This window comes from Paraburkholderia sp. JHI869 (genome assembly GCF_038900775.1).
GTDB lineage: Bacteria > Pseudomonadota > Gammaproteobacteria > Burkholderiales > Burkholderiaceae > Paraburkholderia.
This window is the reverse complement of sequence record NZ_JAYMSC010000033.1, coordinates 1-57,671: the sequence shown is the minus strand read 5'-3', so window position 1 is coordinate 57,671 and position 57,671 is coordinate 1. Positions and strand designations below refer to the sequence as shown.

The 57,671-nt window shown below is 62.1% G+C and carries 46 protein-coding genes and 2 pseudogenes (1 of these 48 running past the window's edge); 27 read left to right on the top strand and 21 right to left on the bottom strand.

Features of this window, described 5'->3' with window-relative positions; genetic code table 11:
* The 10 genes from VSR72_RS36035 to VSR72_RS35990 form a co-directional block, all read right to left on the bottom strand.
* Positions 1–1,873: the beginning of a DUF4157 domain-containing protein gene (locus VSR72_RS36035; protein WP_342957006.1), read on the bottom strand. It extends 1,967 nt beyond the left edge of the window; the window shows 1,873 of its 3,840 coding nt (coding positions 1–1,873); the start codon lies at positions 1,871–1,873; the stop codon falls past the left edge of the window.
* Positions 1,870–2,100, bottom strand: a complete 231-nt coding sequence (locus VSR72_RS36030) for a hypothetical protein (RefSeq protein WP_342957005.1) — start codon at positions 2,098–2,100, stop codon at positions 1,870–1,872. Before VSR72_RS36030 ends, VSR72_RS36035 begins: the two co-directional genes overlap by 4 nt.
* Positions 2,097–2,909 carry an ATP-binding protein gene (locus tag VSR72_RS36025; protein WP_342957004.1) on the bottom strand — a complete coding sequence of 271 codons (813 nt, stop codon included), beginning with the start codon at positions 2,907–2,909 and terminating at the stop codon, positions 2,097–2,099. The genes VSR72_RS36030 and VSR72_RS36025 overlap by 4 nt, the downstream gene beginning before the upstream one ends.
* Positions 2,910–4,001: 1,092 nt before the next feature.
* The gene (locus tag VSR72_RS36020) at positions 4,002–5,246 is read right to left on the bottom strand and encodes a DUF4255 domain-containing protein (protein ID WP_342957003.1); all 1,245 of its coding nucleotides are present in this window, start codon (positions 5,244–5,246) and stop codon (positions 4,002–4,004) included.
* Positions 5,243–5,929, bottom strand: coding sequence for a hypothetical protein (locus VSR72_RS36015; protein WP_342957002.1), 687 nt, complete (start codon positions 5,927–5,929; stop codon positions 5,243–5,245). Before VSR72_RS36015 ends, VSR72_RS36020 begins: the two co-directional genes overlap by 4 nt.
* The gene (locus VSR72_RS36010; protein ID WP_342957001.1) at positions 5,926–6,636 is read right to left on the bottom strand and encodes a hypothetical protein; all 711 of its coding nucleotides are present in this window, start codon (positions 6,634–6,636) and stop codon (positions 5,926–5,928) included. Before VSR72_RS36010 ends, VSR72_RS36015 begins: the two co-directional genes overlap by 4 nt.
* Before the next feature lie 19 nt (positions 6,637–6,655).
* Positions 6,656–7,183, bottom strand: coding sequence for a phage tail protein (locus VSR72_RS36005; protein ID WP_342957000.1), 528 nt, complete (start codon positions 7,181–7,183; stop codon positions 6,656–6,658).
* 10 nt (positions 7,184–7,193) lie between these two features.
* Positions 7,194–8,780: a phage tail sheath C-terminal domain-containing protein gene (locus VSR72_RS36000; protein WP_342956999.1), complete on the bottom strand. Its 1,587-nt coding sequence runs from the start codon at positions 8,778–8,780 to the stop codon at positions 7,194–7,196.
* A gap of 41 nt (positions 8,781–8,821) precedes the next feature.
* Complete coding sequence (locus VSR72_RS35995) at positions 8,822–9,199, bottom strand: hypothetical protein (protein ID WP_342956998.1); 378 nt, start codon at positions 9,197–9,199, stop codon at positions 8,822–8,824.
* A gap of 42 nt (positions 9,200–9,241) precedes the next feature.
* Positions 9,242–9,499: a hypothetical protein gene (locus VSR72_RS35990; RefSeq protein WP_342956997.1), complete on the bottom strand. Its 258-nt coding sequence runs from the start codon at positions 9,497–9,499 to the stop codon at positions 9,242–9,244.
* A gap of 554 nt (positions 9,500–10,053) precedes the next feature.
* On the opposite strand from VSR72_RS35990, the gene VSR72_RS35985 reads away from it, so the two are divergent.
* Genes VSR72_RS35985 through VSR72_RS35975 form a run of 3 tightly spaced genes read left to right on the top strand, consistent with a single transcriptional unit; the run spans position 10,054 to position 17,379 of the window.
* Positions 10,054–10,809 carry a hypothetical protein gene (locus VSR72_RS35985; RefSeq protein ID WP_342956996.1) on the top strand — a complete coding sequence of 252 codons (756 nt, stop codon included), beginning with the start codon at positions 10,054–10,056 and terminating at the stop codon, positions 10,807–10,809.
* A 46-nt stretch (positions 10,810–10,855) separates the two neighbouring features.
* On the top strand, positions 10,856–14,161 hold the full coding sequence (locus tag VSR72_RS35980; RefSeq protein ID WP_342956995.1) for a CHAT domain-containing protein: 3,306 nt from the start codon (positions 10,856–10,858) through the stop codon (positions 14,159–14,161).
* On the top strand, positions 14,158–17,379 hold the full coding sequence (locus tag VSR72_RS35975) for a CHAT domain-containing protein (RefSeq protein ID WP_342956994.1): 3,222 nt from the start codon (positions 14,158–14,160) through the stop codon (positions 17,377–17,379). Before VSR72_RS35980 ends, VSR72_RS35975 begins: the two co-directional genes overlap by 4 nt.
* Before the next feature lie 9 nt (positions 17,380–17,388).
* Here VSR72_RS35975 and VSR72_RS35970 read toward each other — a convergent pair whose 3' ends face one another.
* The 3 genes from VSR72_RS35970 to VSR72_RS35960 all read right to left on the bottom strand — a co-directional run bounded on the left by VSR72_RS35970 (position 17,389) and on the right by VSR72_RS35960 (position 20,912).
* A complete protein-coding gene (locus VSR72_RS35970; RefSeq protein ID WP_342956993.1) occupies positions 17,389–18,168 on the bottom strand; it encodes a hypothetical protein in 780 nt (259 codons plus the stop codon).
* Between the two features lie 519 nt (positions 18,169–18,687).
* Positions 18,688–20,172: an ATP-binding protein gene (locus VSR72_RS35965; protein ID WP_342956992.1), complete on the bottom strand. Its 1,485-nt coding sequence runs from the start codon at positions 20,170–20,172 to the stop codon at positions 18,688–18,690.
* A 320-nt stretch (positions 20,173–20,492) separates the two neighbouring features.
* Positions 20,493–20,912: a hypothetical protein gene (locus tag VSR72_RS35960; RefSeq protein ID WP_342956991.1), complete on the bottom strand. Its 420-nt coding sequence runs from the start codon at positions 20,910–20,912 to the stop codon at positions 20,493–20,495.
* Positions 20,913–21,096: 184 nt separating this feature from the next.
* On the opposite strand from VSR72_RS35960, the pseudogene VSR72_RS35955 reads away from it, so the two are divergent.
* A pseudogene (locus VSR72_RS35955) lies at positions 21,097–21,485 on the top strand (transposase); the annotation flags it as partial.
* A 316-nt stretch (positions 21,486–21,801) separates the two neighbouring features.
* Here VSR72_RS35955 and VSR72_RS35950 read toward each other — a convergent pair.
* Positions 21,802–23,463 carry an NAD-dependent malic enzyme gene (locus tag VSR72_RS35950; protein ID WP_342956990.1) on the bottom strand — a complete coding sequence of 554 codons (1,662 nt, stop codon included), beginning with the start codon at positions 23,461–23,463 and terminating at the stop codon, positions 21,802–21,804.
* Between the two features lie 882 nt (positions 23,464–24,345).
* The gene (locus VSR72_RS35945) at positions 24,346–25,017 is read right to left on the bottom strand and encodes a response regulator (protein WP_342956989.1); all 672 of its coding nucleotides are present in this window, start codon (positions 25,015–25,017) and stop codon (positions 24,346–24,348) included.
* 965 nt (positions 25,018–25,982) lie between these two features.
* On the opposite strand from VSR72_RS35945, the gene VSR72_RS35940 reads away from it, so the two are divergent.
* The 12 genes and pseudogenes from VSR72_RS35940 to VSR72_RS35885 all read left to right on the top strand — a co-directional run bounded on the left by VSR72_RS35940 (position 25,983) and on the right by VSR72_RS35885 (position 40,498).
* Positions 25,983–26,726, top strand: a complete 744-nt coding sequence (locus VSR72_RS35940; RefSeq protein WP_342956988.1) for a (Fe-S)-binding protein — start codon at positions 25,983–25,985, stop codon at positions 26,724–26,726.
* The gene (locus VSR72_RS35935) at positions 26,723–28,099 is read left to right on the top strand and encodes a lactate utilization protein B (RefSeq protein ID WP_342956987.1); all 1,377 of its coding nucleotides are present in this window, start codon (positions 26,723–26,725) and stop codon (positions 28,097–28,099) included. The genes VSR72_RS35940 and VSR72_RS35935 overlap by 4 nt, the downstream gene beginning before the upstream one ends.
* Positions 28,096–28,716, top strand: coding sequence for an LUD domain-containing protein (locus tag VSR72_RS35930; RefSeq protein WP_342956986.1), 621 nt, complete (start codon positions 28,096–28,098; stop codon positions 28,714–28,716). The genes VSR72_RS35935 and VSR72_RS35930 overlap by 4 nt, the downstream gene beginning before the upstream one ends.
* A 1,360-nt stretch (positions 28,717–30,076) precedes the next feature.
* Positions 30,077–30,271: a hypothetical protein gene (locus tag VSR72_RS35925; protein WP_342956985.1), complete on the top strand. Its 195-nt coding sequence runs from the start codon at positions 30,077–30,079 to the stop codon at positions 30,269–30,271.
* A gap of 337 nt (positions 30,272–30,608) precedes the next feature.
* The gene (locus VSR72_RS35920; RefSeq protein WP_342956984.1) at positions 30,609–31,616 is read left to right on the top strand and encodes a LysR substrate-binding domain-containing protein; all 1,008 of its coding nucleotides are present in this window, start codon (positions 30,609–30,611) and stop codon (positions 31,614–31,616) included.
* Between the two features lie 280 nt (positions 31,617–31,896).
* Positions 31,897–32,167: pseudogene (locus VSR72_RS35915) on the top strand (alpha/beta hydrolase); the annotation flags it as partial.
* A 190-nt stretch (positions 32,168–32,357) separates the two neighbouring features.
* Positions 32,358–33,374 carry a LysR family transcriptional regulator gene (locus VSR72_RS35910; protein ID WP_342956983.1) on the top strand — a complete coding sequence of 339 codons (1,017 nt, stop codon included), beginning with the start codon at positions 32,358–32,360 and terminating at the stop codon, positions 33,372–33,374.
* A 535-nt stretch (positions 33,375–33,909) separates the two neighbouring features.
* Entirely contained in the window at positions 33,910–35,310 is a 1,401-nt protein-coding gene (gene fumC / locus VSR72_RS35905) for a class II fumarate hydratase (RefSeq protein WP_342956982.1), read from the top strand.
* A 374-nt stretch (positions 35,311–35,684) separates the two neighbouring features.
* Positions 35,685–36,068 carry a response regulator gene (locus tag VSR72_RS35900; protein ID WP_342956981.1) on the top strand — a complete coding sequence of 128 codons (384 nt, stop codon included), beginning with the start codon at positions 35,685–35,687 and terminating at the stop codon, positions 36,066–36,068.
* A 1,109-nt stretch (positions 36,069–37,177) separates the two neighbouring features.
* Positions 37,178–37,708: a lecithin retinol acyltransferase family protein gene (locus tag VSR72_RS35895; protein ID WP_342956980.1), complete on the top strand. Its 531-nt coding sequence runs from the start codon at positions 37,178–37,180 to the stop codon at positions 37,706–37,708.
* Between the two features lie 616 nt (positions 37,709–38,324).
* Positions 38,325–38,801 (top strand): Tn3 family transposase, encoded by a 477-nt coding sequence (locus VSR72_RS35890; RefSeq protein ID WP_342957028.1) that lies wholly within the window; start codon positions 38,325–38,327, stop codon positions 38,799–38,801.
* A 359-nt stretch (positions 38,802–39,160) separates the two neighbouring features.
* On the top strand, positions 39,161–40,498 hold the full coding sequence (locus VSR72_RS35885) for a hypothetical protein (RefSeq protein WP_342956979.1): 1,338 nt from the start codon (positions 39,161–39,163) through the stop codon (positions 40,496–40,498).
* Positions 40,499–40,578: 80 nt separating this feature from the next.
* Here the strand turns inward: VSR72_RS35885 and VSR72_RS35880 are convergent, their stop codons facing one another.
* The 5 genes from VSR72_RS35880 to VSR72_RS35860 all read right to left on the bottom strand — a co-directional run bounded on the left by VSR72_RS35880 (position 40,579) and on the right by VSR72_RS35860 (position 46,842).
* Complete coding sequence (locus tag VSR72_RS35880; protein WP_342956978.1) at positions 40,579–42,066, bottom strand: MdtP family multidrug efflux transporter outer membrane subunit; 1,488 nt, start codon at positions 42,064–42,066, stop codon at positions 40,579–40,581.
* Positions 42,063–44,171, bottom strand: a complete 2,109-nt coding sequence (locus VSR72_RS35875) for an FUSC family protein (protein WP_342956977.1) — start codon at positions 44,169–44,171, stop codon at positions 42,063–42,065. Before VSR72_RS35875 ends, VSR72_RS35880 begins: the two co-directional genes overlap by 4 nt.
* Before the next feature lie 9 nt (positions 44,172–44,180).
* The gene (gene mdtN, locus VSR72_RS35870) at positions 44,181–45,239 is read right to left on the bottom strand and encodes a multidrug transporter subunit MdtN (RefSeq protein WP_342956976.1); all 1,059 of its coding nucleotides are present in this window, start codon (positions 45,237–45,239) and stop codon (positions 44,181–44,183) included.
* Between the two features lie 20 nt (positions 45,240–45,259).
* Complete coding sequence (locus tag VSR72_RS35865) at positions 45,260–45,544, bottom strand: YtcA family lipoprotein (RefSeq protein ID WP_342956975.1); 285 nt, start codon at positions 45,542–45,544, stop codon at positions 45,260–45,262.
* A gap of 401 nt (positions 45,545–45,945) precedes the next feature.
* Complete coding sequence (locus VSR72_RS35860) at positions 45,946–46,842, bottom strand: LysR family transcriptional regulator (protein WP_342956974.1); 897 nt, start codon at positions 46,840–46,842, stop codon at positions 45,946–45,948.
* 98 nt (positions 46,843–46,940) lie between these two features.
* Between VSR72_RS35860 and VSR72_RS35855 the strand changes: the two genes are divergently transcribed.
* The 10 genes from VSR72_RS35855 (at position 46,941) to denD (ending at position 56,906) form a co-directional block, all read left to right on the top strand.
* The gene (locus VSR72_RS35855; RefSeq protein ID WP_342956973.1) at positions 46,941–48,245 is read left to right on the top strand and encodes a citrate:proton symporter; all 1,305 of its coding nucleotides are present in this window, start codon (positions 46,941–46,943) and stop codon (positions 48,243–48,245) included.
* 18 nt (positions 48,246–48,263) lie between these two features.
* Complete coding sequence (locus VSR72_RS35850; protein WP_342956972.1) at positions 48,264–49,637, top strand: acyclic terpene utilization AtuA family protein; 1,374 nt, start codon at positions 48,264–48,266, stop codon at positions 49,635–49,637.
* The gene (locus VSR72_RS35845; protein ID WP_342956971.1) at positions 49,624–49,938 is read left to right on the top strand and encodes a hypothetical protein; all 315 of its coding nucleotides are present in this window, start codon (positions 49,624–49,626) and stop codon (positions 49,936–49,938) included. Before VSR72_RS35850 ends, VSR72_RS35845 begins: the two co-directional genes overlap by 14 nt.
* Positions 49,939–50,021: 83 nt before the next feature.
* Positions 50,022–50,726, top strand: coding sequence for a FadR/GntR family transcriptional regulator (locus tag VSR72_RS35840; RefSeq protein ID WP_342956970.1), 705 nt, complete (start codon positions 50,022–50,024; stop codon positions 50,724–50,726).
* 17 nt (positions 50,727–50,743) lie between these two features.
* Positions 50,744–51,634 (top strand): L-threonate dehydrogenase, encoded by an 891-nt coding sequence (gene ltnD / locus VSR72_RS35835; protein ID WP_342956969.1) that lies wholly within the window; start codon positions 50,744–50,746, stop codon positions 51,632–51,634.
* A 28-nt stretch (positions 51,635–51,662) separates the two neighbouring features.
* Positions 51,663–52,979, top strand: coding sequence for a 3-oxo-tetronate kinase (gene otnK, locus VSR72_RS35830; protein WP_342956968.1), 1,317 nt, complete (start codon positions 51,663–51,665; stop codon positions 52,977–52,979).
* Entirely contained in the window at positions 52,976–53,632 is a 657-nt protein-coding gene (locus tag VSR72_RS35825; RefSeq protein ID WP_342956967.1) for an aldolase, read from the top strand. The genes otnK and VSR72_RS35825 overlap by 4 nt, the downstream gene beginning before the upstream one ends.
* A gap of 85 nt (positions 53,633–53,717) precedes the next feature.
* Positions 53,718–55,055, top strand: a complete 1,338-nt coding sequence (locus VSR72_RS35820) for an MFS transporter (RefSeq protein WP_342956966.1) — start codon at positions 53,718–53,720, stop codon at positions 55,053–55,055.
* Positions 55,056–55,081: 26 nt separating this feature from the next.
* Positions 55,082–55,870, top strand: coding sequence for a 2-oxo-tetronate isomerase (gene otnI / locus VSR72_RS35815; RefSeq protein ID WP_342956965.1), 789 nt, complete (start codon positions 55,082–55,084; stop codon positions 55,868–55,870).
* A gap of 46 nt (positions 55,871–55,916) precedes the next feature.
* On the top strand, positions 55,917–56,906 hold the full coding sequence (denD, locus tag VSR72_RS35810) for a D-erythronate dehydrogenase (protein ID WP_342956964.1): 990 nt from the start codon (positions 55,917–55,919) through the stop codon (positions 56,904–56,906).
* Between the two features lie 66 nt (positions 56,907–56,972).
* Here the strand turns inward: denD and VSR72_RS35805 are convergent, their stop codons facing one another.
* Positions 56,973–57,380 (bottom strand): OsmC family protein, encoded by a 408-nt coding sequence (locus VSR72_RS35805; RefSeq protein ID WP_342956963.1) that lies wholly within the window; start codon positions 57,378–57,380, stop codon positions 56,973–56,975.
* Positions 57,381–57,433: 53 nt separating this feature from the next.
* Here VSR72_RS35805 and VSR72_RS35800 point away from each other — a divergent pair.
* Positions 57,434–57,671: hypothetical protein (locus tag VSR72_RS35800; RefSeq protein WP_342956962.1), on the top strand; the 238-nt coding region annotated here is incomplete at its 3' end.

Below are 57,671 nucleotides of genomic sequence, written 5' to 3'. Positions count from 1 at the left end.
TTTCCGTCTGCTGGTGGCCCTGCGCGGTGGAGAGCACGTAAAGCGAGGTCCCTTCGCGGCCTTTAGCGCCGGCGCCGACTTTCCCGCTTTCCACGCATTGCTCGACTGCAAGACACGATGGCTGCTTCTTGTTGCCCTTGCTCTTGCATTTGGCCTTGGACTGGGTCGACTTCTTCGGCGTGGCGGCCTGGAATACCAGTTGAACCTGTTCGAGCCCGTTCGTGTCGAGCATCGTCGATTTCTTGATTGCGGCGGCGAGCCCGGAAAGTTCGGCCCAGATCGTGCCGCCCGAGGACTGGTTGTCGTCGGGGTCGAGCGCCTGAATGTTCTCCTTCGTATTGTTGCCGCCGAGTTGCAGTTCGACGAGGTGATCCATCTCGCAGAGCTTGCCGTTGGCGTTCGGAAACGTCTTGTCGCCGCCAGCGTCCTGCCAGTTGGCGTCGGCGTCCTGCGACGACCAGCCGAAGTTCGCGAGCCAGCGGTTGCGCAACTGCGTCGTCGCCGCGCGTTTTTGCCATAGCCCGGCTTGCGGGTCATTGCCGAGCATGATGATCGACTTGAGTGCGCCCACGCCCGCAAATGCGTTATAGAGCGCGCCCGCATCCGGGCCCTTGGTTTTGGGCACCACGAAGCGGTCGACGAGGAAGGTGCGCAGTTTCTTGATCGAGCCGTCGGTGGGGTCGTCTTTCGTTACCTTGAAGTTGAGCGTGCCGAGTTCACCTGCCTCGACGTTTTCGATATCCACCTCTTTCGGCGTCTTCGATCGGGGCTTCGCCGCGCGTGCCACGGCGGGTGCGCTGCGCGTGAGGCGCGGAGCACCCGCGCGAAGCGTCTGTGGCACGTGCGCTTGTGGGTGGGGCTTCGTGTGCGTTTTTGCGTGTGTCTTCGCGTGGGCCGCCGTGTCGTCGCGGGCTCGTGCGGGCGTGTCGCGCGCGCCCGCGTGCGCCGGCGCCGCGCCTTGCTGCGCGACGTGCGCGAGTTCGTGGGCCAGCAGGCGCGCCCCCGATTCTGTGCCGGGCCGGTATTCGCCGCTCGCGAACACGATATGTTCGCCGAAGGTGAACGCGCGCGCGTTGAACGCATCGGCGGCGCGCGCGCCGCGCGGCCCCACGTGGATGCGCACCGCCGAGAAGTCGCGGCCGAAGCGTTGTTCCATGAACGCGCGGGCAGCGTGGTCGAGCGAGGCGCCGCGTTCGTCGAGCACGTCGGCGAGCGTCGTTGAGGTTACCTGGCTCGCAGGGCCGCGCGCTTTGCGTTGCACTCGCGGCGTGGTTTCGAGCTTGCGCGGCGGGGCGGGCGGCGGCGCGCTCGCGTGTACGTCGGTGGCGCCGCGCGGTGGCGGGGCGGCGAGCGGCGCCCCGGCCGGTGGTTTTGCGGCGTGCGTTGCGGTCGGCGCGGGCTTCGGATTCATCGGATGCTTGCCTGGCCGCTTGAGCGGATGACTGAGGCGGTCGAGACCGGCGCGCATGTGTTCGGAGTCAGCGCGATATTTTGCGTGCGAGTCAACCGCCAGCGGCCTTTTCAGTCCGGTCTCGCAGACGCAGTCCGGCCGGTCCGGCGCGCCTTCGTGGTTCGGGCCCAGCGCGTGCCCGTCGTGATCGTATCCGTCGTGACCGGGCTTCGCGGGCAGCGACTGGCTCTTGTCGTGCGCATCGCGCTGCAACGTCCCCGTCGATGCGCTGAGCGCGGCGGGCGGCGCGTGGCGCATCACGGCATCGGCAGCGTGGTCCGCTTCGTGTTCGAGCGCGTCGCCCGTCTGCGAGACGCGCGACTTCTCCTGACAGTATGGGCAGCCGTCCTTGTGCGCGTCTTTCGCCTTGCGTGCGAGTTGCGGCGGCGCGCGCCGCAACGGAACGAACCCGCGCGCGCTCATGTGACGCTCCGCACGAGCGCTTCGGCGAGCGCGCGGGCAATGCGGCGGGGATCGTCGTCGCGCATCGTTGCGTGCAGCACGTTCACGCGCAACGTGCGCCAGCGCGCGCCGCCGGCGAGTTCGGCGCACGCGGCAAGCTCGGCTGGCAGATGGGCCAGCACGCGCCGCGCGCTCCGCTCGTCGAGCGCTGCGAGCCCCAGTTGCGCGATGTCGATGCGCACCTTCATCGCACGTCCTCCCGCAGCCAGCTTTCTTGCCACGGTTTGTCGAGTTTCACGCATTCGGCGCGCGCCGCCGCGATCACGTGTTCGAGTTCGATCGTGCCGCTCGCGAGTGCGGCGCGGCACGCGGCTGACCATGCGATGGCCGCGATATGGCCGCCCGCAATTGGCAGGCGTGCGAGCCGCGCGAAGGGCAGCGGCGCGCATGGCGCCTCGGCGGGAAACGCGCGGGTCCAGATGTCGTGACGCGCCGCCTCGCCGGGGAACGGAAAGCGCACGACGAACGCGAGTCTGCGCAGGAACGCGGCGTCGAGCGCGCGGTCGAGGTTGCTCGTGAGGATCGCGAGCCCGTTGAACGCCTCGACGCGCTGCAGAAGGTAGGCGATTTCGAGGTTCGCGTAGCGGTCGTGGCTGTCCTTCACCTCCGAGCGCTTGCCGAACAGGGCGTCGGCTTCGTCGAAGAGCAGCACGGCGCCGCCCGCGTCCGCGGCGTCGAACACGCGCGCGAGGTTCTTCTCGGTCTCGCCGACGTACTTGCTCACGACGCGCGAAAGATCGACGCGGTAGAGATCGTGTCCGAGCACGCGCGCGACGATGCGCGCCGCGAGCGTCTTGCCCGTGCCGGGCGGCCCGCTGAAGAGCGCGGCGATGCCGTGGCCGCGTCCGCCGCGGCGCGTGAAGCCCCAGGCGTCGCCAACCACCGCGCGCGCCGCCGCGTGTTGCGCGAGGTCGTGCAACTGGCCGGCCTGTTCGGCGGGCAGCACGAGGTTGCCCCAATTCACCGGCGAATCGATGCGATCCGCGAGCCCGCTCATGCCCGCTGCCGTGAGCGCGCGGCAGGCGCTCTGCGCGGGCGGCGCGGGTGTCGTCGTCGGTCGCGGCCTGCGTGGCAGGCGCATCAATTGCGATTTGCTCGGGCGCGTGACGGAACTCGGCGGCGAGTCGCAGCGCGCCCTCGCGATTGAGCGCGGGATGCGTAGCACGCCAGCGCGCGGCATGCGCGACGATGCCGCTGTCGCCGATGCGCAGCAGCTTTTGCGCGCGCAGGCCCCCCAGCGATGGCGGGGTATCGGCGGCGACCACGCAGGTCGTGAGCCGCTCCAGCGCATGAAGCCAGCGGGCGGGCCAACCGCTCGCATCGACGACGAGCACGTTCGCCGCGAGCGCCGCTTCGCGCCGCCAGCGGCGCTCGAATTCGAGCGGATCAGGGTCGGCCTGTTGCGCGTCGGGCAGCGTGAGCAGCCATGCGTTCGCGTCGATGAGGCGCGCGGCGTCGAGAACATGTGCGCGGCGCTCCGCGGCCGTGCCGCCGCACAGCACGACGAGCGGATCATCCTCGTCGGCGAGCGCCCGGGCGAGGGCGTCGGCGAGTGCCGCGTCGCGCGGCGGCGGGGCGTGGCCCGGTGTTTGGCCTGGCAAGGCGCTAAGCCACGGCGCAAGCCATGCGTCGATCGTCGCGACTTCGCAGAGTGCGAACACGACGCGCTCGTCGGCATACAGCGCCCGCGTGGCGAGCGCGCCGTCGCCGCCGAAGCGCACGAGGTCGAGCGCGCGCAACGGCGCATGGGGCGCGAGCGCGGCGGGGTCGGACGCGCCGAACAGGCGCCACGCGAGCGCGAGGGTGGGCCACGGGTGGCGCACGTCGCGCGCCGTCATGAGCGCGAGCACTTCGCCGTCGAGGTCGGGCGCCGCTGCGAACAGCAGCAGGGCGCGCGCGAACGGCGACAGCGCGAAACGCCCGGCAAGCTCGTCGAGCGCGGAGCCCGGCGCGGCGGGCCAGGGTCCGGCCGCATCGCCCCTCAGTTGCGTCTTCAACCAGTCGAGCTGGCGGGCGAGACCGCTTGCCGTGCTGCCGTCCATGCTTTTATCTGCCGTGCCAGCGTAGGCGACTTGTTCAAGCGTGCTCATCAGGTCACCCCGATTGATGGTTTGCCCGGCGCGCCGCCCGAAAGATCGACCGCGGACTGCACGCCGTCGACGCTCAGCCGCACGAGCGTCGCGCCGGGCGCGAGGCCGGCAGGCACGCTCACGCTGATCGTGGTCGTCGTGTAGGGTGCCGCGGCGGGCTTGGTCCGCGGCGGCACGATAACCGCGACTTCGCCGAACAGCACGCTCACGTCCTGATCGAAGCCGACGGGCGGCGTGACGGTGAGCGTGAGCGTGGCACCGCGCGCGATCGTCAACGGCAGCGGATCGAAGCGCGGAATCAGCATGAACGCGACCGAGTTCGATTCGACGCCAGGGTGCTGTCCACCGCCCAGCGCGCCGAAATCGACGGCCTGAACCAGATAGACGGGCTGCACGCCCGCAGGCACGGTGCTGGGCACGCTCGCCTGCACCTGCGTGCCGGTCGCGCCTGCAAGCGCGTTGGTGTTGACCGCGCCGATCTGCACGGTGGTCACGCCGGGTTGCCACAGTTGCGAGCCGGTGAGCGTGAGCGTGTCGCCCGCCGTGGCCGTTTGCGGCTCGATCGCGTCGATGCTCGCGTTCAGGAACGTCTGCACCTTGAGATTGGCTCGCGCCACCGGTTTGGCCGCCGCGACCTGGATGGTTTGCTGAATCAGCACGCACGACGCCACATACGCGGCGCTCGTGCGGTACTTCGCGCCGAATGCGGTCCACAGCCGCGAGATCTCTTCGGTCGAGAGCACCTCGGGCGTGAGCTTCACAACCTCGAACTGATCGGCGAGACCGGAAGTCGCGATCGCACGCAACTGCGGCGGCAATGCATTGGGATCGGGCGGTGTAACGCCCGTGAGCGCTGCGCGCAGCCCGTCGCGCGACAACTGCGGCGTGTCGTGGAGCACCTGCATGCCATAGCCGAGCAAGATCTCGGAGTGAAGCTCCTGTGCGCCATAGGCCATCAGCAGATAGTGGAGATCGAGTGCGAGCGGCGGATTGGAAATGCGGTTGCCGTCGCTGCTGAATGCCGGGTAGCCCATGTTGCGCCAAGCAGCATTCTCGATCACCTGATAGAGAAACAGGTTGAGCTGACTGCGCGCGTCGGCGCCGTCGACAGGCACGCGATCCGGCGGCAGCGCCGTGACGGACACGTCGCCGACCTGGGCCGCTACTTCGTCGTCGAGCACGCCATCGGTGAGCAGGTTCTTGAGCGCCTGCGTGACCGCCGCGACTGCGAGTGCCGTGCTCATCGCTTCGCACTCCTTTGGGCGAGATAGTCCGCGAGCGTGAGACGCGGCGTGCGCACCGCACCGTTCGTTACGCTCGTTACGCACGGCGCGGGCGGCGGCGCGACTTCGACGCGGCCAATGTGGATGTCGATCTGCAATGGCGCAAGCGCAGGGGCAGTCGGTGAACCAGGTGCGCCAGGTGCAGGCTGTGGGCGCGCGCTTTCGGCGTGCCGCAGTGGCGCGCGTGGCACTTCCGCGTCCGCGCGCTTGCGTGGCGCGGATGGGCTCAAATGCTCTATGTCGTGCGCAAGCGCTGCCGGTGGATTGGCGGCGCGCTCGCCCGGCATGGGCGTGGGCGCAAGTGGCAGCGTGGCGCGCGGGTCGAGCGGCGCATGTTCGCTTTCATGATCGCCTTCGTCCTGCCCAGGCGCTCGCGCCCATACAGACGGCGCGCGATGCGGCGCGGCGAGGCGGGTCGGCTCCATGCCAGCGCCAGCGCGAGGCTGAACCACGCGCGCCGGTTCGACGAACGCGACGTCCTCGTGCCAGCGCTCGCGGGGCGCCGCCGCGTTCACCGGGTCGTCGTCGATGGCAACGGCAATGCCAATGGCGGGATCGCTATCGTCATCGGCGAAGTCCCTGCGCGGCCGGATGCGCGCCAGCTCGCCGCGCGCGCGCGCCAGCACGCCGCGAATGAAGTTCATATGGCCTCCGCGCGTGCGAGATAGAAGCGCCGCCGCCACGCGCTCATCGCGAGCACGTCGGCCTCGCGCCAGCCGTAGGCGCGGCACAGCCGCGCGACGTCGTCGAGCTGGTCCTCGACCCAGTGGCGCATGCGCTCGAACACGAACGCGCCGGCGTCGAGCGGCACGGCATCTTCAGCGCCACACGTGGGACAGACGAGATCGAGCGTGAGATTGGCGAGCGGCGCCAGCGCATCGAGCCTGGCCTCGCATTGCGCGCGCAAGGCGGCGGGCAGATCGTTTGCGGTGCGCGCTTCGCTGTTGCATTGCGCGCTCCTCACGCAGCGGCTGAACAACGCCGCTTCGCTTGCCTCGCCCGCCGGGAAATCGAGTGCAGCGAGCACGTCGTGCGTATCGGGCACGCGCAGACCGACTTGCCACACGCCGTCGCGCACCTCGGCGGTATCTACCGGGACGCGCTCCAGCGCGGCGAGCGGCACACGGATCTCCATGCGCTCGCCACAGTGCACGCAGGCGGTCTGCGCGTCCAGCGCATCGCCCACGATGCACGCGGCCAGCCGCAGCGCGTCGTGTTCGCGCGTGCCCACGTCGAGCGCGAGCGGATCGCCGGCCCCTTCGCGCAGCACGGCCACGAGCGTGGCCGTGCGCGTCGCCGCCGGCTGCGCGAGTGCCGCCTCCCAGGTGCTGATCAGCGTATCGAGGTCCATGATCCGTGCGCTCGCGCGCTCAGTTTGGCGGCAGCGTGAAGCTCGGTTCGGTCGGTTCGATGACCGACGTATCGCGCTCCCACCCTTCGTTTTCAAGCTTGATGTGCTGGATCGCGACGGCATTCGCGTTGGCGTCGAGATCGGGCAGCGCCTGATACTCGGACACCCATGCGCGATAGACCTTGTACGCAATCGCGAGCTGCCCCGCTTCGTTGTAGACCTCGAGGATCAGGTTCTTGCGGAAGTCCTTGAGCGACACTTCCGCGCCGAGCCCGGCGCCGAGATCCCACACCTTGTTCGCCCACTGCTCGAACGCGATGTCGTGCGTGACGCCGCGCTCAAGGGTGAGCGACTCGTGCTTGGTGCGGCCCGGCGACTTGCGCGGCGTTGAAGGATCGCCGCCTTCGCGGTGCTCGATGACCTCGGTCGTGCGCTTGAGCGCACTGCACTTCGACACGCCGGCCACGTAACGGCCATCCCACTTGAGCCTGAACTTGAAGTTCTTGTACGGATCGAAGCGCGTCGCGTTGACGGTGAACTGAGCCATGCGGAGTCTCCTAGGACGCCTGAGCGATCATCTGCTGGATCTGGATCACGACGAACTCGGCCGGATTGAGCGGCGCGAAGCCGACGAGGATGTTGACGATGCCATTGCCGATATCGGTGGGCGTGGTGGTCTCGCTGTCGCATTTGACGAAGTACGCGTCCGCCTGGCTCGTGCCCTGGAACGCACCCTGACGAAAGAGCGTCTGCATGAAGTCGCCGATGTTCATGCGGATCTGCGCCCACAGCGCCGGATCGTTCGGTTCGAACACGACCCATTGCGTGCCTTGATACAGGCTCGATTCGATATAGAACGCGAGGCGGCGCACCGGCAGATACTTCCACTGGTCCGCGAACATGTCGGCGCCGCGCAGCGTGCGCGCGCCCCACACGACGAGGCCCGTCACCGGGAAGTTGCGCAGGCAATTGCCCCCGAGCGGGTTGACGAGCCCATTGTCCGCGTCGGTAATGAGCGCGGGGTTCATGCCGTCGTACGTCAGCGCGGAGACGCCCGAGAGCGACGCATCAATGCCCGCGGGCGCCTTCCACACGCCGCGCTGCGCGTCGGTGCGGGCGTAGATGCCGGCCACCACGCCGCAGGGTGCGAACGATTGCAACTGGTTCTGATAGTTCGGGTCGGCGATCAGGAGGCGCGGGAAATAGATCGCGGCGTTGTCGGCCGCCGTGATGACGGCGGCGCTCGTGAGATCGCCCGCGGCCTGCGAGCTTGAAGTCCAGCTCGACGGTCCATCGACGATGACGACGGCGCGGCGCGGCGCGCAATACGCGACCGCTGCGTCCCATGTCGTCTTCGCCAGGTCGTTGCCGATATCGCGCGTGAAGGGCGGGATGCACAGCAGATTGAAGATCTGCGCCTTGTCCAGCAGATAAAGCCCGGTTCCCGCGCCCTGCGCGCTCGCGCCGACCACCTGGTCATCGGTGATGGTGGCCCCGTCCGAGCCTTTCGTGAAGACGTTGGGGGCCGCGCTGGCCGCGGTCGTGCAGTTGGCCGCCGCGAACGGGTCGTCGCCGGGATTGAGGTTGCCGTTGCTGGGCGGCACGTTGGCGCCGGTGACGACGGCGCGGACCAGCATCGACTGTTGCTGGAGCACGGTCACCACGTAGCGCGCATCGGTCGCCACGATCGACAGGTTGCGCCACATCTCGACGACGCCCGTGCCCATATCCTTCACGAACAGATTGAAGAGGTTGGGGTTGGTCGGCGGGGTGCCGGTCTGGTCGTCGATGTGGATGCACAACTGGTCGCCCCACGAGCCTTCGCTGGCCGCCGTGAGCGTGAAGGTGGGGGAGAGCACGAACTGCGTTGCACTCGCGGCGTTGACGACGCGGCAGATCAGCGCCTGGGTGCCACCGTTCTGGAAGAAGTGCTGCACTGCATAGCTCACGGTGCTGTCGATCGACAGCCCGCCGTAGTAGCGCGTGAAGTCGCCATAGCTCTGCACGAGCAGCGGCTGGTCGCTCGGGCCGCGCAACGTGCGGCCCACGAACGCGGTGATCGACGTGGCGACGCCGGTGATGGTGTGCTGCCCGCTGGGCAGTTCTTCGACGTAGACGCCGGGAGAGGTCAGGGCGACGGGCATCGTGGTTCCCTCGTTGACGGTTGATGGAGGAAGCGACCGTGTCAGGTCGCGTTGCGGCCGACGAGCACGTGAATCACGATGTCGCCGTCGGCGTCGCCACCGTAGCTGAAGGCGAGTTGGGCGTCGCCGTCGCCGAGCAGCGACACCGCACCCGAGCCGACGAGTAGCAGGGTGCCGTCGAGCGCGGCGGTGATCGTGCCGGTCTTGTAGGTGAGCTTGGGGTCGAGGATCGAAGGCTTGACCATGAGCAGCGACACGCCGGACCACTTGCCGGGGACGACGCTCAACGTGGCGCCCTGGGCCTTCGTCACGGTGACCTGAAGCTTGTCGTAGCCGTCGACCGCCGAGTTGCCCGCGTGGGACAACTGTGGTCCGCCTGTCGCGCTGGCGGAAAGATTCCAGCTGAGCTTCTCTGACATGGTGCCTCCAGCGCGATGGGCGCAGTATGCCAATATTAAGCACTACATATATTTGTGCGGTAGCCTCGGCAGCGACCCGGCCGACCAGACCGAATTGCCGTCGGGCAAGAGCGTTTTCGTGATCCGACCTTCGCTCGCCAGGTGTTCCAGCGCCGCTTCGACGAGCGCAAGCGCCACCTCGCGCCCCGGCAGCCACCAGCGCTGGATGCCGCGTGCGCTGTCCGCCGCAGCGGGGTGCTGCTGCAGATAGTCCACGATGCGCGACTTGATGGTTTCGACCGGGGGGGCCGCACTCTTCATCGTTGCCCACCTGCGTGATGGTGCGCATCACGCAAGTGTCGTACCAATGGCGGGGCGGCGAAGAACGGTAAAGGGAAAGTAGAACGGCGCGGCAATACGCGAATGCGCACGCATGGCGAATCTGCCATATGGGAACCCCCCGGTGAACACGCACGAGCGGGATGAAGCGCGGCACACTGGGTGAGGCTTTCGTGCCTCACCCTTGAGGCGGAATCAGAGCAGCCATGCGCTGGGTGGAATCGAGGAGAACCGCGCATCGCGTTAGCAAACCGTCGGACCCGAGGCGCGTCCGATGAAAAGGACATGAGTGGGGCGCGAGTGCGGCACGCGAATCAAACGCAAAAACGGCATTGCCCGGCGAAAATTATCGCCTATGCTTTCACTGGGGTTACGCGTGTTCGAGCGGATCGTCGGCCATGCGCCCCCGGTCTACCTGCTTGCCAGCCGTCGGCGAGCGATCTGCCTGGCGTACCGATTATTTTGTTTGCAGTTCTTTATATATCGACAGGACGCGGTGTGTCCGGACGAGCCGCGCGTGCCAGAAGGTGAACGTCATGTCTTCCTTCGACCAGTTGCTCTTGCAGACCATTCAGACGCCGGGATTGCTGTCGCCCGATACTTCGCTCGATGAGGAGCGCAAGGAGTTCGAGAGCGAACATCCCGAACCGCCGTTGCTCGTGCTCGACATCGCGCCGATTTCCGACCGCGCGATCAACATGATCATCGCTTTCGAGGTGACGAGCGAAGCCGTGTATATCCGGCTCTATCAGCACCCGACCTGGCCAAAAGGCAATTCGGGCGTGACGATCGGCATCGGCTACGACATCGGATATACGAGCGCCGCGCAGCTTGCAAACGACTGGTCGGCGTCGCTGGGCGCGGCGGCGGTGACCACGCTCACGCCGGCATGCGGCAAAACGGGCCAGGCCGCAAGCCAGATCCTGCCGCAAACAAAAATCGTCACTGTCCCATTCCCGGCGGCGGACGCCGTGTTTCGCCAGACCGACGTGCCGCGCTACACGTCGCGCACGCTTGGGGCGCTGCCGGCAGCTGCGGCCAACCTGAATCCCGATTGCCTCGGGGCCCTGGTTTCGCTCGTGTTCAACCGCGGCGCGTCGTTCAACGCCGCTGGGGACCGCTACACCGAGATGCGCGCAATCAGCAGTGACATCCAGAATCAGAATTTGGCGGATATTCCGGCACAGATCCGCTCGATGAAGCGTCTATGGGCCGGAGATCCGAATATGGCCGGCCTCGTGCAGCGACGTGAGCTGGAGGCCGTGCTGTTCGAAGAGGGGCTTGCCGAGTGAGTGGCGTGCAAGGCCCCCGTGCAGGCAGCACGCGAAGGAGACCGCGATGCCGATCCGCAACATTCCCGGTAGCGATATTGCCTACTACTTGATCCTGTTCGACGAGAACGGCCGCGAACGCGCCGAAGCCGACGGTACGATGCTGAGCGCCGCGGTCATGGCGCGGCTCGCGGCGGCCGACGATCCGATCACTGACGTCTTCATGTGCAGCCACGGCTGGCAAGGCGATGTGCCGGCGGCGATCGACCAGTACGATCGCTGGATTGGCGCGATGGCGCAGTGCGAGGCGGACCTCGCCGCCATGGAGGCGCGCAATCCGGCCTTCAATCCGATGGTGATCGGCGTGCACTGGCCGAGCTTGCCGTGGGGCATGGAGACCGTCCCCGCGACCGCGAGTAGCACGACGGCTGCCGGTGTGCTGGCGCCCAGCGCGGGCGCTTCCAGTCGCGACGCGATCGACACGTTGGCCGCGCAACTGGGCGCCGACGCGACCGCGCAAGGCGCGCTGGAACGCATCTTCGCCTTTGCGGACAAGGCAAGCGACACGAACCTGCCGGGCGCCGTGCTGGCTGATTTTGAGACGCTTTTCGCATCTTCGAAACTGCGCACGGGTAGTTCCGCCGGCCGGCCGGGCGCCGATCAGGACGGCTTCGACCCACAGGCGATCGTCGACGCGCTCACCCCTGAGCCCAGCACGGCGGCGGCTACGCCGCATCTGCTCGGTATCGTCAGCGCGGTCAAGGGCGCGGTGCTCGCGCCGCTGCGGCAGCTCTCGTTCTGGAAGATGAAGGACCGCGCCCGCACTTTCGGCGAGGGCGGCGCGCACGCGTTGCTCGGCGCGATGCAGAACGCCAGCGCAACCGCGCGATTTCACCTGATGGGACATAGCTTCGGCTGCATCGTCGTGTCGGGCATGATCGCGGGCGAGAGCATCACGAGCGCCGCAAGCGCTCCCCCCGCACTGCGCCGGCCCGTCGATTCGCTATTCCTGGTGCAGGGCGCACTGTCGTTGTGGTCCTTCGCTGCCGATGTGCCGTTTGCGCCCGGCACCTCAGGTTACTTCTCGCGCATCCTCGATACCGCGCTGGTTCGCGGACCGCTACTCACGACGAAGTCGAGCTGGGACACTGCAGTCGGCAAGTTCTATCCGCTCGGCGCGGCGGCGAAGGGACAGTTTCTGCTGGGCGCCGATTCGTTTCCGAAGTATGGCGGCGTCGGCGCTTTCGGCATTCAGGGTGCGCCCGAAACGATGGCGTTGACGCTGGGGGCGCTCGACACGCGATATGACTTCAGCGACGCGCACGTATTCAACTTCGATGCGAGCGGCGTGATCCGCAACGGCAGCGGCCCGGCCGGTGCGCATAGCGACATTGCGCATCCAGAGGTCGCGCATGCGTTCTGGTCGGGTGCACTCGCGGGTGCGTCGGGGGCTGGCGCAGCACACCGCGGCGCGGCTGCCGCCGAGCCCGCCGAGCCGCCGGTCGTGCCCCCGCCTATGCGCGCGCTGCCGCCGCGAGGCGGCCTGCTCGGCATCGAGGAACCGTTTGAGGCGCCCACTGCCGCACCGATCGTGGTGCGCGGCGGGCTGCTCGACATCGCCGAGGCGCCGGGCGCATCGCCACCCGTTGAGGCCGCAGCAGCCGCGCCAGGCAGCGCGCCCATGCCTCCCGCGTCGGCGCGCTGGATCAACGCCGAGTTCGAGGACAAGGAGCCCGCCGATCCGCTCGTCAAGGGGGAGTGGCATACGCTGGCCTTCGGCGTAGACGTGAGCGCGCATCAGGATGCGTCGGCCAGCGTGGTGTTCGCGGAGCGTGGCGTCTTCGCGCCCGGCGACGCCGCCATCGTGCTCACGGTGCAGATCGACACCGACGACTTCGACGTTTCCGGGAAGACGGGCTTGATGCGCGTACCGCCCACGGGCAAGGGCTACTCGAAGGCGCGCTTCGACATTGCGCCGCGCAAGGACGGACCGTGCACGCTGAAGGCGACGATCCTCAAAGACGGTCAGTTCATCCAGCAGATCGACCTGACTTTCGACGTGGGATCGACGACCGCCCCGGCCGTGCAGGTCGCCACGCGCGGCCGCGGACTCGACGGCCTTGCCGTGCTGCAGCCGCGCGACCTGAGTCTGCAAATCTATCCGGGCACGGCGGGCGATTACGAATGCGTGCTGTGCGGCGCTGTCGCGACGCATGTGCGCTTGCCAATCAACGCTGCGTTGATCGACGCGTACATCGACTCCGCACGCGACAGCCTCATGAAAGTCGTCATGTACCAGTCTGGCGGCAACTATGTATTCCAGAGCGGTATCAACGTGCCGCAGGATGCGCTCGACTACGCTTTGCCGATCATGGCGTACGCCGGCGCACTCCTTCTGAACACGCTTTTTTATGGCCCCGGTGCGGGCGACGACGTGCGCGCCGTGGGCAACGTGCTGCGCCAGCTCGGCACGCGTCCCGATCTGCAGTTGAAGATCCAGATTGTGGCGCAGACGCTGCCGGTGCCGTGGCCGCTGCTCTACCTGGGCGACGTGAGTGACGAAACACAATTAAGCTGGGACAATTTTCTCGGCATGCGGCACATCATCGAGCAAATTCCGTTGCAGAATCCGATGGCGGTGACCGAGCCGGAGATCGCGAGCGTGCCGAGCCTGAACGTGAGCCTGAACTTTCATGCGGGCATCGATGCGCAAATGGGCATCGGCGTGGTTGCCGCGCAGCGCACATTCTGGCAGGGGCGCGCGGGCACAACGATCCAGGATCTGCAGAATCGCAACGACTTCATCAACGCGCTGCGTCAGGCAGAGTCTCCGTATCAAATCCTTTATCTCTATTGCCACGCCGCCTCGAAGGGTTTGACGAATGGTGGCCCAGGCGCATCCTGCATCGAACTCACCGACGGGCTCGTCAGCCTGAACGACCTGAAGCTGCGCGCGCCGACCGGCACGCGACTGGCCGGCAAGCCGCTCGTGTTCATCAACGCGTGCGAGTCGGCGGAACTGTCGTCGACGTTCTATGACGGCTTCGCACCGTACTTCATGGACAAGGGCGCGCGCGGTGTGATCGGCACCGAGTGCAAGACGCCGGCCCTCTTTGCGAAGGCTTGGGCCGACCGTTTCTTCGAGTGCTTCCTGGCAGGCGTGACGTTGGGCGACGTCATGCTCGGCCTGCGCGACGAGTTTCTGAAGGCGCATCATAATCCGCTCGGCCTGCTTTACGCTGTGCATTGCGACGCCGATACACGGATTGATCCTGCGTTGCAAACGTCGACGGCACCGTCCGTCGGGGCGACAAGCGGCGCAGCGCGCGATCCTGGCGACGCGCCTGCGACCGCGGCAGGAGCGTCGGGATGAGCGTCGTCTACGGCCTTGACGACGCACCGGATCCGGGCGTATCCGCTTCGCCGGCGGCGGCGCCCGGCGCTCCGGACGTCGTGACGCTACGCGGCACATCGCTCGGCCAGCATCGTCCGGTACTGACGAACACCGCGTTGCACGATTCAGCGCAAGCCGACGCGTCGAATGCATCGACCGTGTCCAGCGCGGCGCTGCGGATCGAGGTCATCAACGCCGACCTGAAGTTCGTCGACGAACCCGTGATGTGCGGCCACTATCGCGGAAGTGTTCTGGCCGGCGCGGAATGCGTGCTCGACTGGCTCGTGGGCCGTGCAATGAGTACGTCGATCCGGCTCGGGCGCTATCCCCAGGGGCTCAAGGCGCAGCAGGTCTTCGTCAACGCGTCGGTCGATCGCGTCAATCCGCTGCGCAGCATGCCGCGTCCGGCGGGTGTGATCGTCGTCGGGCTGGGCGATGAGGGGCATTTGCGCGCGAGCGGGCTCGTCAATGCTGTGCGGCTGGGCGTTATCGCCTGGGCGCAACATCTGGCCGAAGAGGCGCGCAGGCGGCAGGGCTCGGCCGGCGTGCCCGTGCGGTTCGATCTCGCGGCCACCCTTGTGGGCAGCGGCGGCACCGGCATGTCGCCAGGAATGGCCGCGCGGTCGGTAGCGGAAGGGGTACTGGAGGCGAGTCGCTTGCTCGCCGCGGTGCCCTGGCCGAAAGTCGGCACGCTGAGGCTGGTCGAGCTGTATCTCGATCGCGCTGTCGAAGGTTGGCGCGCCGTGCAACTCCTGAGCGAATCGGCACGAGGCTGTTATGAAGTGCAGCATTACGTGCGGATCGGAACCGGCGCGCTGCTTCGTCCGCTGGAGTCGAGCTATCGCGGCGCGGATTTCGATCTGATTTCCGCGGCCACGCAAATCGATCAGGACGGCACATCTTCCATCGTGTACACGCTCGACACACGCCGCGCCCGCACCGAAGTGCGCGCGGTCGCGGCGCAAGGGCGGCTGCTTCAGGAACTCGTCAGTGTGGCGTCGTCGAGCACGTGCAACGACGCGAGCGTCGGGCGCACGTTGTTCAAACTGCTCGTGCCCGTGGAGATGCGGCCGTTGCTCGACGGGTCGAGCGAAATGCAGATCGAGCTCGACTCCGGAACCGCGGGCATCCCGTGGGAACTGCTGGATACGACTCGCGATCTGGAGAGCGCGGATGCCACGGGCAGTGGAGGCCACAAGCCTTGGGCGATACGCACCAGACTGCTGCGCAAGTTGCGTACGCAGGAGTTTCGACGCGAGGTGGAGGATACGGGCCGCGAAGCGCCGATCCTGCTGATAGGGGATCCCTGCTCGGACGACCGCCGCTATCCGCTGCTGCCGGGCGCGCGGCGCGAAGTGCGCGCGGTGCGTGATCTTTTGACGAATGGGCTTGCAGGGGCGCGGCGCGTGACGACGCTCGTCGCGGACTCGGACACCGCACGCGGTCCCGACGCACGCGAAGTCGTGGTCAATCTGCTCGATAGTGACTGGGGCGTCGTTCATATCGCCGGCCATGGCCTGCCGGTCACCGACCACCTCGCGAGCGCCGCCCCCCTGGCGCCGGAACCCGCGGCTTTTACTGCAGCCGCCGCGAGCACGGGAAGCCCGGGCGCGGCGTCAGCCGGCGCGGCTGCAAACGGCAACGGCGCAGGGTTGTCCGACCCGCGCGTCACCGAAGGGGCCGCCGCTTCGAAGAGCGCTGCCGTGCGCGCGGGTGGCGTGGTGCTCTCGAACGGCGTCTTCCTCGGCGCGGACGAATTCGCGAAGATGCAGCGCGTTCCGGAGCTGGTGTTCATCAACTGCTGCTATCTGGCTCGTAGCGATCCGGGCAGTCTGCTGGAAGCCGCCGTGCCGCCGCCTTTGAACCGGCCGTACTTTGCAGCGAGCGTGGCCGAAGCGCTGATCCGCATCGGCGTACGTTGCGTAGTGGCGGCGGGATGGGCCGTCGATGACGTCGCCGCCGCGAAATTCGCCACCAGCTTCTATGACTCATTGCTCGATCGCCGCCGCTTTCTCGACGCAGTCGCAATGGCGCGCGAGGCGGCTTATTCGCCGGACAACAACACTTGGGCCGCGTACCAGTGCTATGGCGACCCGGACTGGTATTTGCGTGCACCGCTGCTGGACCATGACAGGCCGACGGCCGACGGCGCGTGCCGACGCGAGTTCGGAGAGAAGGCGTTGGACGACCGCTACGCGTGCATCGCCTCTTCGCATGGCCTGATGATCGCCTTGCGGCAGATCCAGACCGAACTGCGCGTCAACAATGCTGACGTCGCGGCGGCTAGAACCCGGCTCGATTTCCTGCATGCGCAGTATGCGCAGCCGGCGCCGCACTGGGAGCGCATCGGCGAAGTGGCCGAAGCGTTCGCCGACGCCTGGAAGGAAACCGGCGATCTGGAAGAGGCCGCGAAGTGGTATCAGATGGCGGTTCAAGCCAACGACGGCAGCGCGACGCTGCATGCGACCGATCAGCTCGCCTTTACACAGGTTCGGCTTGCGCTGCACCGCGTGCGAGAGGCCTCGGTGGGAGGCGACGCGGCGCGCCTGCAATCCGCTGTCGAAGCGGCGCGCAGCATATACGCCGCGACGACCTCCAGCCAGGGCCATCTCGTCAGCCTGTATCCCTCGATGGAGCGGCTAGCGTTATGCGGATCGGCAAGCATGCGGCTCGCGATGGTGGAGCGCTTCGCAGGCTGCCGCGAAGCGCAGTTGGCTGCGATCATGCAGGCCATGAGCCACTACATCGAAGCGGAAACGACAGGTAGCAACACAGGCGATGCCAGGGTGTACTACGTACGTATCCAGCGCTATGCGATAGAACTTGTCGCGCATCTCGCCGGGCAACTCGAGTCGTACCGCGAGCCCGACTGGAACAAAATCGGCGCGGTTTCGCCCGAGGACGATGAGGCCGAACCCGACTTCTGGAGCCGTTCGGCGCGCAGCACGGTGTGGATTTATGAGAGCGTCGCGCACGGCACACTTGCGCAAAACATGCAGCAGGTGATGAGCGATCTCGCGGATTTGCACCGATGCCTGCCCGCGCACAATAACTGGAGCGCGCTCTACGACCAGTGCGATTTCGTGCTTTCCGAGTACGCGCGAGTATCGAAAGAACCCAAAGAACGCGATGCGGCCAACTCGCTGCTGGCGCAGCTGTTCGACTGGACCGCGACCGATACGGCACTGGGATCTTAGCGGGCGCCATCAAAGGTCTGGCAACTGGCTGATATAGCTCTTGCTGTGTTGCGCGACGCGATTGCTGAGGTCGGGTTCCAGCGAGTCGAGAATCGCAGTTTCGATCTGCGCCTGCGAAGCGTAGTGCGAGAACTGGACGTCCTCCTGCCTCGCCTTGAAAAAGAGCACCTGCGTGACGACGGCGTTGGCCTTGATCACGAAGGCCATGAGCGAGACGACGAAACTGCCGTCGGGCGTGGTTTCGGCTAACGCGACCTGAAAACTCGATGCATTCACAGCCTGCGTCTCGCGCTCGAAGATCGTGATCCAGGGGCTGCTCGTATCCATGCTCGCGAGCGCGTTGAGCGTCGTGCTGATGAGCGAGAGGGCACTCACCGCACCGGGCCCGAGCAGGAGAGTCGCGACGGCAAGGATTGCTTCGTGCGTTTTGAATTCGTTCGCTGTGTTGGCGGTGTGAGTCGTTGTCGTCGTCTGCACGAGCCAGCCGATGTTCGCGAGCACGGACGTGTATTGCTTGTACCAGGCGTCGAGGTCGCCGCCGTCGGGCACCGCGCGGCGCGCGACGAGTTGCGCAAGCAGCAGCGAGTTCGTGACGCCGAGTCGGCGTTCAGGCGGCACGCCTTGAGCGAACGTCACGACGCCCGATCCCACGACGACGGCCTGGTCCTTGTTCTCGTCGAAACTGGGCGTGGTGTCGTCGAGCAATAGCGATGCACGGGACCTGTCGATGGGCGGCAGTGTGACGCCGAGCAGGTACGTGCGCGCGGATTCGATCGTTACGGTGGCCATGAGCGGCTCCTTGGGGAATATGCCTGCTTCGCAGTACATCGTAGTTCAGGGGCAGCGGGCGCGCTGCAGAATCCGTGTGGAGCGAAGCGTAGGAATGGACTTTGAGTTAGGTCGTCGCCGCACTCCGGCGACGTCACCCTCGTCAGTGTGTGTTTCCATATGTTCAATTTTAGGATAAAAATAACTGCATTTCGATAAGAATACTTATCCTAATGGTGCTATTTTCGTCGATTTTTCGAGAAAACCTTCACCACGTTGCATAGGAGGTTGCATCTTCCGGCGCGAGCCCGGCGAAAGCAACCGATGCGGCAGACGCGCGGGCAAATTGGCTTGCCGAAAAGCGGCGCCGCGAGGGCGGAATCCGCCCCTAAAAATGCGTTTCAGTTCGTCATGCAGATGAATGCAATACGTTCATGATCGAAGATCGAGGCATTTGCCGTGTCGACCGGCTGAATTCGCAATAAACGGCGGACTTCGCCGGCGCTTTAAGGATCAGGCAGCCTGCCGCCGACGGGGCTATCACTCGCAGTTGCTTCGAAACTCTGGCGTGGCGAACGCCGGGATACTGAACTCGACGGTCGCACCATGTCCTACATTATTTCGCACTCGCATTTCACCGCCGTGCGATTGAATGATGGCTTCGCAGATCGATAGACCCACGCCCATGCCGTCTGACTTGGTCGTGAAAAATGGCTCAAAGAGCCTATGGACATCTTTCGGGTCGATACCTGCACCCGAATCGCACACTGCGATGATGACGTCGCAGTCGTCGCCTCGACGCGACTCGATGACAAGATCGCGTGGGCGGTCATTCACCGCATCCATTGCCTGAATACCGTTCATGACAAGATTGATCGTCACTTGCGCGATCTGTACCCGGTCCCCACGAGCTGGAGGCAGGTTGGGATCGAGCTTTGTCTTCAGCGTTACCTGGTAATTCAAGAGCTCGCGCTGCACCAGAGGAATGACGTCTCTGACCACGTCGTTGATCGCAATGCGAGTCACCTGTGGCGGATTTCGCTTCGCCAGCGCGCGAACGTGCTGGATGATTTCGGTTGCGCGCCGGCATTCGGCGGAAATACGGTGCAATGAAGACAATGCCTCGTCGACGTTCGGCAAGGCTCGATTTAGCCACATCAGACCGGCGGAACTGTCGGCGCCGATCGCTGCGAGAGGCTGCCTGAGTTCGTGTGCGACCGAGGCCCCCAATTCGCCTATCGTGGTGGCACGGGTCACACGTCCCAACGCTTCTTCGTTTCGTTTGCGCGCGGTGATATCGGTTCCGGTTTCGAGGATCGCAGCAGGTTCTCCCTGCGTGTTTCGCAAAAGGGAGCAACGTGTTTCGGCTGTTACGATCGCGCCGTTCTTAGCCGTATGAACGACCTCGCCTTCCCAGTAGCCGGTTTCCAGCAAAGTCTGCTTTATCTCATCGAAATCGACGGGATACCGCGAGCGCAGGAGCGAATGTGACACCTTCCCAATCGTCTCTTCGCTTTTCCATCCGAGGAGCGCTTCGGCACCGCGATTCCAGAAGGTGATCGTGTTCCCCATGTCGCGGACTGTCACACTGTCGTGAGTGAGCTCGAGAAGCATTGCTTGTTCACGATGGATTGCCCCGAGTTGGCGCGTGCGGTGCACAAGCCAGGTGACGGTTGATGAGGCGATGAAGAACGTAGTGAGAGTCCAAAAATCCACAGCGAGATCGACACGGAAGCTAAAGATCGGCGAAATGAAGAAGTAGTCGAGGCAGCCGACGGCGATCACCGACAACAGGATCGAGGAACTAAAGCTAGCGATTAGCGCCAAAAAGACGATCTCTGCCATGCAGACCGATGCAGCGATCGTCATCCTCGCTCCAAGATGGGCGCTCATCCACGTCGAAAGTATTAGTGCAGCGCCGCCGAGGGGCAATGCAAAAGCAGTCAGACGCGATTGCCCGATCCGGTCAGCCATCGCACTCGGATGCATCGCCCAACGCGCAGGGCTCACAACACGATTGTTCATATGTTTTCCACCCCATGACGCCGACTCGCCGCTCGGCCACTTCTGTTAGGGCCGCCTGCAAGGGGGCTATCGGAAAAGTCAGAGTCGACGCGCCGCGTCACGTGGTGATGCCGGCACAGCCCGTCTAAGCCGCTCTGTCTAAGGTAGTGCATACCTCGGACGGAACGGGCGAAGATTATCCGCGGCCCAGAATCGAATTGCGCGCAGCTGGCGGCTTCGGGAAATGCACTGCCGACGATTTTTGTGACAGGATTCGCGCCCGTTGCGCTGCGAGAACAGGTTTCTTTACACGGCGCGCTGGCCCTGCTCGAAAAAGCCGATCAACGTTGGCTCGGTGGAGCGTTATCTAACGATTGCTGCGGGCGTCGATCGAGCGGTTCATGCGCCCGGTCTGTTCGGGGGGGCATGTAGGCCAGCGTTCCGGCGAGTGTCTCCGGCGGCTCGGACGCCTGTTGTTCGCGCTCGTGCGGTTTGCCCAGCGCCGCGGTGATGCCTACGGCAAGGCGACCCGCATTGCCCACTTCCGTGGGCGCGTCAAGCAACCGTTCGAGCGGTTCCCCACCCGGATCTTCCAGCGCCAGTGTCACACCGCCTTCGCGCACCAGTTCCAGCCGCCGCATCGCCCACGCGCCGTCAAGTTCGTCCTTCAGCTCGAATTCGTGAGCGAGCCGCTCAAGACTGGCAGGTGAGGGCTGCTCGATGGCGGCCCGCGCGATTGAGCAGCGTCGCGTCGCCGCCATCGGCTGTCCGACCCGGCCGGCTGAAGACGCGCTCGCCGTCCTCCCACAAGGTCTGGAGGCTGTTGCACATCTTGCCGTGACCATGGGTATCTGGCCAGAATACACCCAACGACTTAAGAAGATAGTCAGTTCTGTGATGCGAGATATTTCCGGCTCCGCGTCTGGTCAGCAGTACGTCCTGCATCGGCACGAATTCCGCGTAAATCGATCTAAATCCACCGTGCGCACATTGAATCCAAAGGTGGTCGTCGTCGAAGCATGCAGCACCGCCCGCTGGGCGAGGTGCTTCCGGTCGATCGGTATCGAGGTCCGGTGGATTCAGCTCGCAATATGTCGTGCGGTTCGTCAAGACGAACAAGAACGACCGCAACGATGCGGAGGCAATCGTCGAGGCTGCCAGCCGGCCTACGATGCGCTTTGTGACGATCAAATCGGTCGAGCAGCAGGACATTCAGGCTGTACATCGCATGCGGGCTTTTGCTGCGTCACCGTACCGCGCTGATCAACCAGATACGTGGCCTGCTCGGCGAACGCGGGCTGCCTGTTTCGCGCTCACCGGAAGCCTTCAAGCGCGGTCGGACGCGCTAGCAACCTCGACGATCAATTCAATTTCGAGCGAATAGACTTCGGGCCGACGAAGTCTCCCCCAAAGGAGGAGAAACATCGCGAAGCGTTTGGGTTGCATCGCACCGCGTACCTTGATGCCGAGTGGCCGATCTACGGACCGGTCAGCAGTGTCGATGTGGCGACCGCACGATGCGGGGTGCGTGCACAGTGGTGCCGTGTGATTGATGCGAGACAATCCGTTGGTAGGGGGGGCGCCGGCCCGCGTATCCACCATGGCTCAGAGATACGCGGGCGACCATCGCGCCTACGGACCGTTTGCTGGTCAGTACGCTGGCCGGTAGAGCAACGATTCTATCCACGCGCGAATGTCATGCGGACGGCTCACCTGAGCGAGTCCCACGTCGAACATGTAGTCGGCGATCCGGCATGCCGTCGTGATCTCGGTTTCGAGGATGTTGTCCTGGCTCGGATACAGCATGCCCTTCGCTTGAAGAGCCGGCCCGATCTGATCCGCCGTGGCTTTTGCTGCGACGATGAAGCATTCGTCGGTGAGTCGCGTCGGACGGCACGCGTACGTCGCGAGACCGATTGCCGGGTAGATGTAGAAGTTATTCGCCTGACCCGGCCGGTGCAGATGCCCGTTCACCTCGCACTCCGGAAACTGCACACCTGCGGCAAATAGCGCGCTGCCGTCGGACCATTTATAGGCCTGCTCCGCCGTGCATTCGGCCTTCGTCGTCGGATTCGACAGCGCGAAAATGATCGGCTTTTCGTTGAGACGCGCCATTGCCTCAACGACTTCCTTCGTGAACGCTCCGCCTTTTGTCGACACACCGATGAGGACGGTCGGTTTGAAGTCTTCGATCACATCGAGGAACCGGTTGGTTGGCTTGTCTTCGTGTGCCCAGACCTTTTGCGCTTCCGTGAGGTCGGTACGCGACGATTCGACGAGCCCGTTTACGTCGAATAGGCGAATACGCGACCGTGCATCTTCTGGCGAAAGGCCTTTGTTCTGCATTTCGGCGGCGATGAGCTTTGCGATGCCGATACCGGCCGAACCGGCTCCGAGGAACAAGATCCGTTGGTCAATCAAACGGCCGTTGGTCTGGGTTATCGCCGCCGCAATGCCAGCGAGTGCAATTGCCGCGGTTCCCTGAATGTCGTCGTTAAAGCAGAGGATGCGGTCGCGGTAGCGGTCGAGCATTCGAATTGCGTCGGTACCTTTCCAATCTTCAAAATGAACGCAGCATTCTGGAAACACGATCTGAACGGCTTCGACGAACTCTTCGGTCAGTTCATCCAGCTCAGATTCTGTTAGCTGCGAGTTGCGTGTACCCATATAGAATGGGTCGGCGCGAAGTTGCTCGTTTGTCGTGCCGATGTCGAGAACAATCGGCAGCAGGGCCGACGGCGGAACGGCAGCGCATGCTGTATAGAGCTGCAACTTTCCAATAGGAATGCCCATCCCATTTGCGCCGATATCGCCTAGGCCGAGAATGCGTCCCCCTGTCGATACGCAGATAAAACGCACGTCGGGCTCAGGCCAATTGCGAAGCACATCTGCGATACGTCCTTTCATTTCTCGGCTGATGTACATGCCGCGCGCACGTCGATACAGGTTGCCGAACTCAAGACACGCATCGGCGATGATCGGGTCATAGAGAATCGGGATAAAGCGCTTCGGGTCCGACATGATTGTCTTATAGAACACCGTCTGATTGCGCGCTTCGAGTTCTATTAGGTAGTTGTAGCGGGCGAGATCGTCGTTGAAGCGATCGAGGTGCGACAAAACGCGATCGACTTGACGTTCGAGCGTCTCGACAGCGTGCGGGAGTAAACCTTCAAGTCCGAACCGGCTGCGTTCTTCATACGTGAAGGCTGAGCCCTTGCTGGTTGCGGGATTGTGCAGAAGAGCTACACCAGTAAGAGAAACGATGGGGGAAATTGCAGACTGTTTCTCTTCGATAACGAGGTCGTGACCCATGTTTGCATAGCCTCTTTATGTGTTACGTTAAGTGGTAAGGTCGACAAAATGATGACGAGTCAGGATGTTGACTGTCAGCTAACGAAAGAGCACCGACGCAATCGGCGTTGTCACACCAGCGCGGGATCGTTGTGCGAATCATGCGCCGGGGAAATTAGGTAGAACAACCCCGGATCTAGTCGAGACGGTCTTAACCGTACACGGAAGGGAGCGCTTTCTCAGCGAGGCGTGACGAGATGCGTCCTTCCAGTTGAAGCATCGTGGGATCTCGAGGCGTACAGGATGAATCCCATCATGCAGATGGAGCACGAGAACTGGCGCACCCTTTGGTCGCGTGCCTATTGCACGGAAGGGTGAGCGTACTCACGTAATTCGACCAAGACTCTTTTCGATTCGTGAGGGTACCTTCCGTTGCTGCCAAATATAATTCCGAAGGCATACGAAACGTGCAATTCAAGCGTACGGGAGCAACGCGCCACGAGTAACCGAACCGTTAAATAAACGGATGGCCATTGATGATTGAGCAGATTGATCTTCCTGGCGCTTACATACCGACCTTGATTCCAATTCTTGTGATCGCGTTCGCCATTAACGCTGGCCTGGCAACCGTCCTCAAGTGACTAGGGTTCTATCGGTTCGTCTGGCATCACTCGATGTTTAATGTGATCGGCGGGCAGTTTCACGTCCCGCATGAACTCCCGGTGTCGACGGACTTCGAGGGATTCTTGTGACAGGATTCGCGACCGTTGCGCTTCGAGAACAGGCTTCCTTACACGGCGCGCTGGCCCTGCTCGAAAAACCGATCGACGTTGGCTCGCTGGAGCGTTATCTAACGATTGCTGCGGGCGGATTGAAGGACGCAGGAACCCCGAGGCGGTGACGCTAGGACTCTGGCGCCCATTGAGCCGCGACTGCTAGCGCTTCGGCCTTTCGGACAAGATCAGGCACGGAGCGTGCCTCCATTTTTTTCATGACTTGCCCGCGGTGAACCTTGATCGTGACCTCTGAGAGACTCATCTGAGCGGCAATCTGCTTGTTCATGAGGCCGCGGATCACAAATTCCATGACTTGGCGTTCACGAGGCGACAATGATTCGTAAGCCAAACGGACTGCCGCGAGTGACTGTTCTGCCTCAAGCCGCTTGCCGTCGCGTTCGAGTGCTTCAGTAACAGCGTCAAGCATGTCTTGATCGCGAAACGGCTTCGGGAAGAAATTGAGCGCGCCCGCCCTCATTGCCTTGACGGACATTTCGATGTCACCGTGGCCTGTCATGAATAAAACCGGTATTCGCAGTCCACTGCGGGCCATGTCATGCTGGAACGCAAGCCCGCTCTCGCCAGGCAGCCTGACGTCGAGAATAAGGCAGCTCGGCACGGCCGGCCTTGGGAAAATGAGAAAATCATGTACCGACCCGAAGGCTTTGACGGTGAGGCCGACCGAACGCAATAGGCTACTAAGGGCTTCTTGCATCGGCTTTTCGTCGTCGACAACATACACGATGGGCATGTCGTCTTGTTGCATGGTCGATGCAGGATGATGCTGTGCGGAGAGCATATCGGCTCCTCATGGATCCTGGTGCGCAATGGGCGCCACTGCAGATCAATGCAATGCATTATATGCAATGTATGTAGGCGGTATTGGCCGAATGCGTGCGGAAGATCGGGCCCAGTTCGTTGGTTTCCCGGCGTGGTCATACTATGGGATGACCCGGGAGCTGTGGCTGATCAGAAACTCTTTGCATGTTTGTCGCCGGCCGGATACTGCGATACCGTTTGATCTAGACGAGCGAAGCCCCGCAGACTGCAGGGTGCGTCAAGGAACTCGCCTAATCACGATAGCGGTTCCATTCAGCACACGCGCAACCAGTCTAACCAATCGTGCTCACGACATCTCCTGGCATGGCGATGTTCTGGTAGTTCTCGAACATTGAAGGGCGGAGCAGAACTACGGGTGCTGCGATGTAGGGCGTCATTCCCCTGATGAGCCCCTTTCATACGCAACAGGTCCAGTTCGCTCCGATCCCGCTGCCGGAGAGAGCCGCCTTTGGCCGCCGTAATCCACGAAACGCGAGACGGACGGCGTTCTTGCGCCCCGGTGGCGCCGTGATTCGCCACCACTTTCGCAGAGCGCAGTGTCTGAGTGCACGACGTGACATGGGAAGAAAGTGCCCGAGCACCGTTTCGCGTCATCGGTTCCACGACGCACCATAGCCAATCATGCGTCTTCGCTTCGCGTCAGTGAGTGTCATACCGGGAGTTAAGAACGTCTGAACTGGATGCATAGTTGTTCGACTGCATCTTCCCGCGGATGATTCTCTCAACGACTCCATCCCCGCACCCGCAATACAGCGCCAATTGTGTAGGCGACTCAACTGTTCGGATGCCTGATTGGACTTCTCCTGTTTATCACGGTCCTCTCTCGGATTCGCGTGCAGGCATGAGGAATAAATAGTACGGGCAATCTCTCCGGCTAACGGTTATCCGCGCATCTTGCGCATAGAAGTCTTATTGGAGGTGGCAATGAAAGTCGCGCTATTTATCCCTTGCTTTATCGATGCGTTCTTTCCCGAAGTCGGTATTGCAACGCTCGAATTGCTGGAACGGTTGGGATGCGATGTAGCCTACCCGCTAGGCCAGACGTGCTGTGGCCAGCCAATGGGGAATAGCGGATGCGAGCGCGACGCGGTTGCGACGGAGGAATTTTTCGTCAAGAATTTCGCGGATTTTGATCATGTTGTGGCGCCGAGCGGCAGCTGTGTACATCATGTGCGCGACCACATGACAGCGATCGAGCAAACGGCGGCCGTTCAAAAGGTCCGCCGTCACACGTTTGAACTGGTTGAGTTTCTGCACGATGTGATGAAGGTTGATGATTTTCCTTGGGCCGAGTTTCCGCATAAAGTCGGACTACACAACAGTTGTGGGACGTTGCGCGGCCTGAATACAGCAAAGATGTCCGAGATCAATGGTCCCGAGTTCTCAAAGCCGCTCGACCTGCTGAGAAAAGTTAAAGGAATTGAATTCGTAACACCTTCGCGTCCCGACGAGTGCTGCGGGTTTGGCGGCACATTTTGTGTGACTGAAGAACCCGTTTCGGCACGTATGGGTTACGACAAGGTGCGTGATCACAAACGCGCGGGTGCGGAGTATATCGTATCGGCGGACTCGTCATGTCTCATGCATCAGAAAGGCTGTGCTGCGCGACTCGGGCTCGATTTGCAGTTCATTCATATCGCTCAAATTCTCAATGGGGCAAGGTCATGACACGCGTTGAACATGCGAAACTATCGGAAAAATTCATCGAGCAGGAATCGCACCTTGAATTTCACGACAAGCATCTTTGGCAGTTGCGGCAAAATCGCGACAGGGCGACGTCTGCGATCCCTGAATGGGAGGATTTGCGTGAACTGGCGTCAACCATCAAAGAGCACACGCTGACACATCTTGACCTATATCTTGAGGAATTCGAAAGAAATGCCACTCGAAACGGTGTGATCGTCCATTGGGCCGCGAATGCGGACGAACACAATCGGATCGTCCATCAGATTCTCGAATCGCGAGGTGCGAAAAAGCTCGTCAAGAGCAAGTCGATGCTGACTGAAGAATGCGAGATGCGGCCTTATCTCGAGAAACGTGGAATCCTGGTGACTGAAACGGATCTTGGCGAACAGATTCAACAGCTCGACAATGAGCTACCCAGTCATATCGTCGTGCCCGCTGTACACAAGCTTGCGTCGGACGTGGCCAATCTATTCTCCAGGACGATCGGCACGGATCCAAACGATCAGGACGTTCATCACTTGGCCGAGGCGCAGCGGCAACGCACACGGCCGATAATTCTTGACGCCGACGCTGGAATGACTGGCTGCAACTTCGCTGTCGCGGAGGCAGGCATGGTCGTCACATGCACCAACGAAGGAAATGCCGATTTGTCGGCCAACGTTCCCTCGCTGCACATTGCGTCGATAGGGATCGAGAAGTTGATACCGCGCGTGGAGCATCTCGGTGTCTTTATTCGAATTCTGTCGCGCAGCGCTCTTGGGGCACCAATCACGCAATACACATCACACTTTCGCGGTCCACGCAAGGGTGGGGAAATGCATTTTATCCTCGTCGACAACGGTCGCTCTGAGCGGCTGGCAATGGAAGATTTTTGGTATTCGCTGAAATGCATACGCTGCGGTGCATGCATGAACACTTGTCCCGTCTATCGTCGCAGCAGCGGACTGAGCTATGGGGGGGTCTATTCAGGACCGATCGGAGCAATCATCAATCCGACCTTCGACCTCAAGAAATACAGTGCATTGCCTTTCGCATCGACGATGAATGGAAGTTGCACGAACGTCTGTCCGGTAAAAATTAATATTCATGAGCAGATCTACAAGTGGAGGCAGATCGTCGCAGAGCAGAACCAATTGCCGTTCGTTAAGACGCAAACGATGCACGCGGCGGGCAAGGTGATGGCCAGTCCGAAGGTGTTTCGCCTCGCGATCGAAGGCTCGGAGCTGGCAGTAAAGACGATGCCGCGTGCCTTGCTTTACAACCCATTTAACGCGTGGGGTAAGCAGCGTGAACTTCCAGACGCTCCCCCGTCGACGTTTCGTCAATGGTATTTGAAGAACAGGACAAGCAAATGAGCAGCCGAAACGCTATCCTCGAGAGCGTGCGCCGTGCACAGCGCCCGCCGGTTGATTTACCTTCCGTTCCGATATTCGACGAAAATTTGCCGCCTAACGAGCAGCTATTCCCGAATATGCTGAGGGAGATGGGTGGAACGTGGGTAGACGCACCAGCCGATGGCGATCTTGATGCCATGATACGCGAGCGATTCCCCACTGCGCAGGTACTATGCTCGGCTGTACCGGAAGTGGCGGGGACGCGTCATATCGAAGACGTCGAAGCTCCTCGTGACCTGGCTGACGTCGATGTCGGCATCGTGCGCGCCGCGTTCGCAGTCGCTGAGACAGGATCTATCTGGCTGAGCGAAGCACAGTATCAGGTCAACGCGCTGGGCTATCTGTCCCAGCATCTGGTCGTGTTACTGGACCCGCGCGACATCGTCGGGAACCTCCATCAGACTTACCATCGCCGAGAGTTCATGGACGCCAACTACGCCGTGTTGATGAGCGGCCCATCGGCGACCGCGGATATCGAGGGCGTATTGATTCACGGGGCGCAGGGCGTGCGTTCGCTGACAGTAGTTCCGGTACCTTGGGGGCCGGTTTCGGCACTCCCGACATCAAATTTTCCATGACGCAAACAACGCGCGGCACCTCTTGATGGGCGTGGTGGCCGTCGCGACGAGCGAGCGGTGAATGCCCATCCACCGAATGCGATTCAGACGACGGCTCTAAAACGATTCCTGCCCTCATCTGATATTTCCGATGCAAGGTGCGCTTGGACGTGCCAAGAGGCAAGGGGTAGACGGAACGCTTCTAGGTGAGTATAGGGGCGGTGAGGCTTGTTTCCGCTCCCGTCCGCGTCCGAATTATCGCGTCGATGCTACGAGCCATCCTTGGCAATCTCGTGGACGTTCGGTGTGGCGGGAACTGGTAACCATTTGAACGTTTGCAAAGCCCATACTCCAGACGATTCGCGCCAACAGCCGTCGATGGCTTTGAGAGCAGCCCCGCGGGTCACAAGGGTAATGATCTTCCTGCTTTGTCCGCTAGCTGTTTGAGCATGATCGACGACGCGGTGGAAGCCGTCGCAATGACGCCGCCAAAGAATTCTCTCAACTAGTGGGAACGTTGGGTTCGCGGAAACTGAAAGGTCCACGGTCGTATAGCATGTGGACATTTATGTAACGGATTAAAGTATTGCGGGTGGATTCTGAGAGCGGTCGTCGACAACGCGGCAGTGTTGCCGATAACGGACTGGGCTCGTCCGTTCGGCAATCGAGCGTCTCGAAACCCGCCTCAAATTCGTGGACGCGGTCGTGGTCGTTCGTCTGTCTGTCGCCAGCCCTATGACCGTCGCGCAGAAGCTCGGGGCAGCGGCTTCGGTGCGTTGCAATGTGGGGAAAGCGGTCGTAGGCATACGCACTTTACGCCGCCCTGTGCCAAGTGTCGTGGCGGCGGACACCCGAACAGCACGTTTACCTTTATACAACTGTATAGCAGATTCACATCTATGCAGAATCCAATTCACCGAATGTACGATAGTGCCGCGGATGTTCTGCAGCTATGCTTGATTCATAGTTAAGGCGCGTCGGGAGAGTTAAGCTGTTACATCTGGATAGTTGGGGTTTATGGGCGGCATTGCATACGACGAGACACAAGCTACAGGTAGACAACATTCGCAACGATCAGGGGTCTATCCATCGGCAGGACGGAAACCGAGAAGGAGAGGGGCCTCACAGAAGGAGATTCTTCGTCAGGCTGTTGCACTTTGACGTTAAGCGAAAGTTGTCACCAAACACTCGGTGAGTTCATTGGTACGGGAACCGCCATAGAATTACGAAATTGTCGACTAGATTCTGGCAGTTAAAAGGTCCAAGAAGAGCGTCAATTGGCAATTATTAACCTGAAGTAAGTTTGAACCGCAACGACGGTGACGGTCAACATCGGGGGCCAGAAGACGATCCGCCTTAACCGCTCGTCATGGAGCTTGATATGAAACTTAAGGTCGATACCCTTCGGCAACTGCGTCGGCTCGCACCGGTCCTGGATGACATTCTTACGACCGGCGAGGTCGGGTACGCCCATCACGCGGAGAATCTCGCGTTACTGGCAACCCTGTGTTCGGATTTGTACAACGTGTACCGTCGGCTGCATCCTGACGAGATGGATCAAGCGCGCTGCGGCTGATCGGAATGTGAGAATCCGTATAGCGCGAGGCTTCGCTGCTAATCCGTCTGATCAGCCTTTCCGCCTGTCGTGAAGTCAGAGGGCCAGGCGGGAATTCGATCGGTGCCTCAAATAGGATCGGTGGCCCCCAGGATTCTCCGAGCTTTGTGGAAAGGCAAGCAATTGGTCGCCTGACCTCCTCGCACATTTTCTCGCGGAGGTCAGGAAAGCTGGAGCGCTTTGGCTTACCAGAAAGCCCGTTTTCCATGTACGTCTCGGTCTCTCGGCGCAATCGTTCATGCATGCACTGTTCACGGCCAACGATCGCTTACACACCGCACGCGCGAGGTATAGTTTGATGGACAAGACCCAGATGTTGCGCACGTTCTTGCGCGTCGCCGACGCCGGGAGTATTACTGCAGCAGCCAACATTCTCGATTGCGGTGTCACGTACGTTTCGCGGATGGTTTCGCAGCTCGAAAATGATCTTCACGTGCAATTGTTCGATAGGACGGCACGTCGAATCCGCTTAACCGATGCGGGTGAACGGTATTATCAACGCTGCGTACAGATTCTCGCAGACCTCGCGTACGCCGATGCCGAGGCCTGCGCCTCCCAGAAAGATCTGGCCGGCACCCTTCGCGTTCACGGCACGCCATGCCTTGGACAAACTCATCTCGCTGCGTGCATTGTCGAGTATCAGAAGCGATTTCCTGATGTAAAGGTCAACCTTACATTATCCTCGATGATGCCGCGGCTCGTCGAAGAACAATTCGACGTGTCGGTTGTGACGGCACAGACACTGCCCGACTCGGGCTACGTTAGTCAGGTGGCCGCGTCCAGCCACAGCATATTAGTGGCCTCACCATCATACCTGAAGAGAAATCCTCTGCTTTCCGATGGAGACCTGACTGGGCATGCCTGTGTGAAAATGCAATCGCTCACTACGTTGGACGACGGTTGGCTACAGCAGTCCGTTGAAGGCGATGTCATGTCTTGCGATATGAGCGTGCGCTTAAAGGTTAACGATGCTGAGGCGCTTCGCGCCGCCTTACATGCGGGTGCCGGAATCGGCGCGTTACCCGGCTATTTCGCAATTGACGATCTTCGGGATGGGACGCTGATTCGAGTTCTGCCGAAACGCAGGTTGCCGCTTCTCCACATTTACTCAGTTTATCCTTCACGCCGCTACGTGTGCGCCAGGGTCCGGTCCTTCGTCGATTTCATCAAGCACGAGCTCAGTGCTCGGATTGACACGCAGGAGGCCGCACTATATTCGTCGGTTACTACGAGCTCGCGTTCAGATCCCGATGATCGTCACATGGCCGCAGAGGTCGGACAGGAGGAATCGTTCGGATCTCGCTGATTATGAAGTATCGCTGTCGCGCCATACCTTTGCTGTCAAATTTTCCCGATGAACTATCGGACGCTATCCCTGCGGTGGCACTTCGATGGACCGACAGTTGGGTTTGCTGTAACAGCCGCCTTCGGTTCGCGTTTCGTTGCAACTGTGTCCACGATGCTCGAACAGGATTCGTCAACGCATTACACCGCTATTGAAGGAATCGATACCATGAGCACAATTGAGACCAGGGACGGCATAACGATCTTCTATAAGGATTAGGGGCGCGGGAAACCCGCTGGATGGAGTTGTGGAGAGCTGGTGGCGCCAGGGAATGATGAGCGGCGCGAAAGCGCACTACGAAGGGATCAAAGCCTTTTCGGAAACGGACTTTACCGAGGATCTAAAGGCGATAGACGTGCCGACCTTTGTCTTGCACGGTGATGACGACCAGATCGTTCCGTATCGGGATGCCGGCGTTCTGTCGACAAACCTGCTGAAGCGCGGAACGCTCAAGATTTCCGAGCTTCTCGCATGGCATGCTAACGAGGCGTGCGGAAACGATTAATCCAGATCGCTCGCGTTCAAGCGTAGCGGATTTACCTCACGTCTCACTTTCAGTATCTCTTGCGGCGGATGCGCCGGCGGCTCTCTTCTTCATTGGTGGGCCGGGGTTCGTGCGATAACACCCGAGAAATCGGGAACCGCTGCCTCTTGCAAATTGCACAGTATTTTTCGTGCGCTCCTCGTTTAAGGTGAAGTCAGATGGACAAGACCCGCATGTTGCGCATGTTTTTGCGCGTGGCCGAGGCAGGTAGCATTACGGCGGTGGCCAACGTTCTAGATTGCAGCGTGTCATACGTCTCGCGTGTAGTCTCGGAGCTTGAAGATGACCTGCACGTGCGTCTATTTGACCGGACGACACGCGGTATTAGGCTTACTGGGGTAGGTGAGCGCTACTATGAGCGCTGCGCACAGATCATCGCAGATCTCGACCGAGCCGATGCGGACGCAGCCGACGCAGCATCAATGAAACAGCCAGCGGGCATGCTGCGCATTCACGCGATGCCAGGTCTTGGGAGGAGGCATCTCGCCGCTTGCATCGTTGCCTATCAAAGACGATATCCAAACGTCGATGTCAGCCTTACCTTGTCGTCTGTGATGCCGCGTCTCGTCGAAGAGCAATTTGACGTATCGGTGGTTACTGCACAAACGCTCCCTGAGTCGGACTATGTAAGTGAAGTGACTACCGTCGGTCGCAGCATTCTGGTGACTGCGCCGTCGTATCTGGATATGCGTCGGTCTCTTTCAGTGGACGAACTAGTGGGCCATGCGTGCGTTGAGCTGGAATTGCCCAGCAGCTTAGATGAGAGTTGGCTACTTCAATGTGTGGACGGTGAAGTCATGCAGGACGAAATGAACGTGCGGCTGAAGGTCAACGATCCGGACGCACTGCGGGCAGCGGTGATTGCCGGGGGAGGAATTGGAGCGTTGCCACTCTACTGTGCGATCGATGATCTTCGGACAGGTAGGCTAGTTCGAGTTTCAGCCCAATTCCGTTTGTGGCCCTTTAACGTTTACTCGGTCTATCCTTCGCGCCGGTACGTGGACGCGAAAATCCACACGTTCGTTGAGTTCATTAAGCATGAGCTCGGCGTGAGGTTCGCCGAAGAAGAAGCCGAACTGCATCCATGGTGTGAAAGGGTCGAGAATTCGCTTCGTGGTGGTGAGTTCACCAGTGCTGATTCCGCCTCGCATGAGCAAGCTTGCGAGTTGTGCTAATGAGGTGACGTCTTACTAATCAGACGGGACGCTGAGGCGGCCCTTGAGGAGCGTGGGCCGCGAGAGCCGCGTAAGTGCGTAACGTCTCGTCCGATACGCTAGCTCGGATCGGGTGAGCGTGATATCGCGTACTGGGTCCAGGTGTTGTCCGCGAAACTGCCTGTTGCGTCTTCTGGTCCTCTCCTCAGGTTGTGTTGGCGAAATATGGCCTGCGTTGGAAGGCGATTCCGTCGGCCGTATTTCGGCGGCATGCTACGTGAATTCACGAAGTATCGAGAGGCGAGCCTGGTAGATGGGCGTCGCCACGCATTCTCGCGATCAGGGTCTGTGGAAGCAGTTAAGAGTCTCTCAACCTGCATGCGATTGTTCACCCTTGTATTCAGGTGCATGCTTGTCACGACAATTTGCAACATGGAGATTGCCCGAACGCCTCTATTACGACCCACCAAGTCTGACAATCACCAACATTATCTTTCAACCAAGCCGAGGTCAAATCGACGCATCGGCGATTGGGCTTAACCGAAGGAGCATCTTGATGGAAATGCGAATTGAATCCGACAGTTTCGGCGAAGTAAGTGTCGCTGCTGACAAGCTTTGGGGTGCGCAAACGCAGCGCTCGCTAGAGCACTTTAGCATCGGCAAGGATCTCATTCCCCGGGAAATGATCGCGGCGTACGCAGTGTTGAAGAAGGCAGCAGCCACGGTAAACCATTCGGGGGGAAGACTTGGAGAAGATGTTCGTGATTTGATCAATCGCGTTTGCGACGAAATACTCGCCGGCGAGCATTTCGAAATGTTCCCGTTGCATGTCTGGATGACGGGGAGTGGTACGCAGTTCAACATGAACATGAACGAGGTGATCTCGAATCGGTGTTGTCAGATTGCCGGCACTGCGATTGGCAGTAAGAAGCCGGTTCATCCGAACGACCACGTGAACATGTCCCAGTCGTCGAACGACTCCTTTCCGTCTGCGATGTACATTGCAGCGGCGGTTGGTACGGCGGAGCGTCTCCTGCCCGCGGTGCGTGAACTCCGGGACGCAATGGCCGCGAAAGCCGAGGAATGGGTTGATATCGTCAAGATCGGCCGCACGCACATGCAGGATGCGACGCCGCTTACGCTGGGACAGGAATGGTCCGGGTACGTCGGAATGCTTACCGAGAACCTGTCGAGAATTGACGCTTCACTAAGCGGAGTTTATAACTTGGCGCTCGGCGGGACGGCCGTGGGCACTGGAATTAATGCCGCTCCGGGCTTTGCCGAAGACGCCGCAGCGGCGATCGCAAAGCTGACAGGTATGCCGTTCGTCAGCGCGTCGAACAAATTTACTGTCCAGGGTTCCCATGACGCATTGGTGCAGCTTTCTGGATCATTGCGGACACTTGCTGTCTCGCTCTACAAGATCGGAAACGATATACGTCTGATGTCGTGTGGACCACGGGCGGGTTTTGCTGAACTTCTGATTCCTGAAAATGAACCGGGATCTTCGATCATGCCCGGCAAGGTGAATCCGACTCAAGCCGAAGCGCTTACGATGTTGGCGGTGCAGGTTATGGCGAATGACGTTGCGATCGGATTTGGCGGCGCGGGGGGCTACCTCGAGATGAACGTGTACAAGCCTTTGATGATTTCAAACCTGACACATTCGATTACGTTGCTCACCGATGGATGTACGAATTTCCGTCGATTTCTCGTGGAAGGTACTCAGCCAAATCTCAAGAAGATCAAGGAGTATGTCGATCGATCACTGATGCTCGTTACCGCCCTTGCGCCGGTAATCGGCTATGACAACGCGTCGAAGATCGCGCATCACGCAATGGATCACGATCTCACGCTGAAGGCTGCCGCCCTCGAATTGGGGTTTGTGACAGCGGATGAGTTTGATCGCATCGTTGATCCTGCAAAGATGGTAAAACCATACGTAGCAACCGATTGAGCGGAAGTCGAATCGGACAGCGATGAATTGTTTCTGTTCAATGAAGCACCTCGTTGAAGCTTAAATGAGCGTAGTTCATGGCGCATTGGTTCGTTGAAGTGAGTTCGATTCAACATGCCGAGCCGCGTGCCAGCGAATTGGCTTCCGGTGCGATTCCAGGATTAATGCGTCCCCTTTAATATCGATTCCGAAAAGTCGCGACTCGGAAGCAACCTCTGCGAATGGCGCCGGTCCATTTCAGCGCTTGCCATTGAACGGCGTTATACACATGTATAGTTTCGGATTCGTCTTTAATACACTATGCTAAATAAGGTGTGTGATGCGCTATGTGTCGGGATGTCGCGTGTGCGTTGTCCAAGATTAGAGTTCGCCGAGTGGATACCTCTCAGACTGTTGTCGCTATCGTTGATGACGACGAGGCGGTGCGCATAGCCACTTCAAGCCTCGTTCGTGCCATGGGATGGAGCGTGCAGACATTTGAATCGGCGGATGCGTTCCTTCAGTCCGAACACCTCTCAAATGCTTCATGCCTGATTTCGGATGTACTGATGCCCGGAATGTCTGGCGTGTTGCTACATGCAACGCTTCGCGGGCTTGGATATGCGCTGCCGACCATTTTCATTACGGGGTTTCCAACACCTGACCTCCAGGCTGAAGTTCTGGCGAACGGCGCGCTTGTTTTGCTTGGGAAACCAGTTTCTCTAGAGGATATTTCACACTGGGTCGGCGTCGCACTGGGCGATTCAAAGTCTACGTAATGTACCTTCGACTCCAACAGAAGCTGCGAACGCGCAAGATCGGTCGGGCGGTGATGTGGTATCGGATACGTCGTGCGGTTCGTGGTAACGGTGGTGGTGATTTCGGGTTTTCGGCTCGTCCCCGCCGGGCCGCCCCGTTCGGGAGCCTGTAAGCATAGCGTTATCGCGCAAGGGGAGGCAGACGATGATGTGGCGGCGACTTTCAATCAGGTATGAACATCGAAGCAGCGTGAAATTTGTGCAGCATGTCTGCTGAAGATAGTCAGAAAATCCATCGCGAATATCTGAATGTCCCAGTTCATCTCTATTGGAGACATATCAGGTTAAGATCAACAGTTCGACGATATATATTTTTGTTTAACCATCCGACAAAAGTATACTCGTCGTAGGCATTACTTCCTATGTAGATCCAGTTATGCAGAACGTTCGACATGTTGATCTCCTCAATCGACACCCCTTCGCCACCGAACGCCGGTGAGACGATGATGCCGGGGACAGGATTCCGAGAGTCGTGCTCAAGTCTCGTCGTCCATGAGATAAATTTAGACAAGCGAGAAAACAAAAACCATTCTACTAACCGGTTGCGTGGCTCCACGTAGGCGTATGCGGGTCATACTTGTGTATCGGCAGATAAATGGGCTACGCCAGTTTGCGCCAATCGGCGCCTAGCTAAGCTATGGGAATCGATCGAAGCATTAAGTGGCCGACTATACGAACATATATTGGCCTTGAATATTGGTGTGATATTTTTAGCCATATTCAGAGTTGCTAGTGGACGGCTCAGATAGGCGACTGCGATGGGTAAAGGGCCGGAAATTGCATGGGCGAAATTGCAGGACGCGATTGCACGAAGGTATTATTTCTATATCGGTCGGAAGGCGTTTCCTGAACCAATGTGTAATTGCGGGTGAACTCGTCACATCGTAAATTAGTTCCCATGTTGACGCTCCAAATGAAAGCGCTCCTCTATGCCACTGTCGATTGTTAAATGTGCTGGAGTGAGTGCGATCTGTGTCTTTGCATTGAGATGCATTTTCTGTCGTCAAATACATAGGCGCGTTTCTGGTTTGCAGCATCAGCGGTTCACCCTCGGGACTTAGAGCAAAGTAATGAGTCGCAATATCCGGCAATCAGACAGTGAACATGCACCGAATCGCGCAGATGCATTTGCACCACTAGACGTCGCGTTCGGCGGTTCTAGTGATGAGCCTGCTCCCGGTGCACACCTGATCACACCGCGTCGTGGCTACGAACATCACGGCATCTATGTCGGTCACGGCAAGGTCATTCACTATGCTGGCTTCGACAAGACCGCACATCGAGGGCCTGTCGAAGAGGTCTCACTCGAACAGTTCGCTGGCGGTTACGTCGTCGGCGTGCGACCGCATCCGTTGCGGAAGTACTCTGGGGAGGATGCCGTGCTGCGCGCTCGATCGCGCCTCGGTGAAGACCGCTATCGTCTGCTGACGAACAATTGCGAGCACTTCTGCGCTTGGTGCCTCCTTGGCGAAAGCCGCAGTGAACAGGTTCATGCATGCTTTACGCATCCGCGGATGTGCGTTCATGCGCTACTTTGCTTCGTATGTACCTTCATCGGCAGCCGGATAAATGGCAACCACGTCGTTGTCAGAGCAGCGTGAACCCTTGGAGTGTGCAACCATTTGCGCAAGCTCAGCCAGCGATATCTGAGTGGAGGACTGTGTGTTGAAAACCAGCAAGCAGGCGTATAGCGCGCGTGGCCCGCGTATCGTGCGGCTTGCGCTTTGCGGTGAGCAATCAATCCCTCAGGCTGACCGAACCGCCACCCGAGCACATGCTTTACTACGGCATGGGCAATCTGATGAGAGGTGCGACCGGCACGCACGACGCGTCAGAAGTATTCGAGGTCGTGCCTGAAGCGCCATTCGACGAGTGTGTACGCGCCTCTACAAGGATGCCATTCGGTGCGACTAGCGCGCGTCGATGTTCGAACTCTGTGTCGTTATCCACTGATTCGAATCCGTATTTTCTTCGGACATGACTTTGGACTTGTTGTTTAAACTCTCGATGAGGTCGCAGGAGAATTGTCTGTGTGCACGGAATTCTTCAAAGCGTACGTGCTCCGCTCTACGCTGCGTTGCTCGCCCACGGCACGGACCTGGACGTCAGGAACGTCGCCACCATGATTCCAAAGCTAGACCCGGTGCACATTGCGACGACAATGCGTCTCCTCGAGATGCCCGGTCGGCTGTCGCGTGCAGATGACCGAGTGGTGGAATTCCAGCGCACGCATCTGACAAACATGTTGATTGCTGGAATACGCAGCAGATGCAGGCGGCCCTTGACGGTTGGCGTAGCAAAGGTCAAGGGATCGGCGACGACTGGTTGCGCCGGCTGGGGCCGGCGCACTTCGCGCACGTAAATTTCCGGGCGGCGATGAGCTTTCCCATCGAGCGCTATCGGGAGACGCTACTGGATGCGGCGCCTTGGCGGCGCATGGTTAGGTTGTCTACTCAGCGCGAACAGCAGGCGGATGAAAGCGCCAGATCTTGCTTCAAAGAGATGAGAGCCGGAAATATGGGATCCGACCAAGGCGTTGATTTTAATAGAAAAAATAAGACTGGCCGCCAGATTTCGCTCGAAAAGGACGACTACCCCTTTCTGCGCCAACGCAACGCTTTATCAGGGCGTATGACGCATCAGCACCAAGCTTTCCGGCATTCGCGTCGCGCGCTGACGTCCAGATTGGGGTAATCGGACGACTACCCCGGATTCACTGGCTTGCTCAGCACATTGCCAGGCGCTAAAAGACAGCGATCGGCAATGTTGCGATTAATTTTCTACCATAAGCCCATTGGCTATGAAGACGTTGCTAGCCGCGCGCGCCCGGCAGATGGGACGAGCGCCCGCAGTGCTGGCATGCGGTACGTGAGAAGTTCGCAAACACGTCCCGTGCTTCAAGGTTCGCAAGGCGAGGGCGGCTCGATCAGGTGTTACCTGTTTGCAGTCGTATAGCGAAAGGGACGTTGAAACTGGACCGTCCCGACGCGTGCGCTACCACCACCGGCGCTAAAGCACGTGCCCCGCCCGCCATGCACGGCAAGGGAGTCGAGATGTCTCACGAACTCTACGTCCAGGCACTGAGCGCGATGTTCCTGTTCTGGAATAGCGTGCGCATCCTCACGTACCTTCCGACTATCGGCAAACTTCTCGCGCGGGAAGCGGACATGCGCAGCCACAGTCTGCTGAGTTGGGGCTGCTGGGCGCTCAGCAATGGCACCTTCGCACTCATGCTCCTCGAAATGAGCCAAGGGATCCCGAATGGCATGTTCTGGATGAATCTGGCCAACACCCTGATGTGCGTCGTCGTTTCGCTCATCATTCTGTTCAGGCGGTTCCCGCTCCTGCAAGGGAGTCTAAGCAAGGTCTATCGAAACGTCACACGGAGCGGGTCGAAACCCGGCAACGCGTTTGCCCAACCGGGGCTGCTGCATCTGGGCGAGCGCAGCCTCGCCGGGTGGGCCAATTTTGGGGGACATCCCGTGCCAGCCCGGCCGCCCGCACGATCCGGACGCCTCGTGCGTTGGATTGCGCCGGCAAGCGTGCTGGCGTTCGGGGCTGCGGGCGCCGTGACATACGATCTCTGGTCCGGCCATGACCCGCCAACGAGCGTCGAATCGAACGCAGGTGCACGACAGGCGTCCGGGACGATCAAGCCGGCGGCAGCGACGCCACCAGTGTCTTCGTCCGCGCAGGCCTTGCCGGCAACATCAGTGCCTGCTCGCCCAACCGCAATGGCCCGTGCGGAACCCGCCCAGCCTGCGCCTTCTACCTCGCCCGTCCGCCACGCGACGCCTTCCCGCGGCGTCGCTCCTCCTCACATGGCCGCAACAGGGCGAGCGGGTAAGGCGGGCGGCGCCGCGGCCCAGAATCGCGGGCATTGGGCGTCGCACTTCATGGCGAACGTGCGGCGGGCGCTTGGTCTGAACCGGCCGGCATCGCCAAAGCGGCCGCCGCCTTCGTCGGGCCATGACGCAACAGCAAGGTCGGCGCCAGAACATGGCGCTACGCTTGCGCGTGCTGAGAGCGACCGGCTTGTCCCTTCGCCCCCATTTGATCATGGCGGTACGCCACACCGTGATTTCCCGGTAGCGCGCCCAGCGGCCGGCTGGCCTGGTTCGCCGGACGATTTCGCGACACAGGACCGCCGCCGTTCGGCGCAGCAGGTCCCTGTGGATGAAGCGCGGCCAGGTGTCGTCGTCGAAGCGGCTCCCATCGTGTACTGGGCGCCGCCGCCTGTGTATCAGGCGCCTCCGGTTGCGTACGCGCAAGCGCCGGTTGTGTACGGCCGCGCATATGAGGCCGATGACTGGAACCGTCGGCAATGGCATGACAACGGCTGGCACAAGGGCTGGAAACATCGTCAGCACGATGACGACGAAAACGATTGATGCCTCGCGCACGGGGCCATCGATACGCGGGTCCAGGACCATCTCGCAGGTGAACACGCGAGGCATGGTACTGCAAACGATCAGCGCGGCTTCAGCTCGACGGGCGACTCGGCGCGATAACCCCCGCCTAGCGCTTTCGTCAGCGTAATGTCCTGCCCAATGATTTCGCCTCGCAGTGCGAGCAGTGCAACCTGTTCCGCGATCACCGGCTGGCGCGCCTCGAGTGCCGTGAGCCGGCTGCTGAGGCCGCGCTGGTAGTGGGCTTCGGCGCTGTCGCCCGCAAAGGCAATGGACTCGACCTTGCGGCGCTGCAAATCGAACTGCGTATCGAGCGCCTGCAACCGGCTGCCGGCTTGTGCAACATCTCGCACGGCGTTGAGCACGGCTTCGTTGTACTGATCGATCAGCATGTTGCTCTGCGCGCGCTCGCCGCCCAGATGCGCGTTGAGCAGGCCGCCATCGAAGATAGGCAGGGTGAGGCCGGGTATCAGGTTGATCTGCTGGCTCGCATGCGTGAAAAGATCCGCGAGATGCAGCGCGTTGACGCCGAAAAACGCCCGGATGTCGAAGCTCGGATAGAACGCGGCCTTCGCTGCGTCGATGCGGCTGAACGACGCCTGTACATACCAGCGCAACGCCTGCAGGTCGGGCCGCCGCGCAAGCAGTTCGTAGGAGAGCGTGGCGGGCAATGCCGCCTGCTGCGTGGGCAGCGGCGCCGGCGTAATGACGGGCAGATCGTGAGGCCCCGCGCCGATCAGCGCGCGCAACGACTCGCGATACCCCACGATGCGGTTCTGCGCCGAGACGAGCTGCTCCTCGATGGCCAGTTGCAGCGCCTTCGCGGCTTCCAGCTCGGTGCGCGATTCGAGGCCGCGCGCCACCCGCGCCTCGTGAGCCGCCACGCTAAACGCGGCGATATCGCGCGATTGTTTGAGCAGATCGATGAGCGCGTAGGTGGTCTGAATGCCGTAGTACAACTGTGCGACGTCGGCGGAAATTTCGAGTTCGACGGCCGACGTTTCCGCGATCCGCGCGTTGTTCACGCCAAGCGCTGCGGCAACCTGCGCGCGTTGCTTGCCCCAGATGTCGATGTTCAGGCTCGCGCCGAGCCCCACGAGGCCCGTCGTGTACCAGGGGCCCGTCAGCCCTTCTGCCGGAATGTTCTCTGCGAACGGGCCGAGAAATCCGTTTGCCGAAACGTGTGTGCGGTCGAGCAACGCGATTGCCGTCACCTGAAGGCTCGATCCGGCGCTCACGAGTTCAACGTCGGATCTGGCCTGAGAAACGCGCGTGCGCGCGATGTGCATCGTCGGCGCGGTGCTGAGCGCCTGATCGATCAGGGCGTCGAGCTGCGGGTCGTTGTATTGCGTCCACCACCGTGCGGCCGGCCAGCCTTCCTGCGCGAGATGGATGTCGTCGGCGAGGTTGATCTGCTCGGGCGCGATCGTGGCATCCGGCTGGCCATTGTGATGGATGAGCGCGCAGCCCGCGACCATGCACGAGACGCAGGCTGCGATCACCGTGAGATGTCGCCACTTCAGGCGGTCAGGATCGCGTTGGGCCTTCATGTGCGCACCGCCTGTGACGACGCCGCAGCGGCCGGCGCTTCGATGTGCCAGTCGGGCAGGCCCGCGACTTGTCGCGACAACTCGTCCATCGCCGCGGCGATGGAATCATCGGGAACGGCGGTGACCGCGATGCGGGCAGGCGCATGAGCGGCAGGCGGATAGACCGCGAGATCGTCGGCGTAACGCTCGAGCGCCGCGGCGGCCTGGTCCTGAACGGCGCGCGCCGCGTCGACCGCGCGGGGGCTGGCGCGATCCGCCACGGCGAGCACGTTGTGGAGCGCGTTGCCCGCGAGTGCAATCTCGCGGCTTTGCGCGATCACGGTCTGCGCCCGCAGCGTGAGCAGCGCGTGCTCGCCTTCCTGCCAGTTCGGCTCGATCGTCACGCGCAGGAGCGTCGCTTCGCAATCGTCCAGTTGCGCCCATGTCTTGAGTTCGAGCTGGGCATGGGACGCGTCCTGCGCCGTGCCCGCGCTTGCCTGCGGCGCCCGCAAAAGCGTACTGATCGCACGCAGCAAGGCGGCGAGTTTCTGGCGCAGCACATCGCCTTCGCCCTCGCGCCAGAAGGACATCTGCACGAAGGTCGCGACGCCCACACCCAGCAGGATGCCCACCATCCGGTCGCGGATTTCGGTGAGATTCGTCGTCGGGCCGAAATCGGCGAGCAAGGACAGCGAAAAGGTGAACAACAGCTGAACACCAGCGTAGGCAATGCGTTCCGATCCGGCCGAGATCCAGCCCGCCAGCGCGATCACGGGCAGCATCATCAGCAACAGGCCGACGATGCTCTCCAGTTGCGGCACGACGAACACCACCATGAAGAGCGCAAGCCCGCTGCCCGCGAGCGCGCCCACGATGCGCAGCACGGCGCGTTGCGTCGATGCGCCGAGGCTGGGCAGCGCGACGATGATGCACGTCAGCATGATCGTGTGTATGCCTTGCCAGTCCACCGCGTTGTAGAACACGTAGCAGGCCAGTACGGCCGCCGTTGTCTTGATCGCAAAGCGGAAATAGGACGGGTTGGTCCACGCGTCGGGCGCGACCATGGGCTCGGCCGCAGCGGCTTTGGCCGCAGGTCTGCCGGCGCTGGCGGCGCTCGCGAAGACATCGGAGAACGCCCGCAGCGCGCGCTGCATTTCCGCGGAAGCCGGGAGGGCGTCCACGGCGGCGCGATCTTCGGGCGCGGTGCTCGTCACGTAGCGATACGGCGCGCGGGCCATGACCGCGGCGTCGAGCGCCTCGACGTTCGCGCGCAACTCGCGCAGCATCGCGACCTGCGAAGCGCTCGCGCCCGGCCATTCACGCGGCAGTCGGCTCGCGGCGCGAACGAGCCTCGACACTGTCGCGATGCACGCAAGCTGTAGCGCCTGATGCTCGCGATACTCAGGGTCGCGCATGGTCGAAAAGCGCAGCAGCTTTTGTAGCGTCAGCGCCCCTTGCTGCACGGCTGCGAGGGGAATCGGCTCGACGTTCGCCGCGCCCTCGATCAATTGCGTAAGGCGTGTTTGCACCGCGCTCAACTGGCGATGGATGGCCTCGCGAAGTTGACGCTGCGGCTCGACCGGCAGCAGCAGGGTGTTGACGATGAGCGTGAGCGCGATCGGGTAGTTCACGGCGACCCACACCCACAGCACGGCGCGGATGAGGAGCTCCGCCTGGTCGGTCCGATCGACGAAGCTCTGCACATAGATGATCACGATGGCGACGATGAAGAACACAACACCGATCTTCAGCACGCGAATCAGATAGATGCTGCAGAACAGCAGCACGGTCGCAACGACGATGCGCACCAGCGGGTAGTCGAAGGTGAACTTGAGCAGGAGGATCGACAGGCCAATGGCGAGCGTCGAGCCGACGATGAACATGAGCCCGACGAGTCGCGTCATCACCACGTTCGACTGCGTCACGTAGAACACGACCAGCAGCGAGAGCGCGGCCTCGGGCACTTCGAGCGCCATCGAGGCGACGATCACGATGGCGCTCGTCAGCATGCAGCGCAGCATCACGTTGGCGCGCCCGGGAAATGGCGCGAACTCGCGCTCGAGGAAGCCGCGCGCTTCATGCAGCCAGTCGGGCAGGGCGCCTGCGAGGGATTCGGCGATGGCCATGTGCGTACCTCAGTGGCGTTCGCCGTCGTTGCGCCGCTCGGGATGGAGCAACGCGACCGCCGACGTGCCCACGCGAAAGAGGTTCGGGTCGGGATCGTCGATGCGGATCTTCACGGGGAAGCGCTGCGAGACATGCACCCAGTTGATCGTGCGCTGGACGTGCGGCAGGCCGCCGGGCAGCGCGAGGCCGCCTTCGCTGGGCGCGACGCCATAGCTGATCGAGTCGACGGTGCCCTGAAAGCGGCGGCTCGTGTCGCTCATCAGATAGACGGTGGCGGGCGTGCCGGGGCGGATGCCCTTCAACTCGGTTTCGCGGAAATTGGCCACCACGTACCAGCGGCGCGTGTCGATGAGCGTGAAGATCGGTTTGAGCGCCGATGCGTACTGGCCCGTGGAGGTCGTCAGCGAGGCGATGCGTCCGTCGAACGGCGCTCGCACGGTGGCAAATTCGAGGTTCAGTTCGGCAATCGAGATCTCGGCCATCACGACGGCGCGTTGCGCGACCAGCGCATCCACGCCACTCACGGCCGCAGCGGCTTGCTGCGCCTGCAACTGTGCGGCATTCAGTTCGGCCTGGGTGGAGCGCTGTGCGGTGCGGGCATGATCGATGTCCTCGGCCGATACGAAGCCTTTCGACAAAAGCGGCTCCATGCGGTGCAGCGTATCGCTCGCCTGGGACGCGGCGGCCCGCGCGCGCTCGACCGCGGCGCGCACCGATTCGGCGTTGTACTGCTGGGCGTTGACGGTGCGCTGGGTCAGCTCGATCTGCCGGTCGAGCGCGACGAGCGATGCACGGCTGCGCGTGAGCGCGTCCTGAAACGGCCGCGGGTCGATCTGGAACAGCAGATCGCCTTGCCTGACGGCCTGGTTGTCGCGCACCGGCAGATCGATGATGCGTCCACTGACTTCGGGGACCATGTCGATCGTATCGGCGTAGACGTAGGCGTCGTCGGTACGGGGCGTGCGATCGAGCTGCCGGATCACGAAGAGCAGCAACAGCAGCGTCAGGACGAGCAGTACGATGACCGGCCATTTTCTCTTCGATGTCTTGCTGGCTGGAGTCGCCATGGCGTGCACCTGAAGAATTGTCAGTGTTGAAAGAAGATCAACCAGGCAATGAGTGAAAAGAACGTCACGAGCGTGGGGTAGACGAGCGCAGGCGGCCCCAGCAGCCGGTCATGGCTCACGCGTTTGAGCGCGAGGAAAGTGAGGATGGCGAGCACGACGCCCGCAACGATGCAGAACAGCCAGCCGGGAAAGTAGGCGCCGACCACCGCGATCGAGGGCGACACGGCACAGCCTTGCAGAAGCAGGGACGCTGCGCAAGCCATGCACACTGCGCGCCGCGAATGGATGGTGCTTCCGGGTGGCATGAAAGTGCTCTCCACGTAATCGATCTTCGGCATGCAAGGCAGAACGCGCTCATTGAGCCGTGTGTCCCGCTCGAATGGCGCTGGCAACCATTCGTGTTGCCTGATCAACGTACACGAGCGAGGGCGCTGTCAGGTTAGTGAAGTCGTATCGTAGGTTGTGCGTATGTATACGACGAAATCGCTTAGCCACAGCCGTCCAGTGCGCTGCTACTTCCGCTTCCGACGGAAGCTTACGCGAGATGGAGGAGTGGCCGCGCGAACGTGGCGTGCTGGTGAGCGACGAGTTCGAAGCGGGTTGAGAAGCGGGTTGCGAAGCGCGCGAGAGAGCCCGGATTGAGCAGTATCGGCAGTGGCGCCGGCAAGGCAAAAGACCTTGGTCTCATGTTTCAGCGCCCCAGAGCTCAGTCCGGCGGCTTGCCGCCAAGGTCGACTGTATCGACAAAGTCCTCGGTCACGCGAGGCAATGTACGGCCGCGCTTCTTGACGAGCGCAATCGGGCGCACGAACGCCGGATCGTCGATGGGCCGCGTAACGAGCCCGCGCTCGGCATGCACTTCGCGAGCGGACTCAGGCAGAACGGAGATTCCGAGTCCGCCGCGCACCATTGCGACGGCGGTCATCATGTACATCGGCTCGCACGCGATATCGGGCGTGCAACGCGAGTTCGACAGCGCGGCATCCACCACCGCGCGCACACTGGTTCCCGGCGCGGTCAGCACGAGCGGCATCGACGCGAAATCGTCGACCGTTACCGTGCGCTTGCGGGCAAGCGGGTGGGTCTTCGGACAAACGATCACGAGCCGGTCCTCGCCCGTTTGCAGGACATCGAGCGTCGCATCCACGCTGTGGCCGCCCGTCAGCCCGATATCGACCTCTTCGTTGCGCACGAGTGCGTTGACGGCGCTCGCAACGACATCGCGGACCTGAAACCGCGCCTGCGGCACACGCTGGCGAAACGTCTGAATGAGTTCGGGCAGCGCACTGGCTGCGAAGGTCGGCAGACACGCGAGCCGCACCGTGCCGCTCGAGCCGTCGCCGAGTGCGCGCGCATCTCGCAGCGCCTGCTCCATATCGTTGAGCGAGCGCGTGAGGATAGGCAGCAATTCGCGGCCCGTTTGCGTGAGCGCCACGCTGCGGCTGTTGCGATCGAACAGTCGCGCGCCCACCGTTTCCTCGAGCCGGCGGATCTGCACGGTGAGCGCGGGCTGCGATAAATGCAGCCGGGCGGCCGCGCGCGTGAAGTTGCCCGCGTGGGCCACGGTCACGAAAGCACGAATGTCGCGGAGATTGAGATCCATAACGAACTGTGATTACTGCGATCAAATCATTTCAATTGCGTTATTGCAGCGCCGAACTTACGCTGGTCCGCACTAAAAGACAAGACTGGAGACACAACATGCTGCCTTTGCTGGGGCTCGTCACAATCGTGGTACTGCTGGCCGCGATTCTTTCAAAACGCATGTCGCCGCTCGTCGCGCTCATCATCGTGCCGATCGCCGCGTCGCTGATCGGCGGATTCGGCCTGCAGACGAGCAAATTCGTCATCGACGGATTGAAGAGTCTCGCGCCCGTCGTCGGCATGTTCGTGTTCGCGATTCTCTATTTCGGCACGATCACGGACGCGGGCACGCTCGATCCGATCATCGACCGCATCCTGCGCACGGTCGGCACCAAACCGACGCGCATCGTGGTGGGCACGACGCTGCTCGCGCTGCTGATTCACCTCGACGGCTCGGGCGCCGTGTGCTTTCTCGTCACGATCCCCGCCATGCTGCCGCTGTACGAGCGCCTGAACATGGACAAGCGCGTGCTGGCCGCGGCCGTTTCGATGGCGGCGGGCATCAACTTCCTGCCGTGGACGGGGCCGATGATCCGCGCATCGGCGTCGCTGCATTTGCCGATTTCAGCGCTTTTCAATCCGCTGATTCCGATACAGGCGATCGGCCTCGTGTTCGTGTTCAGCATGGCCTGGTGGCTCGGCTGGCGCGAGGAAAAGCGCCTCGGCTATTCGTCCGCGGGCGGCTCAATTCCGCTGCCCAAACGCGAACTCACGCCCGAGGAACAGGCGCTGCGCCGCCCGAAGAACTTCTGGTTCAACATCGTGCTGACGATCATCGTGCTCGGCACCATGGTCGTGATGGGCGAGAAGATTCCGCCCGCGATCATGTTCATGGTGGGCCTGTGCATCGCGCTGATGGTGAACTACCCGAACGTCGACATGCAGCGCAAGCGCATCGACGCGCACGCGCGCGCCGCGCTGATGATGGCGGGCATTCTGCTCGCCGCGGGTGTGTTCACCGGCATCATGCAGGGCAGCGGCATGCTCAAGGCGATGGCGCAGGCGGCGGTCGGCTTCGTGCCGCCTTCGTTCGCGGGGCAGATTCCGGTTGCGCTCGGCGTGCTGTCGATGCCGCTCTCCATGCTCTTCGACCCCGATTCGTTTTATTTCGGTGTCCTGCCGGTGATTGCCGAAGTGGCCTCTCAGCTCGGCGTACCGGCGGTGCATATCGGGCAGGCCGCGCTGCTCGGCCAGATGACCACCGGCTTTCCCGTGAGCCCGCTCACGCCCGCGACGTTTCTCGTCGTCGGCCTGTGCGGCATCGATCTCGCGGATCATCAGAAGTTCACGTTCCCGCTGCTGTTCGGCGCGTCGATCGTCATGACGATCGCGTGCGTCGTGCTGGGCGTGTTTACGCTGTAACCAGGAGTTGTCGACGTCATGAATCCGGTTGAATCATCAAGGCGCGTGCGCATAGGCGCGGGCGCAGGCTACTCGGGCGACCGCATCGAGCCCGCTGTCGAACTTGCGGAGCACGGTGCGCTGGATTACCTCGTATTCGAATGCCTCGCGGAACGCACGGTCGCGATCGCTCAGCAGACGCGCCGTCACCATCCCGACCTCGGCTACGATCCGCTGCTCGAAGCGCGCATGCGCGCCGTACTGCCAGTGGCGGTGAAGAATCGCGTACGCATTATTTCGAACATGGGCGCGGCCAATCCGCGCGCAGCGGCGATCAAGACCGCGCAGATCGCGCAGGAGCTTGGCCTGAGCGGACTGAAGATCGCCGCTGTCACCGGCGACGACGTGCTCGATGTCGTCCTGCAATCCAAACTGCGCTTCGAAGAGTCCGGCGACGACGTCAGCCGCTACACGGACCGCATCGTCTCGGCGAATGCGTATCTCGGCGCGGCGCCTATCGTCGAAGCGCTCGCGGCGGGCGCGGATATCGTGCTGACGGGGCGCGTCGCGGACCCGTCGTTGTTCACGGCGCCGCTCATTCACGAGTTCGGCTGGCGCATGGACGACTGGAACACGCTCGGGCAGGCGACCGTCGTCGGTCATTTGCTCGAATGCGCCGGGCAGGTGACAGGCGGCTACTTCGCCGATCCCGGCTACAAGGACGTGCCGAATCTCGCGCGGCTGGGTTTTCCGATTGGCGAAGTGAGCGCCGATGGCAGCGTCGTCGTGACGAAGGTGCCGCATGCGGGCGGCCGCGTGACCGAGGCGACGTGCAAGGAGCAATTGCTCTACGAGATTCACGATCCGCAGCGCTATTTTCAGCCCGATGTCGTCGCGGACTTCTCCGGGGTACGAGTCGTAGAGGAAGCGCAGGACCGCGTGCGCGTGACAGGTGGACGCGGTAACACTCGCACTGGCACGCTGAAGGTGTCGGTCGCGTATGTCGATGGCTACATCGGAGAGGGGCAGATTTCGTACGGTGGACCGGGCGCGGTCGAGCGTGCGCGGCTTGCGCTCGACATCGTGCGGGAGCGCCTGGCGACCACGGGCGTCGACACCAGCGAACTGCGCTTCGACCTGATCGGCGTGAATGCGCTCTATGGCGAAGCACTCGCGGCAAGTCACGCCGAGCCGTTTGAGGTGCGCGTTCGCGTGGCAGGGCGCGTGGCGAACGTAAAGGAAGCGGCGCGCATCGGCAACGAGGTCGAAACGCTCTACACCAACGGGCCTGCGGGCGGTGGCGGCGTCACCAAAGCGACTCGCGAGGTGCTTGCCGTGCAGTCCGTGCTGCTGCCGCGCGAACACGTGAGTCCGGCTGTCCAATTTGTCGAGGCAAGCGATGAAACTGCGTGAACTGGCCCACGGCCGCACCGGCGACAAAGGCAATACGCTGAATATTTCGGTGATCTGCTACGACGCGAAACATTACGCCCATCTGCGCAATGTCTTGACGCCGGAGCGCGTCAAGGCTCACCTCGCCGACGTGGTCAAAGGCGATGTCGTGCGCTACGAACTGCCGCTTCTGGGCGCGTTCAACTTCGTGCTCGGCAACGCGCTCGGGGGGGGCGTCACGCGTTCGCTGGCGCTGGACGCGCACGGCAAGTCGATGAGCATGGCGCTCCTCGATATCGAAGTGGAAGACCTTCCGGGCTGAACGAGATGTTCAGGGTTCACCCTGGTGCCTGTTCGTCCGCGAAAATTTGTATGATGACCCGATGACATGGTGAATCTGATGATATGTTCGAGAAAATTCCCGCAAAGGCGCTGAGCGATACGGTTGCACAACAGCTGCTCGCGCAGATCGACAAGGGCACGTTCGCGCGCGGCGGCAAGCTGCCGACGGAGGCCGTGCTCGCGCAGGAGTTCGGCGTCAGCCGCACGGTGATCCGCGAGGCCATTTCGCGTCTGAAGAACGAAGGCGTGGTCGAACCGCGGCAGGGCAGCGGCGTGTATGTATCCGCGCATGGCGCGATCCGGCCGTTGCGCATCGACTATGCGGAAGCGATGGAAGGCGGCTCGGTGCTGCAGATCCTCGCGGTGCGCCGCGCGATCGAAGCCGAAGTCGCGGCGGAAGCCGCCATGCGGCGCACCGACGCCGACATGATGGCCATCGACGCCGCGCTTAAAAAGATCGACGAAGCCGTCACCGAAGGCCGCGATGGCGTGGCCGAAGACGTCGCGTTTCACCGTGCGATCGCGACTGTTACGGGCAATCCGTACTTCCTGAAGACGCTGACGTTTCTCAATCAATACCTCGAAGCGGGCACGGTCGTCACGCGCCGCAACGAGGCGCTGCGCGAAGACTTCTCGCGCCAGGTGCGCGACGAGCACGCCGCGATCGCCGCGGCGATCCGCGCAGGCGACCCCATGGCCGCGCGCAACGCCGCACAAACGCACATGTACAACGCGGCGCGCCGTTTGGCCGAAGCCGGTATCTGCTGATTCGTAGAGGAAAGGGTATGTCGAGAAATGTCGGAGTGATCGGTCTGGGCGCGATGGGCATGGGTGTCGCGCGTTCGCTGTTGCGCGGCGGTTTCAACGTCCATGCGTGCGACGTGCGCCGCGAAGTGCTCGACCAGCTCGTAGCCGATGGCGGCACGGCCTGCGCGAATCCCGCCGAGCTTGGCGCGCAGTGCGATGTGGTCGTCACGCTCGTCGTCAATGCAGCGCAAACGGAAACGGTGCTGTTCGGCGAGCAGGGCGCGGTCAAATCGATGAAGCCGGGCGGCGTGGTGATCGCTTGCGCGACCGTTGCGCCCGACTTTGCGATCGACCTCGGCCGCCGCGTGGAAGCGGCCGGCCTGCAAATGCTCGATGCGCCTGTTTCGGGCGGCGCGGCACGCGCCGCCTCGGGCGAGATGACAATGATGACGTCCGGGCCGGCCGCCGCGTATGCCGCCTGTGAGGACGTGCTCGCCGCGATGGCGGGCAAGGTGTACCGGCTCGGCGAGCAGCATGGCGCGGGCTCGAAGGTGAAGATCATCAACCAGTTGCTCGCGGGCGTGCATATCGCCGCCGCCGCCGAGGCGATGGCGCTCGGCCTGCGCGAAGGCGTCGATCCCGACGCGCTCTACGACGTGATCACGCACAGCGCCGGCAACTCGTGGATGTTCGAGAACCGCGTGCCGCACATTCTCAACGGCGACTACACGCCGCTCTCGGCCGTCGACATCTTCGTCAAGGATCTCGGCCTCGTGCTCGATACCGCGCGACGCTCGAAGTTTCCGCTGCCGTTGTCGGCGGCTGCGCACCAGATGTTCATGATGGCTTCGACGGCCGGTCACGGCGGCGAAGACGACTCCGCCGTCATCAAGATTTTCCCGGGCATCGATGTGCCCGCGAAGCGCTGAGCGGGAAGGGCGCAACGACATGACGCACATGAACGCCTCTGCCGGCAAGCCGCTGCTCGGCTGCATCGCCGACGATTTCACGGGCGCGACCGATCTCGCGAACATGCTGGTGCGCGGCGGCATGCGCACCGTTCAGACGATCGGCGTGCCCGGCGCCGACATGCGCATCGAAGCCGACGCGCTCGTGGTCGCGCTGAAGTCGCGCACGATCGACGCCGCCGACGCCGTGGCGCAGTCGCTAGCCGCGCTCGAATGGCTGCGTGCGCAAGGCTGCCGCCAGTTCTTCTTCAAGTACTGCTCGACCTTCGATTCGACCGATAAAGGCAACATCGGGCCCGTCGCCGACGCGCTCCTCAACGCACTAACGCCAGGCGACGGCGCCGTACCGTTCACCATCGCGTGCCCCGCGTTTCCGGAAAACGGCCGCACGATTTATCGCGGGCATCTGTTCGTCGGCGACGTGCTGCTCAATGAGTCGGGCATGGAGCATCATCCGCTCACGCCGATGACGGACGCGAACCTCGTGCGCGTGCTGCAACGGCAGACTCGCTCGAAAGTTGGCCTCCTGCGCTACGACGCGGTGGCGCAAGGCGCACAAGCCGTGTGCGCATCGATCGACGCGTTGCGCGCCGAAGGCGTGCGCATGGCAATCGCCGACGCCGTCTCGGACGCCGATCTCTACACGCTCGGGCAAGCGTGCGCGGACTTGCCGCTGATCACGGGCGGCTCCGGTGTCGCGCTCGGCCTGCCCGCGAATTTCCGCCGCGCCGGTTTGCTCGCCGATGCCGCCGATGCGGGCGAGCTGCCGCGTATCGAAGGCGCATCGGCGGTGCTGGCGGGCAGTGCGTCGAAAGCGACGAATGCCCAGGTTGCCGCGTGGCGCCAGGCGCGTCCTGCGTTCCGCATCGATCCGCTCGCGGCGGCGCGCGGCGAGCCCGTTGTCGAGCACGCGTTGGCTTTCGCGCGCGAGCACATGAACGCGGCACAGCCGCAGCCCGTGCTGATCTACGCGACAGCATTGCCCGACGAAGTGAAAGCGACGCAGCGCGAACTCGGCGTGGCGCAAGCCGGGGAACTGGTCGAGCGCACGCTCGCAGCGATTGCGCGCGGTCTGCGCGATCTCGGCGTGCGCAAGTTCGTCGTCGCGGGCGGCGAGACCTCGGGCGCCGTGGTGCAGGCGCTGGGCGTCGACACGCTGCGTATCGGCAAGCAGATCGATCCGGGTGTGCCCGCAACCGCCACCATCGGCGCCGAGCCGCTTGCGCTTGCCCTCAAATCCGGCAACTTCGGTGCGGTCGACTTCTTTGCGAAGGCGCTGCGTATGCTCGACGGAGACGCGCAATGACAGCCGCGATTCATACGAGCGACGAAGCGAAGATCCGCGAAGAGATCTGCGTCACGGGCGCGAGCCTGTACGAGCGCGGTTACACCGTGGGCAGCGCGGGCAACATCAGCGCGCGACTCGACGACGGCTGGCTGATCACGCCGACCGATGCGTGCCTGGGCCGCCTCGATCCCGCAGAAATCGCCAAAGTCGATCTCGATGGCAACGCGGTTTCGGGCGGCAAGCCTTCAAAAACGCTGGCGCTGCATCGCGGCGTGTACGAGCGCAACCGCGAAGCGCGCGGCATCGTGCACACGCATTCGACCCACCTTGTCGCGCTGACGCTCGCAGGCGTCTGGAGCGACGCCGACGTGCTGCCGCCCATCACGCCGTATTACGTGATGAAAGTCGGCCACATTCCGCTAATTCGCTACAAGCGCCCTGGCGATCCGCAAGTGGCGCAACAGATCGCCGCGCTTGCCGACAGCGTGCGCGGCGTGCTGCTCGAACGGCTCGGGCCGGTCGTTTGGGAGCGTTCCGTTTCACAGGCTTCGTGCGTGATCGAAGAACTGGAAGAGACGGCGCGCTTGTGGCTGATGACGAACCCGCGTCCCGCGCCGCTCGGCGACAGCGCGCTCGACGAGTTGCGTACGGTGTTCGGCGCGCGGTGGTAACGAGTTCGAACGCATCGAGCTTTCTGCGTGTCCACGCAGACCATTAGTATCACTAACATTAAAGAAAGCCGGAAGGAGACAACGCATGACAAGCTATCAGGCGGCATCCGTTCGCCCTGCAACAACCGCCGCCGCAGCCGGGCAACCCGGCGCGGCCGAAATCGAACGCACCTATGGCAAGGTGTTCTGGCGCATCGTGCCGTTTCTGATGCTGTGTTATGTGGTCGCGTATCTGGACCGCGTCAACGTGGGTTTTGCGAAGCTGCAAATGTCGCAGGACCTCGCGTTCAGCGAGACCGTATTCGGCCTCGGCGCGGGCGTGTTCTTCGTCGGCTACTTTCTTTTCGAGCTGCCCAGCAACATCCTGATGCATCGGCTCGGCGCGCGTATCTGGATTGCGCGCATCATGATCACGTGGGGCCTGCTTTCTGCCGTGTTCGTATTCGTACGGACTCCAACGCAGTTCTATGCGCTGCGCTTTCTGCTCGGTCTCGCCGAAGCGGGCTTCTATCCCGGCGTCATTCTCTATCTCACGTACTGGTTCCCGTCGCATCGTCGCGCAAAGATCATCGCGGTGTTCATGTCTGCGATTCCGGTTTCGGGCATTTTCGGCAATCCGTTGTCCGGCTGGATCATGCAGACCTTCGATTCGCATCACGGCTTTGCGGGCTGGCAATGGATGTTCGTGATCGAAGCGGTGCCGGCCATCGCCATCGGTATCGCGACGATCCTGTATCTCGACAACGGCATTGCCAGCGCGAAATGGCTCACGCCGCGCGAAAAGAAACTGCTCGCCGACGAAATCGCCGCGCAGCCACAGGAAGCAGCGAAGTCGCATTCGCTGGGCGAGGTGTTTCGCGATCCGCGCACGTGGTGGATGTCGCTGATCTATTTCGCGTTCGTCACGGGCCAGTACGGACTCACGTTCTGGATGCCGACACTCGTGAAATCGACCGGCGTGACGGGCGCATTCGAAATCGGCCTGCTGAGCGCGATTCCGTTTCTCGTCGCGATCGTCGTGATGAACGTGATGGGGCACAGCGCGGACAAGCGCCGCGAGCGTCGCTGGCATCTGATCGGGCCGGCGCTCGCGGGCGCAGTCGGCTTCACGGTCGCGGCTTCGTTCGCGAACAACACGGCCGTGTCGATCGTGTTCCTTTCGATTGCCGCTGCGGGTGTGTTGACCTGCGCGCCGCTCTTCTGGTCGCTGCCCACGGCGTTCATGTCCGGCGCGACGGCGGCCGCGGGCATCGCGATCATCAATTCGATCGGCAATCTCGCGGGCTTCGCAAGCCCGTATATGATCGGCTATCTTAAGGATCTCACGCACAGCACGCAGTCGGGCATGTACGTGCTTGCCGCGATGCTCGTGATCGGCGCGCTCGCCGTCTGGCTGACGCCCGCTCGGCTCGTGAACCGCTAAACACCCGTATTCAAGGAGTTGCTTCGATGCCACGCTTCGCCGCCAATCTGTCGATGATGTACAACGAGCACGCGTTTCTCGACCGTTTCGCCGCCGCCGCGCGCGACGGTTTCGAGGCCGTGGAGTTCTTGTTTCCGTATGAGTTTCCGGCCGCTGACATCAAGGCGCGGCTTACCGAAAACGGCCTGACTCAAGCGCTTTTCAATGCGCCGCCGGGCGACTGGGCGGCGGGCGAACGCGGCATGGCATCGTTGCCGGGCCGCGAGGACGAATTTTGCCGCAGCATCGAGACCGCGCTCGAATACGCGCGTGTGCTCGGCAACGACAAGCTGCATGTGATGGCCGGTCTCATCAAGCCGGAGCAATCGCGCGTCGCGCATCGCGAGGTGTATCTGAAGAACCTCGCGTATGCGGCGAAGGCCGCCCAGGCGGACGGGATCACCGTCGTCATCGAGCCGATCAACACGCGCGACATTCCCGGCTTCTTTCTGAACCGGCAGGACGACGCGCAGGCTATCTGCGCGGAAGTCGGCGCGCCGAACCTGAAAGTGCAGTTCGATCTCTATCACTGCCAGATCGTCGAAGGCGATCTCGCCGTCAAGCTCAAGCGCGACATGAAGGGCATCGGGCATATCCAGATTGCGGGCGTGCCCGAGCGTCACGAGCCGGATATCGGCGAAGTGAACTATCCGTATCTGTTCTCGCTGATCGACGAACTCGGCTACGACGGCTGGATCGGTTGCGAATACCGGCCGCGCGCAGGCACGTCGGAAGGGCTCGGATGGATCAGGCCGTATGTGAAGGCGCGTGCCTGATACGTGCCTGAGCGCATTGAACGGACACTTAAGGAACAACAGGAACATGAAAGTACTGATCACGGGCGGTGCGGGATTTCTTGGCCAGCGTCTCGCGCGCGAACTGCTCGCACGCGGCGAACTAAAGGGCGCGGACGGACTGCGTGAGCCGATCACCGAACTGGTGTTGCTCGACGTCGTCGCGGCGCCGGGGCCGAATGACGAACGCGTGCGTGTGGAAGTCGGCGACATAGCCGAGCGCAGCGTGCTCGAGCGTGTGATCGACGATAAGACCGCGGCGATTTTCCATCTCGCGGCGATCGTCAGCGGCCAGGCGGAAGCGGACTTCGATCTCGGCATGCGGATCAATCTCGACGCGTCGCGGCTGCTGCTCGACGTGTGCCGCGAGCGCGGGCATAAGCCGCGCGTCGTGTTTACGAGTTCGGTCGCCGTCTATGGCGGCGATCTGCCTGATGTCGTGCTCGATGAAACCGCGTTGAACCCGCAGTCGTCGTATGGCGCGCAGAAGGCCGTCGCAGAATTGCTGCTCAATGACTTCTCGCGGCGCGGTTTCGTCGATGGCCGCGTGCTGCGCCTGCCGACCATCAGCGTGCGGCCGGGCAAGCCGAACGCGGCGGCGTCCTCGTTTGCGAGCGGCATTATTCGCGAGCCACTGAATGGCGAGCCGGCCGTATGCCCGGTGAGCGGTTCGACGCGGTTGTGGCTGCTGTCGCCACGCAAGGCGATCGAATGTCTGATCGCGGGCTGCGAGATCGACGGCGCAGCGCTAGGGAACCGGCGCACGGTGAATTTGCCCGGCGTGTCGGTGACGGTCGACGACATGATCGCCGCGCTGCGCGAAGTGGCGGGCGATGCTGTTGCGGCACGGATCGAATGGAAGGCGGATGAGCGTGTCGAGAAGATCGTCGGTAGCTGGCCCGCGCAGTGGGACGTTGCGCGCGCGACCGAGCTTGGGCTGCAAGGCGACGCGTCGTTCAGGGACATCGTGCGCGCGTTCGTCGACGATGAGCTCGGCGGGAAGATTCTGCAGCGTTGATTGCGCGGCTTTTCGTCATTACTTTGTAATAACAGGGGCAGCGACGGGTTGATTCTGGCGCCTGCGTCACGCAACGCGCAGCGTCGTATCGATGCGCGTGCCCCGCTTGATGAAGAGCGTGACTGGCGTCTTTTCGCAGATTTCGGCAAGGCGTGCGCGCTGCGCTTCTTCGAGCGGTCCGTCAACCGCGACGCCGCGGCGGATGTACTGGGTTCCATCGTGATCGGCATGCAGGCTGACCTCGACGGCGATCGTGGCGGCGGGCCACGTCTTGCGCTGCATGTACATGCGCAGCGTGGCGGCCGTGCATGCAGCAAGCCCGGACAGCACGAACGCGAATGGCGCGGGGCCGCGATCCTGGCCACCTTCGTGCGGGCCTTCGTCACCGGTCAGCGCGTGGCGGCCAGCCTCGATGGCGACGACGTAGTTGGGCGCGTCGCCGGCGAGGCGCGCAGTTGCAGAAGCGAGCGGCATGGGTAACTCCTCGAATGTGGTGCGATCTCGTGCGCGAGACCCGTTGAAAGAACGTGGCTGAAAACTCAGTCGAGCTGCGCGACGATCGCCTTGGCTCGCTCGACTATGGCATGGTCAGGGCAAAAAGCGGACATTTCAAAAAAGCCGTAGCATCAAATGTCATGGCCAGATACAGATGTCGTCCTGCCAGCCATTTACAGATGTCGCATCTTTCTCTGTTTCTGTGTTCACTCATTGTTGAAGGTCAGCGGTTGAAGCAGCAGGGCGCCTGCGTTCAGCGGACCCTGGCTG

Bases quoted from the DNA above. Each gene is read 5' to 3' on its own strand.
- VSR72_RS36030 (WP_342957005.1), bottom strand. From the start codon at position 2,100: ATGAAGGTGCGCATCGACATCGCGCAACTGGGGCTCGCAGCGCTCGAC.
- VSR72_RS36025 (WP_342957004.1), bottom strand. From the start codon at position 2,909: ATGAGCGGGCTCGCGGATCGCATCGATTCGCCGGTGAATTGGGGCAAC.
- VSR72_RS36020 (WP_342957003.1), bottom strand. From the start codon at position 5,246: ATGAGCACGGCACTCGCAGTCGCGGCGGTCACGCAGGCGCTCAAGAAC.
- VSR72_RS36015 (WP_342957002.1), bottom strand. From the start codon at position 5,929: ATGAACTTCATTCGCGGCGTGCTGGCGCGCGCGCGCGGCGAGCTGGCG.
- VSR72_RS36010 (WP_342957001.1), bottom strand. From the start codon at position 6,636: ATGGACCTCGATACGCTGATCAGCACCTGGGAGGCGGCACTCGCGCAG.
- VSR72_RS36005 (WP_342957000.1), bottom strand. From the start codon at position 7,183: ATGGCTCAGTTCACCGTCAACGCGACGCGCTTCGATCCGTACAAGAAC.
- VSR72_RS36000 (WP_342956999.1), bottom strand. From the start codon at position 8,780: ATGCCCGTCGCCCTGACCTCTCCCGGCGTCTACGTCGAAGAACTGCCC.
- VSR72_RS35995 (WP_342956998.1), bottom strand. From the start codon at position 9,199: ATGTCAGAGAAGCTCAGCTGGAATCTTTCCGCCAGCGCGACAGGCGGA.
- VSR72_RS35990 (WP_342956997.1), bottom strand. From the start codon at position 9,499: ATGAAGAGTGCGGCCCCCCCGGTCGAAACCATCAAGTCGCGCATCGTG.
- VSR72_RS35985 (WP_342956996.1), top strand. From the start codon at position 10,054: ATGTCTTCCTTCGACCAGTTGCTCTTGCAGACCATTCAGACGCCGGGA.
- VSR72_RS35980 (WP_342956995.1), top strand. From the start codon at position 10,856: ATGCCGATCCGCAACATTCCCGGTAGCGATATTGCCTACTACTTGATC.
- VSR72_RS35975 (WP_342956994.1), top strand. From the start codon at position 14,158: ATGAGCGTCGTCTACGGCCTTGACGACGCACCGGATCCGGGCGTATCC.
- VSR72_RS35970 (WP_342956993.1), bottom strand. From the start codon at position 18,168: ATGGCCACCGTAACGATCGAATCCGCGCGCACGTACCTGCTCGGCGTC.
- VSR72_RS35965 (WP_342956992.1), bottom strand. From the start codon at position 20,172: ATGAACAATCGTGTTGTGAGCCCTGCGCGTTGGGCGATGCATCCGAGT.
- VSR72_RS35960 (WP_342956991.1), bottom strand. From the start codon at position 20,912: ATGGCGGCGACGCGACGCTGCTCAATCGCGCGGGCCGCCATCGAGCAG.
- VSR72_RS35950 (WP_342956990.1), bottom strand. From the start codon at position 23,463: ATGGGTCACGACCTCGTTATCGAAGAGAAACAGTCTGCAATTTCCCCC.
- VSR72_RS35945 (WP_342956989.1), bottom strand. From the start codon at position 25,017: ATGCTCTCCGCACAGCATCATCCTGCATCGACCATGCAACAAGACGAC.
- VSR72_RS35940 (WP_342956988.1), top strand. From the start codon at position 25,983: ATGAAAGTCGCGCTATTTATCCCTTGCTTTATCGATGCGTTCTTTCCC.
- VSR72_RS35935 (WP_342956987.1), top strand. From the start codon at position 26,723: ATGACACGCGTTGAACATGCGAAACTATCGGAAAAATTCATCGAGCAG.
- VSR72_RS35930 (WP_342956986.1), top strand. From the start codon at position 28,096: ATGAGCAGCCGAAACGCTATCCTCGAGAGCGTGCGCCGTGCACAGCGC.
- VSR72_RS35925 (WP_342956985.1), top strand. From the start codon at position 30,077: ATGAAACTTAAGGTCGATACCCTTCGGCAACTGCGTCGGCTCGCACCG.
- VSR72_RS35920 (WP_342956984.1), top strand. From the start codon at position 30,609: ATGGACAAGACCCAGATGTTGCGCACGTTCTTGCGCGTCGCCGACGCC.
- VSR72_RS35910 (WP_342956983.1), top strand. From the start codon at position 32,358: ATGGACAAGACCCGCATGTTGCGCATGTTTTTGCGCGTGGCCGAGGCA.
- fumC (WP_342956982.1), top strand. From the start codon at position 33,910: ATGGAAATGCGAATTGAATCCGACAGTTTCGGCGAAGTAAGTGTCGCT.
- VSR72_RS35895 (WP_342956980.1), top strand. From the start codon at position 37,178: ATGAGTCGCAATATCCGGCAATCAGACAGTGAACATGCACCGAATCGC.
- VSR72_RS35885 (WP_342956979.1), top strand. From the start codon at position 39,161: ATGTCTCACGAACTCTACGTCCAGGCACTGAGCGCGATGTTCCTGTTC.
- VSR72_RS35880 (WP_342956978.1), bottom strand. From the start codon at position 42,066: ATGAAGGCCCAACGCGATCCTGACCGCCTGAAGTGGCGACATCTCACG.
- VSR72_RS35875 (WP_342956977.1), bottom strand. From the start codon at position 44,171: ATGGCCATCGCCGAATCCCTCGCAGGCGCCCTGCCCGACTGGCTGCAT.
- mdtN (WP_342956976.1), bottom strand. From the start codon at position 45,239: ATGGCGACTCCAGCCAGCAAGACATCGAAGAGAAAATGGCCGGTCATC.
- VSR72_RS35865 (WP_342956975.1), bottom strand. From the start codon at position 45,544: ATGCCACCCGGAAGCACCATCCATTCGCGGCGCGCAGTGTGCATGGCT.
- VSR72_RS35860 (WP_342956974.1), bottom strand. From the start codon at position 46,842: ATGGATCTCAATCTCCGCGACATTCGTGCTTTCGTGACCGTGGCCCAC.
- VSR72_RS35855 (WP_342956973.1), top strand. From the start codon at position 46,941: ATGCTGCCTTTGCTGGGGCTCGTCACAATCGTGGTACTGCTGGCCGCG.
- VSR72_RS35850 (WP_342956972.1), top strand. From the start codon at position 48,264: ATGAATCCGGTTGAATCATCAAGGCGCGTGCGCATAGGCGCGGGCGCA.
- VSR72_RS35845 (WP_342956971.1), top strand. From the start codon at position 49,624: ATGAAACTGCGTGAACTGGCCCACGGCCGCACCGGCGACAAAGGCAAT.
- VSR72_RS35840 (WP_342956970.1), top strand. From the start codon at position 50,022: ATGTTCGAGAAAATTCCCGCAAAGGCGCTGAGCGATACGGTTGCACAA.
- ltnD (WP_342956969.1), top strand. From the start codon at position 50,744: ATGTCGAGAAATGTCGGAGTGATCGGTCTGGGCGCGATGGGCATGGGT.
- otnK (WP_342956968.1), top strand. From the start codon at position 51,663: ATGAACGCCTCTGCCGGCAAGCCGCTGCTCGGCTGCATCGCCGACGAT.
- VSR72_RS35825 (WP_342956967.1), top strand. From the start codon at position 52,976: ATGACAGCCGCGATTCATACGAGCGACGAAGCGAAGATCCGCGAAGAG.
- VSR72_RS35820 (WP_342956966.1), top strand. From the start codon at position 53,718: ATGACAAGCTATCAGGCGGCATCCGTTCGCCCTGCAACAACCGCCGCC.
- otnI (WP_342956965.1), top strand. From the start codon at position 55,082: ATGCCACGCTTCGCCGCCAATCTGTCGATGATGTACAACGAGCACGCG.
- denD (WP_342956964.1), top strand. From the start codon at position 55,917: ATGAAAGTACTGATCACGGGCGGTGCGGGATTTCTTGGCCAGCGTCTC.
- VSR72_RS35805 (WP_342956963.1), bottom strand. From the start codon at position 57,380: ATGCCGCTCGCTTCTGCAACTGCGCGCCTCGCCGGCGACGCGCCCAAC.